General features: G+C 69.8%; 54 protein-coding genes and 2 tRNA genes (2 of these 56 running past the window's edge). 14 read left to right on the plus strand and 42 right to left on the minus strand.

Annotated elements, in window-relative coordinates; translation table 11 throughout:
- From BC793_RS38810 to BC793_RS38830, 5 genes are all read right to left on the minus strand, one after another.
- Positions 1–27, minus strand: partial view of a GTP-binding protein gene (locus tag BC793_RS38810; RefSeq protein WP_043533378.1) — the 5' end (the start) only. It extends 561 nt beyond the left edge of the window; only the first 27 of its 588 coding nucleotides appear in the window; the start codon lies at positions 25–27; its stop codon lies off the left edge, out of view.
- A 1-nt stretch (position 28) separates the two neighbouring features.
- Positions 29–409: a DUF742 domain-containing protein gene (locus tag BC793_RS38815; protein ID WP_109601659.1), complete on the minus strand. Its 381-nt coding sequence runs from the start codon at positions 407–409 to the stop codon at positions 29–31.
- A 131-nt stretch (positions 410–540) separates the two neighbouring features.
- Positions 541–945: a roadblock/LC7 domain-containing protein gene (locus tag BC793_RS38820; RefSeq protein ID WP_067706828.1), complete on the minus strand. Its 405-nt coding sequence runs from the start codon at positions 943–945 to the stop codon at positions 541–543.
- Entirely contained in the window at positions 942–4,382 is a 3,441-nt protein-coding gene (locus BC793_RS38825) for a sensor histidine kinase (RefSeq protein WP_109601660.1), read from the minus strand. Before BC793_RS38825 ends, BC793_RS38820 begins: the two co-directional genes overlap by 4 nt.
- A gap of 454 nt (positions 4,383–4,836) precedes the next feature.
- Complete coding sequence (locus BC793_RS38830; protein WP_109601608.1) at positions 4,837–5,958, minus strand: adenosine deaminase; 1,122 nt, start codon at positions 5,956–5,958, stop codon at positions 4,837–4,839.
- 26 nt (positions 5,959–5,984) lie between these two features.
- On the opposite strand from BC793_RS38830, the gene BC793_RS38835 reads away from it, so the two are divergent.
- Entirely contained in the window at positions 5,985–6,800 is an 816-nt protein-coding gene (locus BC793_RS38835; protein ID WP_109601609.1) for a putative RNA methyltransferase, read from the plus strand.
- Here the strand turns inward: BC793_RS38835 and BC793_RS38840 are convergent.
- The 12 genes from BC793_RS38840 to trpS form a co-directional block, all read right to left on the minus strand.
- Complete coding sequence (locus BC793_RS38840) at positions 6,797–7,477, minus strand: DUF4272 domain-containing protein (protein WP_109601610.1); 681 nt, start codon at positions 7,475–7,477, stop codon at positions 6,797–6,799. The genes BC793_RS38835 and BC793_RS38840 overlap by 4 nt on opposite strands.
- Positions 7,478–7,483: 6 nt before the next feature.
- Positions 7,484–8,761 carry a thymidine phosphorylase gene (locus tag BC793_RS38845; RefSeq protein ID WP_109601611.1) on the minus strand — a complete coding sequence of 426 codons (1,278 nt, stop codon included), beginning with the start codon at positions 8,759–8,761 and terminating at the stop codon, positions 7,484–7,486.
- Complete coding sequence (locus BC793_RS38850) at positions 8,758–9,474, minus strand: cytidine deaminase (RefSeq protein WP_109601612.1); 717 nt, start codon at positions 9,472–9,474, stop codon at positions 8,758–8,760. The genes BC793_RS38845 and BC793_RS38850 overlap by 4 nt, the downstream gene beginning before the upstream one ends.
- A gap of 129 nt (positions 9,475–9,603) precedes the next feature.
- Positions 9,604–10,872: an ABC transporter permease gene (locus tag BC793_RS38855; RefSeq protein ID WP_109601613.1), complete on the minus strand. Its 1,269-nt coding sequence runs from the start codon at positions 10,870–10,872 to the stop codon at positions 9,604–9,606.
- A 4-nt stretch (positions 10,873–10,876) separates the two neighbouring features.
- Entirely contained in the window at positions 10,877–12,139 is a 1,263-nt protein-coding gene (locus BC793_RS38860; protein WP_109601614.1) for an ABC transporter permease, read from the minus strand.
- Entirely contained in the window at positions 12,136–13,650 is a 1,515-nt protein-coding gene (locus BC793_RS38865; protein WP_307784594.1) for an ABC transporter ATP-binding protein, read from the minus strand. The genes BC793_RS38860 and BC793_RS38865 overlap by 4 nt, the downstream gene beginning before the upstream one ends.
- 134 nt (positions 13,651–13,784) lie before the next feature.
- Complete coding sequence (locus tag BC793_RS38870; RefSeq protein ID WP_109601661.1) at positions 13,785–14,879, minus strand: BMP family lipoprotein; 1,095 nt, start codon at positions 14,877–14,879, stop codon at positions 13,785–13,787.
- Positions 14,880–15,079: 200 nt separating this feature from the next.
- Entirely contained in the window at positions 15,080–15,304 is a 225-nt protein-coding gene (locus BC793_RS38875) for an SCO4848 family membrane protein (protein ID WP_239170517.1), read from the minus strand.
- A gap of 24 nt (positions 15,305–15,328) precedes the next feature.
- Positions 15,329–15,706, minus strand: coding sequence for a hypothetical protein (locus BC793_RS38880; protein WP_109601617.1), 378 nt, complete (start codon positions 15,704–15,706; stop codon positions 15,329–15,331).
- A 7-nt stretch (positions 15,707–15,713) separates the two neighbouring features.
- Positions 15,714–16,634, minus strand: a complete 921-nt coding sequence (locus tag BC793_RS38885; RefSeq protein WP_109601618.1) for a YihY/virulence factor BrkB family protein — start codon at positions 16,632–16,634, stop codon at positions 15,714–15,716.
- Positions 16,635–16,655: 21 nt separating this feature from the next.
- Positions 16,656–17,213, minus strand: coding sequence for a 2'-5' RNA ligase family protein (locus BC793_RS38890; protein ID WP_109601619.1), 558 nt, complete (start codon positions 17,211–17,213; stop codon positions 16,656–16,658).
- Positions 17,214–17,221: 8 nt separating this feature from the next.
- On the minus strand, positions 17,222–18,247 hold the full coding sequence (gene trpS / locus BC793_RS38895) for a tryptophan--tRNA ligase (protein WP_109601620.1): 1,026 nt from the start codon (positions 18,245–18,247) through the stop codon (positions 17,222–17,224).
- Between the two features lie 133 nt (positions 18,248–18,380).
- Here trpS and galE point away from each other — a divergent pair, with 133 nt between their 5' ends.
- The 4 genes from galE (at position 18,381) to BC793_RS38915 (ending at position 21,621) form a co-directional block, all read left to right on the plus strand.
- Entirely contained in the window at positions 18,381–19,355 is a 975-nt protein-coding gene (gene galE / locus BC793_RS38900; RefSeq protein WP_109601621.1) for a UDP-glucose 4-epimerase GalE, read from the plus strand.
- Positions 19,352–20,494: a galactokinase gene (gene galK, locus BC793_RS38905; RefSeq protein ID WP_109601622.1), complete on the plus strand. Its 1,143-nt coding sequence runs from the start codon at positions 19,352–19,354 to the stop codon at positions 20,492–20,494. Before galE ends, galK begins: the two co-directional genes overlap by 4 nt.
- Positions 20,495–20,531: 37 nt before the next feature.
- Complete coding sequence (locus tag BC793_RS38910; protein WP_109601623.1) at positions 20,532–20,717, plus strand: hypothetical protein; 186 nt, start codon at positions 20,532–20,534, stop codon at positions 20,715–20,717.
- Positions 20,718–20,817: 100 nt separating this feature from the next.
- The gene (locus BC793_RS38915; RefSeq protein ID WP_109601624.1) at positions 20,818–21,621 is read left to right on the plus strand and encodes an ATP-binding protein; all 804 of its coding nucleotides are present in this window, start codon (positions 20,818–20,820) and stop codon (positions 21,619–21,621) included.
- Here BC793_RS38915 and cysN read toward each other — a convergent pair.
- The 9 genes from cysN to BC793_RS38960 all read right to left on the minus strand — a co-directional run bounded on the left by cysN (position 21,605) and on the right by BC793_RS38960 (position 30,941).
- Positions 21,605–22,903, minus strand: a complete 1,299-nt coding sequence (gene cysN, locus BC793_RS38920; RefSeq protein ID WP_109601625.1) for a sulfate adenylyltransferase subunit CysN — start codon at positions 22,901–22,903, stop codon at positions 21,605–21,607. The two genes, BC793_RS38915 and cysN, sit on opposite strands and share 17 nt — an antisense overlap.
- Positions 22,903–23,814, minus strand: coding sequence for a sulfate adenylyltransferase subunit CysD (gene cysD / locus BC793_RS38925; RefSeq protein ID WP_109601626.1), 912 nt, complete (start codon positions 23,812–23,814; stop codon positions 22,903–22,905). Before cysD ends, cysN begins: the two co-directional genes overlap by 1 nt.
- 55 nt (positions 23,815–23,869) lie before the next feature.
- Complete coding sequence (locus BC793_RS38930; RefSeq protein ID WP_109601627.1) at positions 23,870–24,742, minus strand: 3'(2'),5'-bisphosphate nucleotidase CysQ; 873 nt, start codon at positions 24,740–24,742, stop codon at positions 23,870–23,872.
- A gap of 30 nt (positions 24,743–24,772) precedes the next feature.
- Positions 24,773–26,497 carry a sugar transferase gene (locus BC793_RS38935; protein ID WP_109601628.1) on the minus strand — a complete coding sequence of 575 codons (1,725 nt, stop codon included), beginning with the start codon at positions 26,495–26,497 and terminating at the stop codon, positions 24,773–24,775.
- 99 nt (positions 26,498–26,596) lie between these two features.
- On the minus strand, positions 26,597–27,184 hold the full coding sequence (pth, locus tag BC793_RS38940) for an aminoacyl-tRNA hydrolase (protein ID WP_109601629.1): 588 nt from the start codon (positions 27,182–27,184) through the stop codon (positions 26,597–26,599).
- 84 nt (positions 27,185–27,268) lie between these two features.
- Positions 27,269–27,874: a 50S ribosomal protein L25/general stress protein Ctc gene (locus tag BC793_RS38945; RefSeq protein ID WP_109601630.1), complete on the minus strand. Its 606-nt coding sequence runs from the start codon at positions 27,872–27,874 to the stop codon at positions 27,269–27,271.
- 378 nt (positions 27,875–28,252) lie between these two features.
- The gene (locus tag BC793_RS38950; protein WP_093619313.1) at positions 28,253–29,233 is read right to left on the minus strand and encodes a ribose-phosphate diphosphokinase; all 981 of its coding nucleotides are present in this window, start codon (positions 29,231–29,233) and stop codon (positions 28,253–28,255) included.
- Positions 29,234–29,343: 110 nt separating this feature from the next.
- Positions 29,344–30,783 (minus strand): bifunctional UDP-N-acetylglucosamine diphosphorylase/glucosamine-1-phosphate N-acetyltransferase GlmU, encoded by a 1,440-nt coding sequence (gene glmU, locus BC793_RS38955; protein WP_109601631.1) that lies wholly within the window; start codon positions 30,781–30,783, stop codon positions 29,344–29,346.
- A gap of 86 nt (positions 30,784–30,869) precedes the next feature.
- A tRNA-Gln gene (locus tag BC793_RS38960) sits at positions 30,870–30,941 on the minus strand.
- Positions 30,942–31,243: 302 nt separating this feature from the next.
- On the opposite strand from BC793_RS38960, the gene BC793_RS38965 reads away from it, so the two are divergent.
- On the plus strand, positions 31,244–31,894 hold the full coding sequence (locus BC793_RS38965; protein ID WP_109601632.1) for a TetR/AcrR family transcriptional regulator: 651 nt from the start codon (positions 31,244–31,246) through the stop codon (positions 31,892–31,894).
- Between the two features lie 33 nt (positions 31,895–31,927).
- Here the strand turns inward: BC793_RS38965 and BC793_RS38970 are convergent, their stop codons facing one another.
- The 4 genes from BC793_RS38970 to rsmA form a co-directional block, all read right to left on the minus strand.
- Positions 31,928–32,389 (minus strand): DUF4383 domain-containing protein, encoded by a 462-nt coding sequence (locus tag BC793_RS38970; RefSeq protein ID WP_109601633.1) that lies wholly within the window; start codon positions 32,387–32,389, stop codon positions 31,928–31,930.
- 78 nt (positions 32,390–32,467) lie between these two features.
- Positions 32,468–34,267 (minus strand): ABC-F family ATP-binding cassette domain-containing protein, encoded by a 1,800-nt coding sequence (locus tag BC793_RS38975; RefSeq protein WP_109601634.1) that lies wholly within the window; start codon positions 34,265–34,267, stop codon positions 32,468–32,470.
- 7 nt (positions 34,268–34,274) lie between these two features.
- On the minus strand, positions 34,275–35,228 hold the full coding sequence (locus BC793_RS38980; RefSeq protein WP_109601635.1) for a 4-(cytidine 5'-diphospho)-2-C-methyl-D-erythritol kinase: 954 nt from the start codon (positions 35,226–35,228) through the stop codon (positions 34,275–34,277).
- Between the two features lie 136 nt (positions 35,229–35,364).
- Complete coding sequence (rsmA, locus tag BC793_RS38985) at positions 35,365–36,252, minus strand: 16S rRNA (adenine(1518)-N(6)/adenine(1519)-N(6))-dimethyltransferase RsmA (RefSeq protein ID WP_109601636.1); 888 nt, start codon at positions 36,250–36,252, stop codon at positions 35,365–35,367.
- 58 nt (positions 36,253–36,310) lie between these two features.
- Here rsmA and BC793_RS38990 point away from each other — a divergent pair, with 58 nt between their 5' ends.
- Positions 36,311–36,733 (plus strand): hypothetical protein, encoded by a 423-nt coding sequence (locus tag BC793_RS38990; protein ID WP_109601637.1) that lies wholly within the window; start codon positions 36,311–36,313, stop codon positions 36,731–36,733.
- Between the two features lie 305 nt (positions 36,734–37,038).
- Here the strand turns inward: BC793_RS38990 and BC793_RS38995 are convergent, their stop codons facing one another.
- A complete protein-coding gene (locus BC793_RS38995) occupies positions 37,039–37,938 on the minus strand; it encodes a TatD family hydrolase (protein WP_373871288.1) in 900 nt (299 codons plus the stop codon).
- A gap of 79 nt (positions 37,939–38,017) precedes the next feature.
- Between BC793_RS38995 and BC793_RS39000 the strand changes: the two genes are divergently transcribed.
- Positions 38,018–39,052 (plus strand): hypothetical protein, encoded by a 1,035-nt coding sequence (locus tag BC793_RS39000; protein WP_109601639.1) that lies wholly within the window; start codon positions 38,018–38,020, stop codon positions 39,050–39,052.
- Positions 39,053–39,100: 48 nt separating this feature from the next.
- Here the strand turns inward: BC793_RS39000 and BC793_RS39005 are convergent, their stop codons facing one another.
- Positions 39,101–40,354 (minus strand): PKD domain-containing protein, encoded by a 1,254-nt coding sequence (locus BC793_RS39005; RefSeq protein ID WP_146246654.1) that lies wholly within the window; start codon positions 40,352–40,354, stop codon positions 39,101–39,103.
- 153 nt (positions 40,355–40,507) lie between these two features.
- A complete protein-coding gene (gene metG / locus BC793_RS39010) occupies positions 40,508–42,313 on the minus strand; it encodes a methionine--tRNA ligase (RefSeq protein WP_109601662.1) in 1,806 nt (601 codons plus the stop codon).
- Positions 42,314–42,445: 132 nt separating this feature from the next.
- On the opposite strand from metG, the gene BC793_RS39015 reads away from it, so the two are divergent.
- On the plus strand, positions 42,446–43,330 hold the full coding sequence (locus BC793_RS39015) for a hypothetical protein (protein WP_109601641.1): 885 nt from the start codon (positions 42,446–42,448) through the stop codon (positions 43,328–43,330).
- Positions 43,331–43,491: 161 nt separating this feature from the next.
- Here BC793_RS39015 and rsmI read toward each other — a convergent pair whose 3' ends face one another.
- Positions 43,492–44,349: a 16S rRNA (cytidine(1402)-2'-O)-methyltransferase gene (gene rsmI, locus BC793_RS39020; protein WP_109601663.1), complete on the minus strand. Its 858-nt coding sequence runs from the start codon at positions 44,347–44,349 to the stop codon at positions 43,492–43,494.
- 75 nt (positions 44,350–44,424) lie between these two features.
- On the opposite strand from rsmI, the gene BC793_RS39025 reads away from it, so the two are divergent.
- From BC793_RS39025 to BC793_RS39035, 3 genes are all read left to right on the plus strand, one after another.
- The gene (locus tag BC793_RS39025) at positions 44,425–46,008 is read left to right on the plus strand and encodes a dolichyl-phosphate-mannose--protein mannosyltransferase (RefSeq protein WP_239170514.1); all 1,584 of its coding nucleotides are present in this window, start codon (positions 44,425–44,427) and stop codon (positions 46,006–46,008) included.
- Between the two features lie 451 nt (positions 46,009–46,459).
- The gene (locus BC793_RS39030; RefSeq protein WP_109601642.1) at positions 46,460–47,047 is read left to right on the plus strand and encodes a hypothetical protein; all 588 of its coding nucleotides are present in this window, start codon (positions 46,460–46,462) and stop codon (positions 47,045–47,047) included.
- Positions 47,044–49,362, plus strand: coding sequence for a bifunctional polysaccharide deacetylase/glycosyltransferase family 2 protein (locus tag BC793_RS39035; protein WP_109601643.1), 2,319 nt, complete (start codon positions 47,044–47,046; stop codon positions 49,360–49,362). Before BC793_RS39030 ends, BC793_RS39035 begins: the two co-directional genes overlap by 4 nt.
- Here BC793_RS39035 and BC793_RS39040 read toward each other — a convergent pair.
- The gene (locus BC793_RS39040) at positions 49,291–50,535 is read right to left on the minus strand and encodes a GAF domain-containing sensor histidine kinase (protein WP_109601644.1); all 1,245 of its coding nucleotides are present in this window, start codon (positions 50,533–50,535) and stop codon (positions 49,291–49,293) included. The two genes, BC793_RS39035 and BC793_RS39040, sit on opposite strands and share 72 nt — an antisense overlap.
- 115 nt (positions 50,536–50,650) lie before the next feature.
- Between BC793_RS39040 and BC793_RS39045 the strand changes: the two genes are divergently transcribed.
- Both BC793_RS39045 and BC793_RS39050 read left to right on the plus strand, forming a co-directional pair.
- Positions 50,651–51,154 (plus strand): DUF2199 domain-containing protein, encoded by a 504-nt coding sequence (locus tag BC793_RS39045; protein ID WP_109601645.1) that lies wholly within the window; start codon positions 50,651–50,653, stop codon positions 51,152–51,154.
- A gap of 9 nt (positions 51,155–51,163) precedes the next feature.
- Positions 51,164–51,625 (plus strand): GNAT family N-acetyltransferase, encoded by a 462-nt coding sequence (locus BC793_RS39050; protein WP_109601646.1) that lies wholly within the window; start codon positions 51,164–51,166, stop codon positions 51,623–51,625.
- Here the strand turns inward: BC793_RS39050 and BC793_RS39055 are convergent.
- The 7 genes from BC793_RS39055 to BC793_RS39085 all read right to left on the minus strand — a co-directional run.
- Positions 51,614–52,180 carry a DUF305 domain-containing protein gene (locus BC793_RS39055; RefSeq protein ID WP_109601647.1) on the minus strand — a complete coding sequence of 189 codons (567 nt, stop codon included), beginning with the start codon at positions 52,178–52,180 and terminating at the stop codon, positions 51,614–51,616. The two genes, BC793_RS39050 and BC793_RS39055, sit on opposite strands and share 12 nt — an antisense overlap.
- A 59-nt stretch (positions 52,181–52,239) precedes the next feature.
- The gene (locus tag BC793_RS39060; RefSeq protein ID WP_170167328.1) at positions 52,240–53,547 is read right to left on the minus strand and encodes a copper amine oxidase; all 1,308 of its coding nucleotides are present in this window, start codon (positions 53,545–53,547) and stop codon (positions 52,240–52,242) included.
- A 7-nt stretch (positions 53,548–53,554) separates the two neighbouring features.
- Entirely contained in the window at positions 53,555–54,283 is a 729-nt protein-coding gene (locus BC793_RS39065; protein WP_109601648.1) for a hypothetical protein, read from the minus strand.
- A gap of 580 nt (positions 54,284–54,863) precedes the next feature.
- Positions 54,864–54,937, minus strand: a tRNA-Ala gene (locus BC793_RS39070).
- A gap of 214 nt (positions 54,938–55,151) precedes the next feature.
- Positions 55,152–55,919: a divisome protein SepX/GlpR gene (sepX, locus tag BC793_RS39075; RefSeq protein WP_203896522.1), complete on the minus strand. Its 768-nt coding sequence runs from the start codon at positions 55,917–55,919 to the stop codon at positions 55,152–55,154.
- 112 nt (positions 55,920–56,031) lie between these two features.
- The gene (locus tag BC793_RS39080) at positions 56,032–56,670 is read right to left on the minus strand and encodes a GNAT family N-acetyltransferase (RefSeq protein ID WP_109601649.1); all 639 of its coding nucleotides are present in this window, start codon (positions 56,668–56,670) and stop codon (positions 56,032–56,034) included.
- Positions 56,671–57,009, minus strand: the 3' portion of a protein-coding gene (locus tag BC793_RS39085) for a molybdopterin molybdotransferase MoeA (protein WP_109601650.1). It continues 975 nt past the right edge of the window; the window shows 339 of its 1,314 coding nt (coding positions 976–1,314); its start codon lies off the right edge, out of view; its stop codon occupies positions 56,671–56,673.

A 57,009-nucleotide genomic window follows, 5' to 3' on the forward strand; every position in this document is an offset into this window, starting at 1 on the left:
GCGTCCCGCAGCGGGACGGTGCGACATGTCAGAGCCTGCGAAGTCCACTCAGCACCCTTTCCAGCAGTTCCGTGCCTACCGCGTCGGTCTCGTCGTCCAGCGAGGTGGGCTCGTACACCGCGACCAGGCCGTCAGTGGCCATGTCAGCGACGATGATTCGTGCCACACCGAGCGGCAGTTGCATGCGTGCGGCGATCTCGGCGAGCGACTGAACTCTGCCGCCGTCGCACATCGCCGCGATGTACTGATGCTCGCTTCCACCCTGTCCGCCGCGACTGATCCCAGAACGGCCGCGCACGGTTGTCTCGACCAGCGCTTCCAGCGCTATCTCAAGCTTCGGCCGGGTCCGACCGCGGGTCATGGCGTACGGCCTGACCAGCGCGCCAGTCGGCTCATCGCGTTCAGGCATCGTCACCGTCAACCCCTCCTTCGGCCCCTCGAAGTGTATTGGTTATCAAAGCTTTTACCAGTAGCCGGCTGAGCTTACTCGGGCCGCGAAACCCCAGACAAACGCCTGGATGTCCCCGGCCCACTACCGCTTCAGCCCAGCACCCCGGCCGCCGAACGCGGCGCGGGAGTCAGAGCCTCGCCCACCCGGTCGACCAGGAGGGCCATCTCGTAGCCGACCTGACCGACGTCGCAGCTGCGCGCCGCGAGCACCGCGAACGAGGAACCGTCGGAGATGGACATCAGGAACAGGAAACCGTTGTCCATCTCGACGACCGTCTGGAGGACGGCGCCACCCTCAAAGCATCGTGCGGCACCCTGCGTCAGGCTTACCAGGCCGGACGCGATGGCCGCCAACTGGTCGGCGCGGTCCCGGGGGAGGTCCCGCGATGACGCCAGGAGCAGCCCATCGGCGGAGACCGCGATCGCGTGCGCGACCCCGGGAACGCGGTCGGCGAAGTTGGCCAGCAGCCAACCCAGATCCTGCGTAGATGTCATGCCTCATGCTCCTTGCCAGCCTGCGAGGGCTGCTGCCCTCCCGGAGTGTCCTCCAGGTTGGTCGATTGTTCCTTGGTGCGACCGCGCTGGACGCCACGGTGGTACGCGGAGAGTAGCCCGCGAACCCCCTCAGGCGTACGGCGCTGGACGGAGTTACCGCCCCGGTCGACACCACCGGGGACGAGTTGAGCCATCGGCGTGCGCTTCGGAAGGCCAGCCGTGGTGGTGACCTCGACCGGCGCCTCGGCAGCCGCGCGGGCCGCCTGCCAGCCGTCGTCAGCCGCGGTCCGCCATGGGTTCGCCGCGGGTGCGCCACCATTGCTGTAACCCGCCGCCGCCGCGGCCGGAGCACCAACAGTAGCCGGGTCGAGGTTGCGGGTCTCGGGCGAAACCTGCTGCGGCACACCCGAGGTACGGACCGGTTCCCCGGTCGGGATGCGCTGCGAGACGACCGATTCCTCGCCGGCACCGGAGATCCTGGGGCCGGCCACGGGGGCGTCGTTCGTCGTGATGAACCACGCCGACTCCAGCTCCCGGAAGATCGGCAGCTCCATGGTCTCGTCCGCGAACGGGACCGCACCCTCCCGGGCCGAGGCCATCTGGGCCGCGGCGGTGGCCTGCGCCTCCGCCGGGTCCGGGCTGGCCGGCAGGGCGGACACCGGCGAGACCGGTGCCGTCTGCGGGTTGACCGGCCGGGCCACCTGCGGCTGCACCTCGAAGTTCTCCGGGCGGAACCGCGGGATCTCGGCAGTCATGTCGAGCGCGGCGGCCAGGTTCTCCGGGACGTGCGGGGTGGCGGGCTCGCGGTCCGCGGCGACCGGCGGCCAGGCCGGCGGTGCCGAGGCATACGAGTTGCGCTGGTCGAGCGGCGATCCGGAGGTCGGGGAGGCCGACACCGGTTCGATCGGGCCGGAGGAGTACGGCGAGGCCGACACCGGCGGAGCGGGCGACACCGGAGGCGCCGAGATCGGCGGAACCGGGGGCGCCGACACCGGCGGCATGAACGTGTTCCGTCCCTGGCTCTCCGGGTTGGCCGGGAGCTGACGCGGAATCGTCGTACCGAAGCCGTTGATGTCGTTGTCCGGGCGGAATTCTCCGCCGTTGCGGCGCTGGGCCAGCTCGTCGAGACCGGCGAAGCCCTGCGGGCCGGACGGCAGCGGCGGGATGACCTCGTTGCTGCGCGGCCCGTGGAACCCGTTGGCCGAGCCGTTGCCGTTGCCGTTGAAGCCACCGCCGTTGAACCCACCGAAGCCGGCCGGAGCCGCACCGGTGAGGTCGGACCACGCCGGGACCGCGCCGTTGTAACCGTTCGACCCGTTCGAGCCGTTCGAGCCGTTGGAACCCGGGTAGCCGCTCTCCAGAGCCAGCGGCTCACCGAGGCCCGGCAGGCCGGAGCCCGGGCCGCCGTCGAACGCGCCACGTCCCGGGAGACCGTGGACCTGCGCGGAAGCCGTGGCGGCCAGGACGGAGACGGGCAGGCCCACCTCGGCGACGGTGCCGCGCTCGCGGTCCGCGGGCCGGAGTTCGACCCGGACCGCGTGCCGGTTCGCCAGCCGGGCGACCACGACGAGGCCCATCATCCGGGAGACGGCCACGTCCACCGTCGGCGGGTTCGCGAGCCGCTCGTTGAGGTCGCGGAGCTGCTCACGGCTGATGCCGATGCCGTGGTCCTCGACCGTGAGGATGGCGTTCTCACCGACGCGCCGGGCCTCGACCAGAACGTTGGAGTTCGGCGGGGAGAAGGCGGTCGCGTTGTCGAAGAGCTCGGCGACCAGGTGGACCATGTCGTTCACGGCGTGTGCCGCGACCTCGATGTCCCGGTCGATCATGCCGAACTCGATGCGGGTGTAGTGCTCGACCTCGGACTGCGCGGCACGCAGCACGTCGATCAGAGCGGCCGGCTCACGCTGGACACGGGTCGAGTCGGCACCGGCGAGGACCAGGAGGTTCTCGTCGTTACGCCGCATTCGGGTGGCCAGGTGGTCGAGCTGGAAGAGCTCGGCCAGACGGTCCGGGTCCTCCTCGCCGCGCTCCAGGCGGTCCAGGTGACCGATGAGCCGGTCGACCAGGATCTGGGAACGGCGGGCGAGGTTGACGAACATCGTCGCGACGGAGGCACGGAGTGCGGCCTGCTCGGCCGCGGTCCGGACCGCCTCGAGGTGAACCGCGTTGAACGCCTCGGTCACCTGCCCGAACTCGTCCCGGCTGCGCACCGGGAGAGGCTCGGCGATCTGGTCGGCGACCTGCGCCGGGGTGAGTGACGCGGAGAGCGCCGGGTCACGCAGCCGGCTCACCGCGTGCGGCAGGCCGAACTGGGCGACGGCGAGCGCACCCTGACGCAGCTCACGCAGCGAACGGGCCATCGACCGGGCGACCAACCACGCGAAGAGGATGGCCAGCAGGAGCATGCCGAGCAGAAGACTGGTCTCCAGGAAGACGTCCTGGTTGGTCTCGTCCCGCAGCTCGGTGGCGTCGGCCACGATCTTCTTGTCGAACTCCACCTCGACCTGCCGGAACAGGTCGTTGTAGCCGGCCAGCGCCTCCTCCCATTGGGCGGAGTTGAACGGCAGCGGGTCGGTGCCCTGCGTGGGGCGGAAGTCCAGCGGCTGGGTGTAGTTCTCCGCCGCCTGTCGCTTCTCACCGCTCACGGTCTTGCCGAAGTAGTCGACCTCTTCGCTGGTACCCACCGCGTCGAGGGTCTTCACCGCCAGCTCGTAACCGGTCACGGTCTCGAGCAGATCCCGGCGGTGGGTGTTGTCGAACTTCTGGTCGGCGACCATCTGCTGACCCAGGTAGCGCTGCTGGGCGATGTAGTCCTTCGCCCGGGCGACCGCGGCCACCACCCGGAGGTGATCGCTCAGCTCCTGGTTGTTGGCCAGCTGCGCGGAGACGTCGCGGACCTGGAGAAGGTCCTCGACGAGCCGGTTGTAGGTGTTGAGGACGTTGGACTCGTCCTCGTCGCCCTTGGCGACCCGGCTGCGGAAGGCCGGAAGGTCCTCGATGTTGCGGTCCAGGCGCAGAAGCACCTGGGTCACATTGTCCGGAACGTCCTCGAGAGCGCCCTTCTGCTGAAGGTACGGCTCCTTGGCGTCGTCGACCTCGGGGTGCTCGTCGTTGTACAGCTTGACGGCGGACTTGAAGGTCTCGCCGTTCTTCGGGCTGTTGGCGATCATCACGCCGTAGGTCCGCTCGGCCTGCAGGTGGTCGACCAGACCACCGGCGGCCTCGGACAGCACCGAGAGGGTGCGCGCGCGCTCCGCGTTACTGGCTTCGTCGATGTGGTCCACGAGGCCGTTGACACCGACGACGATCGTTGCCACCGTCGGCACCAGCATGATCAGGCCAAGTTTGGACCAGATCGGTAGGTCTCGGAGCCGACCCGCAGGTCGGCTGAGACGCGACATGACGCCATTCGCGCTGTTGGGGCGCTTGCTCACGTCACCGTCCTCCTGATTCGGGCCCGGCATTCGGCTCGCCAGGCACCGCACACGGCCGACTCGCCGACGTCGGGCCCCCGAGATTCCATCACGACAAGTGTCAAAGAGAAAGAGCAGGCGGACACGGACCGGTTGTGTGACGCGATGTTGCAACCTCGTAGTTGGACATCGCCGGTCTGAATATCACTGCCTGTGGTGCAGCACATCTCTCAAGGTCACTCACTCGATCGGCGCAGCATTGGGGGGTGGGTGCAGGCCGATCGGGTCCCGATCGTAGTCGATCGCGATAGAAGTGACGATGACTCGGTTCCCCGCGATCGGCAAGGCGAGGTGCCAGAGTATGCCGACTTTGCAGGCGGCAGTCTAGCCGAACGGCGGGGAGCCCAAGTCAGACGGTGGATTTCTTTTGACGTACGTTCGACCGAATCCGAATTTGACCTGATATAGCGCGATCTCAGGCGAGGAGCTTCGCGTACGCCGGCTTGATCACCTCGTTGATCAGGACCAGCCGCTCGTCATACGGGATGAACGCCGACTTCATGGCATTGATGGTCAGCCACTGGAACTCCATCCAGCCCCACCCGAACGCCTCGGCCAGCAGGGTCATCTCCTTCGACATCGACGTACCGCTCATCAGCCGGTTGTCGGTGTTGACCGTGACCCGGAACCGGAGGTCGCGCAGCAGCTTGATCGGGTGCTCGGAGATCGACGCGGCGGCGCCGGTCTGCACGTTCGACGACGGGCACATCTCGAGCGGGATCCGCTTGTCCCGGACGTAGGCGGCGAGACGGCCCAGCACCGGCGGTGCCGAGTGGGTGCCGCCGGTGGCCGACGGGGCGCTCGGCCCGTCCGCGGTGACCGTGATGTCGTCGATCAGGCGTACCCCATGGCCCAGACGGTCCGCACCGCACCACTGGAGGGCCTGCCAGATCGACGGCAGGCCGAAGGCCTCGCCGGCGTGGATGGTGAAGTGGAAGTTCTCCCGCTGGAGGTACTCGAAGGCGTCCAGGTGCCGGGTGGGCGGGAAGCCCGCCTCGGCGCCGGCGATGTCGAAACCGACCACGCCGCTGTCCCGGTAGCGGACCGCCAGCTCGGCGATCTCCTGCGACCGGGCCGCGTGCCGCATCGCGGTGAGCAGGGTGCCGATCCGGATGGGCGTGCCGTTCGCCGCCGCTTCGGCGCAGCCCTCCCGGAACCCGGCGTGCACCACCTCGACCACCCGGTCGAGGGTGAGACCGCGCTCCAGGTGCTGCTCCGGGGCATACCGGATCTCGGCGTAGACGACGCCGTCGGCGGCCAGGTCGAGGGCGCACTCGCGGGCGACCCGATGCAGGCCCTCCTCGGTCTGCATCACCGCGACGGTGTGGGCGAAGGTCTCCAGGTACCGTTCCAGCGAACCGGAGTCGGCGGCGGCGACGAACCACTCGCCGAGCCGTTCCGGATCAGTGGAGGGCAGTGGATGTCCGACCTTCTCGGCCAGCTCGACGATGGTGGCCGGCCGCAGTCCACCGTCCAGGTGGTCGTGCAGCAGGACTTTCGGGGCCTTGATGATGTCGGAATGTGCGATGCCAGCCATCAGAAGAGCCTAGAGGGAAGCGCTCGATGATCGACGGAGCTATTCCGTATCTGTGGTGCCCGGTGTGCCGGGAGCCACTCGCCCGCCGGGAGCGGGCGCTGCGCTGCCCGCGGCGGCACAGCTTCGACATGGCCCGGCAGGGGTACGCCGACCTGAGTGCCGGGCGCCTGCCGCACACCGGGGACAGCGCCGAGATGGTGGCCGACCGGGCCGGGTTCCTGGCCGCCGGGCACTACTCGTTCATCGCCGATGCGCTGGCCGGGCATCCGGCCGACGGGCTGGTGCTGGACGCCGGCACCGGGACCGGCGACTACCTGGCCTGGTTCCTGGACGCCGCCCCCGGGGCGACCGGGCTGGGGCTGGACGTCTCCAAGCCGGCGCTGCGACGGGCCGCGAAGGCGCATCCGCGGGCGGCGGCCGTCCTGACCGACCTGTGGCGCCCTCTGCCGGTCGCCGACGCGGTGGCGGGCGTGGTCCTCAACGTCTTCGCGCCGCGCAACGGCCCGGAGTTCCACCGGGTGCTGCGCCCCGACGGTGTGCTGCTGGTGGTCACCCCGGCCGCCGACCACCTGGCCGAGCTGATCGCCGCGCACGGGCTGATCCAGGTCGACCCGGACAAGGCGGCCCGGGTCAGCGGCAGCCTCGGCGAGCACTTCGCCCTCGCCTCGAGCGTCACGCTGCGGCGGGAACTGACACTGACCGCGGCCGAGGCCCGGACGCTGATCGGGATGACCCCCAGCGCCCGGCACGTGCCGGCGGACGGCCTGCCCACCCACGGCCTGACGGTGACGGCCGCCGTCGACGTGGCGGCCTACCGGCCGCTTCCCCGGGCGTCCGGCTAGACGGAGAGGTCGACCTCTTCCCATTCCGGGGGAGCGTCGTGGTACGGCCCCTTGAAGACCACCGCCCACTCGAGGGCCCACCGGCGCTGGCCGATCGCGTTGCTGTCCACCTCGCCCGGCAGCGGCCGGCCGCTCTGCTCCGCCTCCTGATAGGCCCAGTCCAGGCAGTAGTAGAGGTCGAGCAGGACCGCGGCCTCGATCGGGTCACGGACCGCGACCAGCGACCGGGACCGCCAGCTGGCGAACGTCTCCCCCGCGGGCAGCTCGGGCATCTGGGCCATCATCCGGTCGTCCGGCGCCACGGTGGGGTCCAGGTGCCGGCTCAGGCCGAGCAGCCAGGCCAGTGCGAAGACCGCGTCGTGGTGCAGCACGAAGGAGCGGTGGTCGCCTTTCGCCCCGATCACGAACTGCCACTCCGGCGGGGTGACCTGCTCCACCAGGTGCGAGCCGAGCAGCCAGCTCATCGCGGCCTCGGTGGGCATGCCGAAGCAGCGGGCGACGACGACGTGCAGCACCGCGGCGCGGGCTTCCAGCTCCGCGGTCGGGCGCAGCTCGACGGTGTCACCCGCCTCCCAGACCAGTGGGAACGCCAGCGGGGGCAGGGGCAGGCCGAGACGGGCCAGCTCGTCGAGACTTGCCTCGCGGACCGCGCGGGGGTCGGGGGCGGCCATCTGCATGGCGGCTCAGGCTATGCGGTCGAGCAGGAGCGGGGAAGTGGCGGGCTGCCCGGCACCGACGGTTATCGCGCCGGCGGCGTCGTCGCGGGCCGCGGGGATCCGGGACTCGTCGTCGGCACGCAGCTCCAGGAGCACGTCACCGGCCTTGACCCGGTCACCGGGGCGGACCCGCAGCTGGACGCCGGCGCCGAAGCTGACCGGGTCCTCCTTGCGGGCGCGACCGGCACCGAGACGCCAGGCGGCGATGCCCACCCCGTACGCGTCGATCGAGGTCACCACGCCGTCCTCGCCGGCCCGCAGCACCTCGGTGTGGGCGGCCGTCGGCAGCGGCGCGTCCGGGTCGCCGCCCTGCGCGCGGATCATCGCCCGCCAGGTGTCCATCGCCTGCCCGCTCGTGAGCGCCTTCTCCGGGTCGGCGTCCACCCCGGCGGCGGCCAGCATCTCCCGGGCCAGAGCCAGGGTGAGCTCCACCACATCGGACGGTCCGCCGCCGGCGAGCACCTCGACCGACTCGGCGACCTCGTTGGCGTTACCGACGGCCAGGCCCAGCGGGGTGCTCATATCGGTCAGCAGGGCGACCGTGGTGACGCCGCTGTCCTTGCCGAGCTGGACCATGGTGCGGGCCAGTTCCTGCGCGGTCGCCAGGTCCTTCATGAACGCGCCGGTGCCCACCTTCACGTCCAGGACCAGCGCCCCGGTGCCCTCGGCGATCTTCTTGCTCATGATCGAGCTGGCGATCAGCGGGATGGCCTCGACCGTGCCGGTGACGTCGCGCAACGCGTACAGCTTGCGGTCGGCCGGCGCCAGGCCCTCGCCCGCCGCACAGATGACCGCGCCGATCTCCTGGAGCTGGCTCTTGAACTGGTCGTTGCTGATCCGGGCCTGCCAGCCGGCGATCGACTCCAGCTTGTCCAGGGTGCCGCCGGTGTGGCCGAGGCCGCGGCCGGACAGCTGGGGCACGGCCACCCCGCACGCGGCGACCAGCGGGGTCAGCGGCAGGGTGATCTTGTCACCGACGCCGCCGGTGGAGTGCTTGTCGGCGGTCGGCCGGGACACCGAGGAGAGGTCCAGCCGTTCGCCGCTGTTGATCATCGCGGCGGTCCAGCGGGCGATCTCGGCGGGTGTCATGCCGCGCAGCAGGATCGCCATGGCGAGGGCCGACATCTGCTCGTCGGCGACGACACCCCTGGTGTAGGCGTCGACCACCCAGTCGATCTGGGCGTCGGTGAGCACGTGGCCGTCCCGCTTGGCCCGGATCACGTCCACGGCTGCGAATGCACTCACGGTTTTTCCTCTTCCCAGCGCTGCCGGATGTTCTCCGGAGCTTCTCCCTCGCCGGCCCAGGACAGGCCGCCCTCGGCATCCACCACCACGACCCGGGGAGTCCGGACCAGGCCCCAGGCCACCGCGGCGGCCGTCGTGGGCAGGTTCGGTCCCTCCTCCAGGATGCCCTTCTCCTCGGCCGATCCGGGCTCGCCGGACGACCGCTCCCAATAACCCGTCCAGATCGTCGTGCCGCCGGAGATGTCCGGGTGCACGAAGACCGTCCCCCGGCCGCGCCACCTGGCCAGATCGGCCGGGACGTCGGCGGCACCGACCGGGCCGGTGACCCGCTCCATGTCCTCGTAGCCGAACGCGTGCGGCAGCAGCTCGGTCATCCGCAGCGGCCGGGGCAGCGCCTCGACCAGCAACTCCGGGCCGCCGTGCTCCCACAGCAGCTGGCGACAGCGCCCGCACGGCATCAGCGGGGCGCCGGTGGCGTCCACGCACGAGATCGCCACCAGCCGGCCGCCGCCGGTCGCGTGCAGCGAGCTGACCAGGCCGCACTCGGCGCACAGGGTCATGCCGAGCGACGCGTTCTCCACGTTGCAGCCGACCACCATCCGGCCGTCGTCGACCAGGCCGGCGACGCCGACCGGGAAGTCCGAAACCGGTGTGTACGCCCGCCGCATCGTTTCGATGGCGGCGGCGCGCAGGGCCGCCCAGTCGATCTCCATGACGTCGATTCTGCCGTACCCGGCGGGTCGATCCGACCGCGGCACCGTTACCCGCGCTCGAAAAATGATCATGAAACAAACGGGAAACCGCTCACGAACGTCGGGTTCGCGAGCGGTTTCCGATGGATCTCAACTCTTGATGTACGGCTGACCGTCCGCCGCCGGAGCACGGACCCGGCCGACCAGACCCGCCACCGCGATCAGCGTGGCCAGGTAGGGCAGCATGTTCAGGAACTGGCTGGGCACCGGGCTCTCGATCGCGCTGAGGTAGGTGGCCAGCTTCTGGGCGAACCCGAAGAACAGGGCCGCACCGAGCGCGCCGAACGGGGTGTACCGGCCGAAGATGAGCGCGGCCAGGGCGATGAAGCCGGCGCCCGCGGTCATGTTCTTGGTGAAGCTGCCGGTCGCCACCAGCGTGAAGTAGGCGCCGCCGATACCCGCCACCACACCGCCGAGCAGCACGTTGAGGTAACGCAGGCCGCGTACCCGGATGCCGACCGTGTCCGCCGCGGTCGGGTGCTCGCCGACCGCCCGGGTCCGCAGGCCCCACCGGGTCCGGCTGAGCCCGAAGTGGATCGCCACGACCAGGGCGAGTGCCACCCAGACCAGCAGGTTCGCCTCGAACAGCACCGGGCCGATGACCGGGATGTCGGCCAGACCGGGGATCCGCCACTCGGGCATCTGCGGCGGCGTGTTGTAGGTCTGCGCGTCGGGCTGCATCAGGCGCTCGTAGAGGAAGCCGGTGATGCCGAGGGCGAACAGGTTGAGCACCATGCCGACGACGGTCTGGTCGACCAGGTAGCGGATCGACAGCACGGCCAGGATGGCGGCGATGATCACGCCACCGACCGCCGCGCTGATCAGGCCGGCCCAGACGCTCGTCGCCATCGTGCCGACCAGGGCGCCGGCGAACGCGCCCATCAGGAACTGGCCCTCGATCGCCACGTTCACCACACCGGACCGCTCACCGAGCACGCCGGCGAGCGCGCCGAGGATCAGCGGCAGGGCCAGTTGGAGGGTGCCCTCGGTGGTGTCCACCAGCGGCATGAAGTTGCCCGCCACCTGCCAGCACAGGAAGGACAGCACGAAGGCCAGGATGCCCAGGCTGAGCAGCACGTTGGAGCGGCGCCGGGCCAGGCCGGCCAGCATCGCGCCACCGGCCGCCAGCGCCAGCAGCCCGAAGAGCACCGCACCGACCTGGCCGTTGATGGAGAGCGCGGCGCCTTCGGCGTCCTCGCTCAGGGTGAACCGGGCGTCCTCGCTCGGCGCCAGCGCGCCGAACACGGCCGCGGCCAGCGCGCCGATCAGGACGAGGGCCAGGCCGAGACGGCACTGCCGGGACCAGAACGGCTCCGGCGCGGCGACCTCGGTCGGCTCCTGCACAGTCGCGGTCGACATGTCCTCAGCCCTTCGCCAGGGAGGTGCCGGCCCCGGTGACCCGGGCGGCACGCAGACGGAAGATCGCCTTCACCAGGGCGGGGGCGGCGATGAAGATGACGATGAGCGCCTGGAGCACGGTGACCAGCTCCAACGAGATGCCCGCGTACGACTGGATCCGGTTCCCACCGGCCCGCAGCGCACCGAACAGCAGTGCGGCGAAGAACGTGCCCCACGGACGGTTGCGGCCCAGCAGCGCGACGAGCAGGCCGTCGAAGCCGATGTTGCCGGCCACCGCCGGGGTCAGCGCGTACGCCGTACCGAGCACCTGGGTCGCACCACCGAGGCCGGCCAGGCCCCCGGCGACCGCCATCAACAGCACGTACGTCCGGCCCACACTGATGCCCGCGGTCTGCGCGGCGTGCGGGTTGGCGCCCACCGCGCGGATCTCGAAGCCGAAGGCCGAACGCTTCAGCAGCCAGGCGACACCGGCCGTGACCAGCACCGCGATCAGGATGCCGAGGTGCACCCGGAGAATGCCGCCGGGGGACGGCAGCTGTGCCGACTCCGCGACGGACTTGCTGATCGCGTCGGTCCGGCCGGGAGCCTGCACCCCCTTCTGGATGACCAGCCAGGAGAGGAAGAGCGCGGCGGTGTAGTTGAGCATGATCGTGGTGATCACCTCGTGCGCACCGGTCCGCGCCTTGAGCAGGCCGGGGATGAAGCCCCAGAGCGCACCGCCGATGACACCGGCGAGCAGCGCGACGACCAGGTTGAGCACGATCGGCAGGCCGAACGTGAAGCCGGCGGCACCGGCCACCACACAGCCGAGCACGGCCTGGCCCTGGGCGCCGATGTTGAACAGGCCGCCCCGGAAGGCCAGCGCGACCGACAGACCGGTGAACACCAGCGGCGCGGCGTAGGTCAGCGTCTCCGACAGCGGCGCGAACGCCTCCTGCCAGGTGGCGGTGCCGTCGAACCAGGCCTGGAACACGGCCGGGTCACCGAAGGCGCCCTTCAGCAGATCGGCGTACGCCTCACTGATCAACGTCCAGCTGGCGTTCAGCGCGTCCGACGGACGGGCGGTGAAGTAGACGAACTTGGCCAGCACGTCCGCGTCCGAGACGACGATCAGGACCGCGCCGATGATCACCGCCAGGACGATCGACAGGGTGGTGATCAGGACGTTGTTGGACGCCCAGAGGTTACGGGTGAACACGCTCAGGAAGCTCTCCTGATCGGCGGGCGCCGGCTTCTTCGGCGCCTCGGTGTTCGTCTCGGCGGTCACTTCTCCCCCTCCGCCGGCGCGCCGGTGATGCCGGCCATGAGCAGGCCCAGTTCCTCGCGGGGCGTGTCCGGCGAGACGATGGCCAGGATCCGGCCGCGGTACATCACCGCGATCCGGTCCGCGAGGCCGACGACCTCGTCCAGCTCGCTCGAGACCACGAGCACCGCCGTACCCTGGTCACGCTCGTGAATGATCTGCTTGTGGATGAATTCGATCGAGCCGACGTCCACACCGCGGGTGGGCTGCGACGCGATGAACAGGCGCAGCGGGCGGGACATCTCCCGGGCCACCACGACCTTCTGCTGGTTACCGCCGGACAGGGTGCCGACCAGGGTGTCCGCCGACTGGCAGCGGATGTCGAACTGCTCGATCCGCTCCCTGGCGTTACCGCCGACCTTGCCGCCGTCGACGCGGAAGGCGTTGCCGTACGGCGCGCTGTCGTACATGTCCAGGACGAGGTTCTCCGCGACCGAGAACTCCTTGACCACGCCGTCGTGGCTACGGTCCTCGGGGACGTAGCCGACGCCGGAGCGCAGGATCTTCTTGGTGCTCAGGCCGATCAGGTCGTCGCCCTCCAGGCGGACCGATCCGGCCCGCACCTCGCGCAGGCCCATCACGGCCTCGACCAGCTCGGTCTGGCCGTTGCCCTGGACACCGGCGATGCCCAGCACCTCGCCGGCCCGGACCTCCAGGTCGACGCCGTCGACCGCGCGGATGCCCCGGTCGTCGTCGACCACGAGTCCGTCGATCTTCAGGACGACGGCGCCCGGCTCGGCCGGGGCCTTCTGCACCTCGAGGCTCACGGCCCGGCCGACCATCAGGGCGGCCAGTTCGTCCTCGCTCGTGTCCGGGCTGGCGGTGCCGACGATCCGGCCGCGGCGGACCACGGTGATCCGGTCGGCGATCGCCTTGACCTCTTTGAGCTTGTGGGTGATGAAGACGATCGACTTGCCCATCGCGGTCAGCGACCGCATGACGGCGAGCAGTTCCTCGGTCTCCTGGGGGGTGAGCACCGCGGTCGGCTCGTCCAGGATCAGCAGGTCGACCTCGCGGGTCAGCGCCTTGACGATCTCGACCCGCTGCTGTGCGCCGACCGGCAGGTCCTCGACCAGGGCGTCCGGGTCGACGGGCAGGCCGTACTTGGTGGAGGTGTCGATGACGTCCCGGCGGGACCGGCGGCGGTCCAGCCAGCCGAGCGGCCCGCCGCGGGTCTCCTCCGCACCGAGCGCGATGTTCTCGGCCACGGTGAAGACGGGAACCAGCATGAAGTGCTGGTGCACCATGCCGATGCCGGCGGCGATGGCGTCCCGGGGACTGTTGAAGACGACCGGCTCGTCGTTGACGAGGATCTGACCCTCGTCCGGGTGGAGCAGGCCGTAGAGCTGGTTCATCAGCGTCGATTTACCGGCGCCGTTCTCGCCGAGCAGGGCGTGAACCTCGCCGGGCTCGACCGTGATGTCGATGTGGTCGTTGGCCACCAGGTCGCCGAAGCGCTTGGTGATGCCGCGCAATTCCAGTTTCAGCGGAATCTCCCGACGTCGGGTAGCTGGTCCTGGTGGACGGTTGACAGGTCTAATGCGAGCCGCCGCTCGGCCGCGGTGTGAATCCGCGGCCGGGCGGCGGCCAGATGCTACCTACTCGAAGGTCACTTCGGCGCGCTGGCCGACTCGACCTTCACCTTGCCCGCGATGATGTCGGCCTTCAGCGTGGTCAGCTCGCCCTTCAGAGCGGCGTCGACCTTGCTGTCGAAGCTGTGGAACTCGGCGAGCGAGACGCCGTTGTTCTCCAGGTTGCCGACGTAGCCCGGGGTCGCCGACAGGGTCTCACCCTTGGCGCCCTTGACGACGGCCTCCTTGACGGCCTCTTCGATGTTCTTGACCACGGTGCTCAGGAACACGTCGCAGTACTGCGCGGCGCTGGTGCAGCCGTCCTGGTCGACCCAGATGACCGAGACCTTGCCGCCGGAGTCCTTGGCGACCTGCGCGGTGCCCAGGCCGGTGCCGCCGGCGACCGGCATGATCACGTCGGCGCCCTGCGAGACCAGGGTCTGGGTGATGCTCTTGCCCTTGTTCTGGTCACCGAAGTTCTCGGCGAAGCTGCCGTTCTGCGCGGCCTTGTTCCAGCCGAGCACCTCGACCTTCTTGCCCTTGACCGTGTTGTAGTGGGCGACACCGTCGGCGAAGCCGTCCATGAAGATGGTCACCGGGGCGATCTTCAGGCCGCCGTAGGTGCCGACCTTGCCGGTCTTGGTGTAGCCCGCGGCCAGGTAGCCGGCGAGGAACGCCGCCTGCTGGGTGGCGAACTGCATCGGGTAGACGTTGGGGCTCTCGCTGCCGCTGTCGACGATGCCGAACTGCGACTTGGTGCTCTCCTTCGCGATCTTGGTGGTGGCCGTACCCATCAGGCCGCCGACCGCGAGGATGAAGTTGCAGTTCTGCGAGACGTAGTTACGCAGGCCCGGCTCGTAGTCGGCCTCGGACGAGGACGCCACGTACTTCGGGTCGACGTTGGTTGCTTCCTTCTGGGCGGCCTGGAGACCGGCCCACGCGGAGGCGTTGAACGACTTGTCGTCGATGCCGCCGGTGTCCGTGACCATGCATGCCTTGTAGGCGGCCGCAGCGGCGGTGCTTCCGCTGGCGGCCGGGGTCTCTGCCGGGGCCTCACCACAGGCGGCGGCAGCGAGCGTCAGCCCACCTGCCGCGAGAATCGCCACGATCCGCTTCCCACGTACTGGGCGCAAGACGCCCTCCTTCCGCTGCACACCGAGGTTCGAGTACCCGGGTGAATCTCAGGTCGGGAGCGTATCCCCGGCCCCGTACCGAGACCGGACATCGGTACGGACTGTTGGCGCACCGTTATACCGCCGCAATCACCCTGGTCGTGGCACGTCGCTTTCGGCTGGTTCAGGAGGGAATTGCGCCCGTGACAGGAAACACTGAGTTAACGTTCAGCGCGCCGCCATGCCCGTACGCCGAGCACGCCGACGGTGGTCCCGATGGCCAGGGACGCGACGATCAGCACGGCGTGCACCCAGAGGAACGCGGTCGGCGCCGAGCCGTCGAAGGAGCGGTCGTCCTTCCAGATCGCCAGCCCGAACCGGGGCCAGATCACCCAGGTCCACACACCCACGCCGATCAGGAACGCCGCCCAGCGTCTGTTGATCATCACGGGGCAAGTATCCCAGTGCGGTCAGGCGGTGAGTCTCCCGGCTATCCGGCGCCAGCCGGCCAGCACCTCGTCGGGCTCCGGCGGCGCGTCCGGGTACTCCTGGGCCACCAGCGGCTCGGAGTCCTCCGTCCCCGGGTCCTCCGCGGCGTCCCGGACCAGGTCGATCTCCTTACGGATCGCCTCCACCCCGTTCAGCGGCAGCATCGGCTCCACCACGGCCATCAGGTCGTCGTCGATCACCACGGCGCGGGCCAGCGCGAGCGCGTGCCGGTGTTCGTACGGCCCGCACACGATGGGCTCCCAGTCCTCCGTCTCGTCGAGTGATCCGAAGGTGATGACCCACGGCTGCTCGGCGATCGGCGAGCCGGGTGGCAGGTGCAGCGTCACGAGGGTGCCCATCGGCCCATCATCGCGGGCGGTCGTGCCGAATCCAGGTGTTTTGCCCCACCGGGGCGGTCTTGTCATCAGCTGACAGATCGACCACCCGGCCGTGCGGGCTGGTCGCCGCCCAGGCCGCGCCGAACAGCAGCAGCTGGTTGAAGACGTAGAGGTAGACCAGGGCGCCGACGGCGGAGCCGACCAGGCCGTACGCCGGATTGCGCTCGACCAGCCCCACGAACGACTTGCCGACGGTGTTGAGCAGCATGATCCCGATGCCGACTTGGAGCACCGGCGGTGTCATCCGGCGGGCCGTCATCCGCAGCCGGGGCACGGCCGCCAGCAGCGCCGCCGCCAGCAGCATGTTGACCACCAGGGTGAGAACCCAGCTCACCACCGACAGCGGGGCCGTGAACCCGCCGCCGGCCATCCAGTGCAGCAGCCGCTCCAGGCCGTAGACGGCGAGCTGGGAGAGGGCCAGCAGGAGCAGCAGCCCGACCAGCACCACCAGGTCGACGGCCTGCCGGATGCCGATGTAGCCGGGTTGCTCGCGGAGCCGCCAGATCAGGCGCTGCGACGACCGGATCGCCTCGACCCAGCCGATACCGGTGAAGGTCAGGCCGATCAGGCCGACGATGCCGACGCTGCCCTTGCTCTCCAGGATGGCCTGGATGTCGAGGAACGGCAGGTTCTGGTGGAGGAAGTCACGGACCAGGGCGAGCAGCTCGACGTTGGCGGTGAGCAGCCAGCCGAAGATGGAATACCCGATCAGCAGCAGGGCGAAGACCGCGAAGAAGCCGTAGTAGGCGATGGCCGCGGCCAACCGGCCACCCTGGACGCTCTCGTAGCGCAGGATCGCCCGGCAGAAGTGGTCGAAGTAGGGGGATCGGTAACGCACCGCCAGGATCCGGGCCGCGGTGGCGTCGAAGGCCCGGTCGATCGGATTCACCGGCCGACCGTATCGGACACTTCAGCTTCCGAGTGGGAAGTCCCGGCGTGGCCGCCAGGGACCCTCACCGCCGTGGGAGAACAGGGTGAACGCGGTGACCTCGAATCGGGCCGAGAAATCGGCCAGATCGTCGAACACCGCGTCCAGCGCCTCAGCCGGCACGTCCTGCGCCACCGTGACGTGCGGGTGGTACGGAAAACGGGTGTCCCGGTTGATGTCCTCGGAGCGGGTGATCGCCTCGGCCAGCAGCTCGCACTCGCTGATCCCCTGGGCCAGCGTCACGAACACCACCTCGGTGATCGGCCGGAACGTGCCGGTCCCCCGCAGGTGGACGGTGAACGGCTGCTGGGCCGACGCGATCGCCTCGAGATGTTTCTCGATCGCCGGCAGCGCGTCGGCGGCCACCTCGGTGGGCCCGAGGAGGGTGACGTGCGCCGGCGTCCAGGCGGCCTGCGGGTCACCGGCCTCCGCCCGCCGGCGGGTGAGCGCCGAGCCCCACGGCTCGGGGATGTCGACGGCCACGCCGATGCGGGTGGAGTCGGGCACAGCGCGCGGGCGGCTGTCGTCGGGATCGGACATGGTGCGGCTCAGGCTTCGCGGGCCGGACTGAGGAAACCCACGTTCTGGTACGCCCTGGCGAGCGTGGCCGCGGAGACGGCCCGCGCCTTCTCGGCGCCGATCGCCAGCACCTTGTCGAGCTGGGCCGGGTCGTCGAGGTAGAGCCTGGTCCGCTCCTGGATCGGCTTGACGAACTCGACGAGCACCTCGGCGAGGTCCTTCTTGAGGTCGCCGTAGCCGCGCCCGTCGTACGCCTCGAGCAGCTCGTCGATGGCCCGGCTGGTGAGCGCCGCGTAGATGGTCAGCAGGTTGCTGACGCCGGGCTTGTTCTCCTCGTCGTAGAGGATCTCGCGCCCGGTGTCGGTGACCGCCGACTTGATCTTCTTGGCCGAGCGGGCCGGGTCCTCCAGCAGCTCGATGATGCCGTTGGGCGAGGAGGCCGACTTCGACATCTTGATCGCCGGGTCCTGGAGGTCGAAGATCTTCGCGGTGTCCTTCACGATGTACGCCGAGGGCACGGTGAACGTCTTGCCGAACCGGGAGTTGAACCGCTGGGCCAGGTCGCGGGTCAGCTCCAGGTGCTGGCGCTGGTCCTCACCGACGGGCACCTGGTCGGCCTGGTAGAGCAGGATGTCGGCGGCCTGGAGGATCGGGTAGCTGAACAGGCCGACGGTCGTGCTGTCCTGCCCGGCCTTGGCCGACTTGTCCTTGAACTGGACCATCCGGCCGGCCTCGCCGAACCCGGTGATGCAGCTGAGCACCCAGCCGAGCTGCGCGTGCTCGGGCACGTGCGACTGGACGAAGAGGGTGCACCGCTCCGGGTCGAGCCCGAGGGCGAGCAACTGGGCGGCGGAAATCCGGCTTCGCTTCCGCAGAAGCGCCGGATCGTGTCCCATGGTGATGGCGTGCAGGTCGACCACGCAGTAGAACGCGTCGTGCGTGTCCTGCATCGACACCCAGTTGCGCACCGCGCCCAGGTAGTTGCCGAGGTGGAAGGAGTCGGCCGTCGGCTGGATGCCGGAAAGCACTCGCGGGCGGCGGGCAACGTCGGACATGGGCGCCATTGTGACAGCCCCGGCCCGCGATCCGCGAATCCCCTGCCGGGGCATGCTGATGTTCGAACCTGTTGACCTTTGATCGTTTCTGGGGAATTCTAGGTTCGTCCGCACCAGAGAAAGGGCCTCAGTCGTGAAATTGCTCGTCACCGGCGGCGCCGGGTACGTCGGCAGTGTGACCAGCAGGCTACTGCTGGACGCGGGCCACGAAGTGGTCGTGCTCGACAATCTGCGCACCGGGTTCCAGGAGGCGGTCGCCCCCGACGCGACCTTCGTGCAGGCCGACATCGCCGACGCCGGGCAGGTGCTCACGCCGGACTCCGGTTTCGACGCGGTGCTGCACTTCGCCGGCCTGATCGCGGCCGGCGAGTCGATGGCCCGGCCGGAGCTGTACTGGCACGAGAACGTGGTGAAGTCGCTGGCCCTCCTCGACGCGATCCGTGCCGCGAAGGTACCGCGTGTGATCTTCTCCTCCACCGCCGCGGTCTACGGCAACCCGGTCGAGCTGCCCATCACCGAATCCGCGATCAAAGCACCGACCAGCACGTACGGGTCGACGAAGCTCACCTTCGACCTGGCGCTCACCTCGGAGGCGTTCGCGCACGGCCTGGCCGCCGTCTCGCTGCGCTACTTCAACGTGGCCGGCGCCTACATCGCCGAGGGCCACGAGATCGGCGAGCGGCACGACCCGGAGACCCACCTGATCCCGATCACCCTTCAGGTGGCCGCCGGCAAGCGGGAGAAACTGCAACTGTTCGGCGACGACTACCCGACCGTGGACGGCACCTGCGTGCGCGACTACATCCACGTCGATGACCTGGCGCGGGCCCACCTGCTGGCCCTGGACGCCACGGTCGCCGGTGAGCACCGCATCTACAACCTGGGCAACGGCAACGGCTTCTCCAACCGGCAGGTCGTCGAGGCGGCCCGCGAGGTCACCGGCGCCGAGATCCCGGTGGAGATCGCCGCACGCCGCGACGGCGACCCGGCCACCCTGGTCGCCTCGTCCGGGCGGGCCCGCGACGAGCTGGGCTGGACCCCGCGGAAGAACACCCTGCACGACATGATCGGCGACGCGTGGACCTTCTACCGCAAGCACGTGGCATGAACCTGGCCGAGACCGCGCAGGCGGCATTCACCGAGGCGTACGGGACCGGCCCGGCCGGACTGTGGGCGGCACCCGGACGGGTCAACCTGATCGGCGAGCACACCGACTACAACGACGGGTTCGTGCTGCCCTTCGCGCTGCCGCAGCGGACCGTGGCGGCGGCCGGTCCCGCGCCGGACGGCCGCTGGTCGGTCTGCTCGACGCTGGCGCCCGAGCCGGTCGTCTTCGGGGTCACCGAACCGGGTGACGTCACCGGCTGGGGAGCCTACGTCGCCGGTATCGTGTGGGCTCTCCAGGACGCCGGGTTCGAGGTTCCGCCGGCGCGGATCGCGATCGCGTCGGACGTACCCCTGGGGTCGGGTCTCTCCTCGTCGGCCGCGCTGGAGTCGGCCGTGCTCACCGCGCTGATCGACCTCGGCGGTCTGGATGTGCCGACGGAACGGCGGCCGGCGATCGCGCAGCGCGCCGAGAACGTGTATGTGGGGGCGCCGACCGGCATCCTCGACCAGTCCGCGTCGATCCGCTGCCGTGCGGGGCACGCGCTGTTCCTGGACTGCCGCAGCTATGCGGTCGAGCAGATCCCGTTCGACCTGGCGGGCGAGGGCCTGGCCATCCTGGTGATCAACAGCAACGCGCCGCACCAGCACGTCGACGGCGAGTACGGCGAGCGCCGCAAGAGCTGCGAGGCGGCGGCCGCGGCCCTGGGCGTGCCCGCGCTGCGCGACGTCTCCACCGCCGAGTTGCCGCAGGCTCTGGACCGGCTCGACGACGACGTGCTGCGCCGCCGGGCCCGGCACATCATCACCGAGAACCAGCGGGTGCTGGACACCGTGTCGCTGCTGCGCTCCGGCCGGGTCCGCGAGATCGGGCCGCTGCTGACCGCCTCGCACGCGTCCATGCGGGACGACTTCGAGATCACCGTGGACCAGGTGGACGTGGCCGTGCAGGCCGCGCTGGACGCGGGGGCGTACGGCGCACGGATGACCGGCGGCGGTTTCGGCGGATGTGTGCTCGCCCTGGTCGACACCGGCCGGGCCGACGCGACGGCCGCCGCGGTCGCCGCCGCCTACGAGCAGCGGGGCTTCACCGCCCCGACGAGCTGGGTGGCCACCGCCGGCCCCGGTGCCGCCCGGGTCTGACGCTTCGAAGGGTTCTGCTGCGGGTATGCCCGGTCCCATGACGACCGACCAGCACCCGCAGCAGAACGAACCCAACGAGTTCGGATTCGCCGGCGCCGCCACCGGGCCGGAGCCCGACCCGCGCCGGCAGGACCCCACCGAGGACGTCGCGGTGCCCGCCGACGACTTCACCGCCCCTCTCACCCGGGCACTGGACGACGCCACCCACCGCGACGAAAGCTGACCGGCGGCCACCCATCTGAGGGCCCGGATGGCCGTTCGCCTGATCACCCGCAGGAGCGAGACCAGAGCCTCACCGGCCGGCACCGGACTATCGTGACGGCATGGGGGTAAGCCCACCGTATCTTCACGATGACACCGAGCGAGGTGTCAGCGTCACCACCGAAGCCGCCGAGGACGCCGTCGTCTGCGTCCTCACGGTCCGCGGAACATGGGACGCCCAGCTCAGCTTCCAGGTGTCCGTGACGCTGCGGCGGTGCTTCACCGAGCACCCGGACGGGCTGATCGTGGACCTCTCCGGGCTACGGGACCCGCACAGCGAGAGCATCCCCACCTGGATGACCGCCCGCGCCTTCGCCGCGAGCCTGGATCCGCCGGTGCACCTGGCCCTCTGTGTCCCGCCGGAGCTGCCGCTCGGCTGCCGCCTGCAGGGCCTGGGTGCCGGCCGGTTCCTGCCCGTCTACGCCAAGGCGCGCCAGGCCCGCGTGGCGCTGGCCGGCCGGATCCCCCGTGACCAGGGGCTGAGCCTGACACTGCGATCCGAGCCGGAGGCACCGAGCCTGGCCCGCAACCTGGTCAGCGACGCCTGCCTGACGTGGGGCCTGGTCCACCTGCTGCACCCGAGCCGGCTGGTGATGTCGGAGCTGGTCACCAATGCCGTCGAGCACGCCGGCACCGACATCCGGGTGACGGTGGGCCGGCGCGGTGCGGGGCTTCAGCTGTCCGTGGCCGACGACGACCCCCGTCTGCCCGGCATCCTGCCGGTCTCCCGCCCGCGCCCGGACCTGCCACTCGACGAGCGTGGCCGCGGGCTGCGGACGGTGGACGAGACGGCCGCCCGATGGGGCGCCGTCCCGACCGAGACCGGCAAGGTCGTCTGGGCGACCGTGGTCAGCGTGCCTCGATGATGATCCCGGCGCCGACCGTACGGTTGGTGCTCTCGTCGATCAGGATGAACCCGCCGGTGGTGCGGTTACGGCGGTACTCGTCGGCGAGCAGCGGCACGGTCGTACGCAGTTTGACCCGGCCGATCTCGTTGAGGCTCAGCTCGCCGGCCGACTCGTCACGGTGCAGCGTGTTCACGTCGAGCCGGTACTGAAGGCCGCGCACCACGGTCCGGGCGGTCCGGGTGGTGTGCTTGATCGCGTACTTGCCGCCGACCCGCAGCGGGGCCGTCTCGTCCATCCAGCAGACCATCGCCTCGATGTCCTGCGCGACAGCCGGCCGGTTCTGCGGGCGGCAGATCATGTCACCGCGCGAGATGTCGATCTCGTCGGCCAGCCGGACCGTCACCGACATCGGCGGGAACGCCTCGTCGATCGGGCCGTCAGCGGTCTCGATCGCCGCGATCGTGCTGGTCAGCCCGGACGGCAGGACCATCACGTCGTCACCCGGCTTGAGGATGCCGGACGCGACCTGACCGGCGTACCCCCGGTAATCGGTGACCGTGGTCGACTGGGGCCGGATCACGTACTGCACGGGGAAACGCACGTCGACCAGGTTGCGGTCACTGGCGATGTGCACGTGCTCCAGGTGATGCAGCAGCGACGGGCCCTCATACCACGGGCTGTTCTCCGACCGAGAGGCGATGTTGTCGCCGTTGAGCGCGGAGATCGGGATGATCGTCAGGTCCGGGGCGTCGAGCTTCGCGGCGAACGAGGTGAACTCGTCGGCGATCCGCTCGAACACCTTCTGGTCCCAGTCGACCAGGTCCATCTTGTTCACGCAGAGGACCAGGTGCGGCACCCGCAGCAGGCTGGTCAGGAACGCGTGCCGGCGGGACTGCTCGACCAGGCCCTTGCGGGCGTCGACCAGGATCAGCGCCAGGTCCGCGGTGGACGCTCCGGTCACCATGTTGCGGGTGTACTGAATGTGGCCCGGCGTGTCGGCGATGATGAACTTCCGCCGCGGCGTGGCGAAGTAGCGGTACGCCACATCGATCGTGATGCCCTGCTCCCGCTCGGCACGCAGGCCGTCGGTGAGCAGCGCGAGGTTCGTGTACTCGTCGCCACGGGACGCGCTGGCGGTCTCCACGGCCTCGAGCTGGTCCTCGAAGATCGTCTTCGTGTCGTACAGCAGCCGGCCGATGAGGGTGGACTTGCCGTCGTCGACACTGCCCGCGGTCGCGAACCGCAGCAGGTCCATGCCGCGGGAGGCGGCGGCGTCAGGCTCGAGAACTGCCTGGCTCATCAGAAGTAACCCTCTCGCTTACGGTCTTCCATCGCGGCTTCGCTGACCCTGTCGTCACCACGGGTGGCGCCACGCTCGGTGATCCGGGTCGCGGCGACCTCGTCGATCACCTTCTCCACGGTGTCCGCCTCGGAGAGCACGGCCGCGGTCTGCGACGCGTCACCGACCGTCCGGTACCGCACCCGGCGGACCTCGGACGTCTCACCGTCACGCAGCCTGATGAACTCGTTGACCGCGTAGAACATCCCGTTCCGCTCGACGACCTCACGGTCGTGGGCGTAGTAGATGCTCGGCAGCGGGATGTTCTCCTTGGCGATGTAGTGCCAGACGTCCAGCTCGGTCCAGTTGGACAGCGGGAACACCCGGATCGACTCACCCGGGTGATGCCGGCCGTTGTAGAGCGACCACAGCTCGGGCCGCTGGTTCTTCGGGTCCCACTGGCCGAATTCGTCGCGGAAGCTGAACATCCGCTCCTTGGCCCGCGCCTTCTCCTCGTCCCGGCGGGCGCCGCCGAAGAGGGCGTCGAACCGGTACTTCTCCTGAGCGGCGAGCAGCACCGGCGTCTGGATCCGGTTGCGGGTGCCGTCCGGCAGCTCACGGACCTGACCGGCGTCGATCGCCTCCTGGACGCTGGCGACCACCAGGTTCAGGCCGAGAGTGGCGACCCGGCGGTCCCGATACTCCAGGACCTCGGGGAAGTTGTGACCGGTGTCGATGTGCATGACCGGGAACGGGATGCGCGCCGGCGCGAACGCCTTCTCCGCGAGGCGCAGCATCACGATCGAGTCCTTGCCGCCGGAGAAGAGCAACGCAGGGCGCTCGAACTCGGCCATCACCTCACGCATGATGAAGATGCTCTCCGCTTCGAGTGCATCCAGATGCGATACGCGATAGGGCTTCGTCTGGCTCATGGGTTCTGTCCCCAGACCTTTCTCCGGTGTCGGCCGGGCAGGGCAGACGTCATTGTTACGGAAGATGCCTCTGCAACGCAGCAAGCAACCGAGGAGCGAGATCTTTACGACAGACGACCAGGTCAGGCAACTTCGGATCGGCCTGGTTATAGACCAGTGGGCTGCCGTCGACCCGGGACGCGTGCAGACCTGTGGCCAGCGCCACAGCGACCGGGGCAGCCGAGTCCCACTCGAACTGGCCCCCGGCGTGCACATAGGCGTCCGCCTCGCCGTTGATCACCGCGGCGATCTTCACCCCGGCCGATCCCATCGGCACCAGTTCGGCACCCAGGTCCTCGGCCAGCGCGGTGACGAACGCCGGCGGACGGGTCCGGCTCGCCGCGATCCGGATGGCACCACCGGTCGCCGACTCCAGCGGCATCGGCGGATACGCCGGCGGATGGTCGGTGGCGTGCGTGTTGTGCCGGGCCGGCATGGCCACCGCACCCGCGGTCAACCGGGCCGGCGCCGACGAATCGGCCGTCCACAGCGCCACGTGCACCGCCCAGTCGTCGCGGCCCTCCTCGGAGAACTCACGGGTGCCGTCCAACGGGTCCACGATCCAGACCCGGTTGGCGTCCAGCCGGTCCGGGCGGTTGCCCTCGGTCCAGGCGACCCGGGAATGCTCGTCCTCCTCGGAGAGCACCGCGTCAGCCGGCCGCCAGCGCGACAGCTCGGCCCGGAGCAGGTCGTGCGCGGCCTGGTCACCGGCCGCCTTGAGAGCCTTACCGTCCTCGTGCCCGACCTCGGCCCGGACCTGCAGAAGAACCTGCCCGGCCCGGTCCGCGAGCCAGCGAGCGAACGCGGAGTCGTTGACCGGTGGGGTCCCGCCCTCACCGGCGTCCCGTGGAACCGCTATGCGTGCCGACGCCTTCGTCTGCTCGCTCATCTCTCGCTCCCTCACTCCAGTACGCGCCTGTCAGTACGCTCCCGACGACCGCGCCACGGCGGTCACCGTCCTGAGCAGGATCACCAGATCCAGGCTCAGCGACCAGTTCTCGACATAGCGCAGGTCGAGCCGGACCGCCTCCTCCCAGGAGAGGTCCGACCGCCCCGACACCTGCCAGAGACCGGTCATCCCCGGCTTGACGGCCAGCCGGCGCCGCACGTCGTCGGCATAGGCGGCCACCTCGGTGGGCAGCGGCGGCCGCGGGCCGACCAGCGACATCCGCCCGGACAGGACGTTCAGCAGCTGCGGTAACTCGTCCAGCGAGAACCTGCGCAGCCAACGCCCGACCGGGGTGACACGCGGGTCGTCGCGGATTTTGAAGAGCACACCGTCGTGCTCGTTGAGGTCCCTCAGCTCGGCAAGCCGGGCTTCGGCGTCGACATACATGCTGCGGAACTTGAAGATCCGGAACAAACGGCCATCGCGTCCCACACGCACTTGGCGAAAGAGTACCGGGCCCCGTGACGTGAGGCCCACACAGAGCGCCACGGTCAGAAGCACCGGGCCGAGAAGGATCAGAAGCAGCAGCGCACCCAGCCGATCCACCAGCTCCTTCACCAGGCGCGACCCGCCGTGCAGACGGGGATGCTCGACATGCAGCATCGGCAGACCGTCGAAAGGCCGGATGGTGGTCCGCGCGCCGGCCACGTCCACCAGCGCGCTGGCCACCACCAGGTCCACCTCGTCGCGCTCCAGCCGCCAAGCCAGCCGCCGCACCGACGCACCGTCCAGCTCCGGGCAGCTCAGCACCACCACCGTGTCGGCGTCGGCGCGCTCCACGGCGGTGGCCACGTCGTCGAACGAGCCGTACACCGGCAGGTCCGGCACCCCGATCCCGTCGGCACCCGGCGGCAGGCACGCACCGACCACCTCCAGCCCGTGATAACGCTCGCGCCGCAACTGCCGGGTGATACCGATGACCGACAACTCGTGACCGACCACGATCACCCGCCGCAGGTTCTCACCCCGGGCCCGGGACAGGTGCAGCCGCTTACGCAGCAGAAACCGCAGGACCACGATCGTGGCTATCGCCAGCGGAAACGCCACCAGGACATAGGACCGGGCAAGATCCAGATTCAACGCGTACGACACCACGGCCGCCCCGCCGATCAACCCCGCCCCGCCACGCAACACCCGCTGGTACTCGTCGGAACCGACGAACAGATACCGCCGCTCGTACGCCCGCGCCGCCACCAGAACCAGCAGCAGCACCACCGGCATCAGCGCCGACCAGATCAGATACATCCGGTTCCAGGCGGTCACCGCATCGCCGAACCGGACGATGAACGTACCCGCCCCCGCCGCCACACCGGCCGTCAGATCGGCCAGGACGAGCGCCCGCACATAGCGGCGCTCCCAGTCCTGCCGGCGTGACATGGCGGCATGCCGGCCCCGGGTCCGGATGAACGGCCGGGTCGCCGGGCGCGCCGCCATCGACCGGTTCGGGGTGGACGACACATGGCGATCGGACGCCTGATTACGGGCCGGATCGGGCTCAGCCCGTACCGCCTGCGGCGCGGCGTTCTCCGCCCTCGCCGCCGGACCGGGAATCCGGGTGTTGCGCCCGCTCCGGCGTTCCGCGGGCCGCTGCGGCCCGTGGTTCCCGGCTCTTCCCACACCCCCGCCGGCCTCCGGCAGAGCCACCGTGGGTTCGGTCAACGCGCCCGCCCGGTCCTCGGACACGTCCTGCGACATCCTCGAACCCCTCCCGTCACGTCGGCCACGCACCGCAACCGTGCGTCCGAGTGACCAACGGACGGGCCGCGCGTGCGTCACGGCGTCGTCAGATGGAGATCAAATCCCGTGGTATTTGTTCTGCGCCCACTCGACGCCCTCGACGACGATCGCCTCGACCACGTCGGCCGCCCGGTCCACCAGGAAATCCAGCTCCTTGCGCTCCGCCGCGGAGAAGTCGGACAGCACATAGTCGGCCGGTTCCTGACGGCCCGGAGGCCTGCCGACGCCGACGCGCACCCGCGCGTACTCCTTGCTCGCGAGTGACTTCGACATCGAGCGCAGCCCGTTGTGACCGCCCTCGCCGCCGCCCCGTTTCGCCCTTACCTGCCCGAACGGAACATCCAGCTCATCATGCACCGCGATCACATTCGCCACCGGAACTTTGAAGAACTGCGCCAGCGACACCACCGGGCCACCCGACAGGTTCATGTACGTCAGCGGCTTCAGCAGAATCACCTTCGGCCCACCGAATCCCAGCCGGCCCTCAGCGACCTCGGTCTGCGCCCGCTTCGCCCGGCCGAACCTCGCCCCCATCCGCGAAGCCAGCAGATCCGCCACCATGAAACCCACGTTGTGCCGGTTACCGGCGTACTCCCGGCCGGGGTTACCCAGGCCCACCACCAGCCACGGCGCGTCGTCGCTCACTTCCCCTGCCTCCACATGCAGATCAGGGAAAGTGCCGCCCGGCACTTTCCCTGATATCTGGCTTACCGCTGCTGCGAGACGGACCTACTCCGCGCTCTCGCCCTCCGCCGAGGTCTCGCCCTCAGCCGGGGCCTCCTCGTTCGACTGGGCAGCGTTGATCACCGCGAGCACCACATCGGCCTCGACGGCCAGCTCGACGCCCTTCGGCAGCTTCACGTCACCGGCGGTGATGTGCGAACCCGCCTCGAGGCCGTCGATCGACACCTCCAGCTCGGACGGCAGCTGCAGCGCGTCGGCGATCACGGCGACCGTGTTCGACTCGTGCACGATCAGAGTGTTCTTGGCGGCCTCACCGGTCAGGGTGACCTGGATGTCGACCTGGATCTTCTCGCCGCGCTTCACGATCAGCAGGTCCACGTGCTCGAACGTGTCACGGATCGGGTCACGCTGGATCGCCTTCGGCAGCGCCAGAGTGGCGGCCGGGTTGCCGGCGATGTCGATGGTGAAAATCTGGTTGATGCCGCCGTGGCGGATGGCGGCCGCGAACTCACGGGCCGGAAGGGCGATGTGCTGCGGCGCCTCGCCGTGGCCGTACAGCACGGCAGGCACGAGGCCGGCCCGGCGCGTGCGGCGAGCACCACCCTTGCCGAACTCGGTGCGGGGCTCGGCGCTGATCTTTACCTCGGACACGGGGAAACTCCTGAAACTCTTCGATGCGGGCTGCGTCTAAGTCTGCGGCTGCGGTATCCGGCAGTGCTGCGATGGTGACCCCTGGCGGTGCGGGCCGCCAACGGTAACGGTGTTTCTCTGCGCTGCCGGGCAAGGGGGCGCGCTGGGCACAGGCCCGGAGCACCGCGTCGATGACGGCGCCTCGAGCAGGCTGCGAACCTCAACAGCCCACGAAGCACCCTCGCCGTGGCAACCGCACTAGCTTACCTGCCACGATCGTGCATCGGTCAGCGGGTCCGCCCGGCTGGCAACGCCTGCGAAAAAAACACCCTGGTGATGCAACTTGCACCACAAGATAAAACGCCCGCCGCGACGGCGGGCGTCTCCCAGTAAAGCTTCCTAGCTGAGACCACCGAACAGAGTGGTCACCGAACCGTCGTCGAACACCTCACGAATCGCCCGCGCCAGCAGCGGCGCGATCGACAACACAGTGATCTTGTCCAGGCGCTTCTCGGGAGAGAGCGGCAACGTGTTCGTCACCACCAACTCACTGATCCGGCTGTTCTTCAACCGCTCGGTCGCCGGATCGGACAGCAGCGCATGGGTGGACGCCACGATCACATCCGCCGCACCCTCCTGGAACAGGATGTCCGCCGCCTTCGCGATCGTGCCACCGGTGTCGATCATGTCGTCGACGATCAGGCACACCCGGCCCTCGACCTCACCGACCACCCGGTTCGCCACCACCTGATTGGGCTTCAGCGGATCACGGGTCTTGTGGATGAACGCCAGCGGGCAACCACCCAGCCGGTCCGTCCACCGCTCCGCCACCCGCACCCGACCCGAATCCGGCGCCACCACCGTCATCGGACGGCCCGCATACTTCTTCTGCACATAATCAGCGAGCGTGTCCATCGCGAACAGGTGATCCACCGGGCCGTCGAAGAACCCCTGGATCTGCGCCGTGTGCAGGTCCACGGTGAGGATCCGGTTGGCCCCGGCCGTCTTCAGCAGATCAGCCACCAGACGCGCGGAGATCGGCTCGCGACCCCGGTGCTTCTTGTCCTGCCGCGAATACGGATAGAACGGCAGCACCACGGTGATCCGCTTGGCCGAACCCCGCTTCAGCGCGTCGATCATGATCAGGGTCTCCATGACCCACCGGTTCACACCCTCGGTCACCGACTGGACCACGAACGCGTCCGAGCCACGCACCGAATCCTTGAAACGAACGAAGATCTCCCCGTTGGCGAACTCATACGAATCCGACGGCGTCGGCGCCACGCCGAGCACCTGGCCGATCTCCTCCGCCAGCTCGGGGAAACCCCGGCCGGAGAAAAGCATCAGACTCTTACGGTTCTCGGCGACGATGCTGCCCATCGACTCGCTGCTCCCGTTGATAGGGGGTGGGTTCGCAGTGAAGTATCCCTTGCGGCAACGTAACCGCCACGTTTCGAGCCCCTCGGGTGGGATGGCTCACCCCCGCTGGATCACTCCTGGTCAGGAGTGATATTCGCAGCCTCCGCCGCAGCCGCCGACGCGGTGCCCGCCCGCCTACGGACCGTCCAACCCTCGACGTTGCGCTGCTGCGCGCGCGACACGCCCAGATTCCCGGCCGGAACATCCTTGATCACGGCACTGCCCGCCGCCACGTACGCCCCCGGACCGATCTCCACCGGCGCCACCAGCACCGAATCCGACCCGACGAACGCCGCCTCACCGACCGTCGTGTGACTCTTCCGCACACCGTCGTAGTTGGCGAAGATCGTGCCCGCCCCGATATTGGCCTTCGCACCGATCGTCGCGTCACCCACATACGTCAGGTGCGGAACCTTCGCACCCTCACCGAGCTCGGCGTTCTTGGCCTCGACGAAGCCACCGATCTTCGACCTGGCGGCCAACCGGGTACCCGGGCGCAAGAACGAGTAAGGCCCCACCGTCGCCGCCGGCCCCACCGACGCGCCGATCGAATGGGTCCGCAGCACCGTCGCACCCGCCGCCACCGTAGTGTCGATCAACGTCGTGTCCGGCCCGACCACCGCACCCGTCGCCACCGAACTCGACCCCAGAATCTGCGAGTTCTGATCGACGACCGCGTCCGGCTCCAGCGTGGCCGTCACATCGATCCAGGTCGTCGCCGGATCCAGCAACAACACCCCCGACCGCATCCACGCCTCGTTCACCCGATCGCGCATCAGCACCCGCAGCCTCGCCAACTCGGCCCGGTCGTTGCACCCCAGCGTCTCCGACGCGAACTCGGCCACCTCGATCGCCACCGGATGACCCTGAGCCGCCAGGATCCCGAAGACATCCGTCAGGTACTCCTCGCCCTGCGCGTTGTCGGTGGACAACTTGCCCAGCGCCTCCCGCAGCAGCACCGCGTCGAACACGTAGATCCCCGAGTTGATCTCACGAATCCGGCGCTGCTCCTCGGAGGCGTCCTTGGCCTCGACGATCCGCTCCAGATTGCCGTCGGCACCCCGCACGATCCGGCCCAGCCCGCCCGGCACCTCCACCTCGGCGCTCAGCACCGTCGCCGCCGCACCGACCCGCTCGTGGGTGGCCAGCAGCGCCTCCAACGTCTCCGGGCGCAGCAGCGGGACATCACCGCTGAGCACCACCACGGTGCCGGCCAGGTCGGGCGTCGACTCCAGCGCGATACGGACGGCATGACCCGTGCCGTTCTGCTCGGCCTGGAGCACCGGCGTCGCCTCCGGCGCCACATCGGCCAGGAACGCGGTGATCTCGTCGGCCTTGTGACCGACGACCACCACGGTCCGGTCCGTCTTGATCGCCGACGAGGTCGCCAGCACGTGACCGAGCAGAGTGCGCCCGAGCAGAGGCTGGAGCATCTTGGGCGTCGCGGACTTCATCCGCTTACCCTCACCGGCGGCGAGAACGACAACGGTACGGCTGGGGGCCTGGCTCACGCGGCAACTCCATTGATTGGCGGCGGCCTCAAGTGAGGGCGACGCGCGCCGCCCTCAGCCGTCCGGTTCGCATATCACAGAAGTTGCTCGGCCGCCAGGACTCGAACCCGGAAAGCTAGGACCAAAACCTAGAGTGTTGCCAATTACACCACGGCCGAATGGTTCTGAGGACAGACTAGCCGCCCGTCAGAGGATCCCGATAAGCGGCCGATGCCTCACGGACGACCGCTTTGACAACACCCTCCGAACGCCAGGAGAGGTCCCGGCTTTTCGGAGCGGCGACAGTCAGGCAGCCATGGTAATCCTCCCCCACGTTCATACGGCGCAGCCGCCGAGCCTCGGCACGCATGTCATCCTCGCGTAAGGGTGGCTCGCAACCAGTAGTCACGGGCAGCGTACAAAGTGTTCGGGAAGGCTTGTAAGGGCCCGGTTGTGCCATTCCTGGCAGGATGGCCGGGTGATGGAGCAGGGCGACAGCAGCAGCAGCAAGCAACGACCGCGGGTTCGGATGCCGGCCGCTCAGCGCCGGGAGCAGCTGATCGTCGTCGGCCGGCAGCTGTTCGCCGAGCGAGGCTTCGATGCCACCACCGTGGAGGAGGTGGCGGCCCGGGCGAAGGTGTCGAAGCCGGTCGTCTATGAGCATTTCGGCGGCAAGGAGGGGCTCTATGCGGTGGTCGTCGACCGCGAGGTCCGCGCCCTGCTGGACCGGATCACGACCGCGCTGACCGCGGGTCACCCGCGGGAGTTGTTGGAGCAGGCGGCGCTGGCGCTGTTCGATTACATCGACGAGGAGCCGCACGGGTTCCAGGTGCTGATCCGCAATTCCTCGGTGCTGTCGGCGTCGGGGAACTTCTCCAGTGTGATGAACGACGTGGCTCATCAGGTGGAGCACATTCTGGGCGCCGAGTTCAAGAGCCGGGGGTTGGACCCGAGGTTCGCCGAGCTGTATTCGCAGGCTCTGGTCGGGATGGTCGCTCTCGTCGGGCAGTGGTGGCGGGAGGCGCGTAAACCTCGAAAGGAGATGGTTGCCGCGCATCTGGTCAATCTGGCCTGGAACGGGTTGTCGCACCTGGAGCCGAAGCCGGGATTGCAGACGCGCCGGGTCCGCTGAGCGCGGACCCGGCGCGGCCGGAGTTTCGCCGGATCAGGCGGTGCGGCCCTCGCGGACCTGGCGGGGCGCGCCGGCCTGCGACTGGGGGGCGGTCTTGCTGTACAGGCTGACGGTGATCAGCAGCAGGCCGACGAGGTAGGTGACGATCACCGTGGACATCGTGAAGCCGAAGAAGTTGACGTCGTCGGTGCGCAGCACGCACAGGGAGTAGCTGCCGAGGACCAGGAGGCCCCAGCCCAGGTACTGGTCGGCGGCGGCGTCGAGGTTGCGCCCGACGGCGGTGGCGAGGAGCACGAGTGCGCCGATCGCCAGCGAGATGATCGACCACAGGATGTTGGTGCCCTGGCCGAGCGCGCGGGCGCCGGGGCCGGTGAAGGCTTCACCGGAGGTCGAGATGAACCCGATGATGCCGAATGCCACCAGGTAGGCGCCGGTGACGAAGCCGACGATCCGGTAGATCGGCCGAAGCGGGTGATTGACCGGGGTGTGCGCCATGGTTCCGTCTCCAAGGTCGGGTGTCTTCGAGCAGATTCTCGCGTATCCCCGACAAGCGGCGCAGGCACACCCCCCGGATCAGCTTTCGGACACCTGCTCGGCCAACTCGAGCCACGCTTCCTCGGTTTCGGCCTTCTCCTGCTGGACGGCTTTCAGTTGGCTTTCGAGCTCGACCAGCTTGTCGTAGTTGCTGCCGTGCACGGCCAGACTTTCGTTGATCCTGGCCTCTTTGTCGGACAGCTTCTCCATCTGGCGTTCCAGCCGGGCGAGGTCTTTCTTCGCCAGGCGGAGCTCACCGGCGGAGAGTCCGCTTGCGGCCTGCTGGGCTGCGGCGGGGCTTTTCCCGGGTACGCCGGGAGTGCCGGGCGTGGCCACTCGGGCGAGGTATTCGTCGATCCCGCCTGGCAGGTGGACCAGTTGCCCGTCGCCGAACATGCCGAAGACGTTGTCGGTGACTCGTTCGACCAGGTAGCGGTCGTGACTGGCGACCACCATCGTGCCGGGCCACGAGTCCAGCAGGTCCTCGAGGGAGGCGAGGGTGTCGGTGTCCAGGTCGTTGGTGGGTTCGTCGAGCAGCAGCACGTTGGGCTCGGTCGCGAGCAGGCGCAGCATCTGGAGGCGTCGGCGCTCGCCGCCGGACAGGTCACTGACCGGGGTCCAGATCCGTTTGTCGGTGAAGCCGAACACTTCGGCGAGTTGGCCGGCCGACAGCTCCCGGTCGCCGAGTTTGACGCGTTTCGCCACTTCCTCGACTGCTTCGAGCAGGCGCAGGTGGCCGGGCAGTTCCTTCAGCTCCTGGGAGAGGAAGGCGGCCCGGACCGTGGAGCCGGTGACCAGGCGGCCGCCGTCCGGTCGGGTGACGCCGGCGAGCAGCCGCAGCAGGGTGGTCTTGCCGGCTCCGTTGGCGCCGAGGATGGCGATCCGGTCACCGGGGCCGACCTGCCAGGTCAGGTCTTGGAAGATCGGTTTGGGGCCCGCTTTGAGCTCGATCGACTCCAGGTCGTAGACCTGCTTGCCGAGCCGGGTGGTGGCCAGGCGTTGCAGGCTGACCTGGTCACGGACCGGTGGGACGTCGGCGATCAGTTCGTTCGCCGCGTCGATGCGGAATTTCGGTTTCGAGGTGCGGGCGGGTGGGCCGCGGCGGAGCCAGGCGATCTCTTTGCGCAACAGGTTCTGCCGGCGGGCCTCGACGGACGCGGCGATGCGCTGGCGTTCGGCGCGTGCCAGGATCCAGGCGGCGTAACCACCCTCGTAGGTGTGCACCTGTTCGTCCACGACCTCCCAGGTCATGGTGCAGACCGCGTCGAGGAACCACCGGTCGTGGGTGACGACGAGCAGGGCGCCGCGGCGGGTCAGCAGGTGTTTGGCCAGCCAGTCGACGCCGGCCACGTCCAGGTGGTTGGTGGGCTCGTCGAGGATCAGCAGGTCGCTCTGGCGGACCAGTAGCGCGGCCAGGGCGACCCGGCGGCGTTCGCCGCCGGACATCGGCCCGACCGGCGTGTCCAGGCCGAGGTAGCCCATGCCGAGGCCGTCCAGGATGGTGCGGACGCCGGCGTCACCGGCCCACTCGTGTTCGGCGCCCATGCTCTGCGGCAGCCAGGCGGTGCCGAGCACCACGTCACGCACGGTGGCCTCACCGGCCAGGGTCAGGGTCTGGGGCAGCGACGCGACCCGTAGGTCACGGCGATGGGTGACACGGCCGGAGTCCGGCTCCTCGATCTTGGCGAGCATGCGGAGAAGGGTCGATTTACCTGCGCCGTTGAGACCCACGATGCCGATGCGGGCGTCGTCGTCCAGCCCGAGAGACACGTCGGTGAGCAGCTGACCGGCAGCTCCATAACCCTTGCTGACCCGGTCCAGGTTGATGATGTTGGCCACGATGCGTCTAGATTACCCGCGCGCCCGGCTGTGGTCCGCGGGCGGTGACCGCGGCCCGGCACACCTTCGCCGCGGTCAGCTCCGCCGCCACCTCCTGCGCGTGTGCGGCGTCGGCGGCCAGGAAGACACAGGTGGGGCCGGACCCGGAGACGAGCCCGGTGATCGCGCCCGCCTCGTGACCCGCCTTGAGCACGTCGGCCAGCTCGGGACGCAGCGACAGCGCGGCCGCCTGCAGGTCGTTGCCCAGAGTGGCGCCCAGCACCTCGGGGTCGCGCTGGCGCATCGCCGCCATCAGCTGGTCGGGGCCGCCCAGCGGCACCGGGGGCGCCGGCCGGACGGTGGCCCGCAACCGGTCCAGCTCGCGGTAGACGGCGGGGGTGGACAGGCCACCGTCGGCGATCGCCACCACCCAGTGCCAGGTGGTCGGGCGGGCCAGGATCGGGCTGACCGCCTCGCCGTGGCCGGTGCCCAGGGCGGTGCCGCCGTGCAGCAGGAACGGGACGTCGGAGCCGAGCTGTGCGCCCACCTCGGCCAGCTCGTCGCGGGACATGCCGAGCCCCCAGAGCAGGTCGCAGGCGATCAGGGTGGCGGCCGCGTCGGCGCTGCCGCCGGCCAGGCCACCGGCCAGCGGGATGCTCTTGCGCAGGTGCAACCGCGCATACGCCGGGACGCGCCCGCGGGCGGCCAGTGCCCGGGCGGCTTTGATGATCAGGTTGCTCTCGTCGAGCTCCAGCTCGCCGGTGCCCTCGCCCTCCATGGTCAGGGTGAGGGTGTCTCCGCGGCGGGCGGTGAGCTCGTCGAAGAGGCTGATCGCGTGATACACCGTGTTCAGCTCGTGGTAGCCGTCCGGGCGCAGCGGGCCGACGCCGAGGTGCAGGTTGATCTTCGCCGGCACGCGCACCTTGACCGGACCGCGGTGCGGACGAGGCTCGTCATCGTCCGGTCCCCACGCCTCCGTCACGGAGTGGTGTCCCGGATCGGGAGCCTGATCTCGAATGGTTCGCTCAACACCAGCTCCGTATCCGAGTCACCGGCCGGCTCAGGACGGCCGTCGACGAGATCATGGGCCCATCGGGCGGGACCGATTGGCTCGGCTGTCATGAGTCCGCCTCCTCGGGCTGTGCGTCGGACCGGCTGAGCTTACCGCCGGGCACCGACAGTCTCGCCGCCGCCGCGATCGCGGCGAACTCGCCCACGGTCAGTGCCTCGCCCCTGGCCTGGGGGCTCACACCGGCCGCCCGCAGCACCGCCTCGGCCCGGTCCGGTCCGCCGGCCCAGCCGGCCAGCGCCGCCCGTAACGTCTTGCGCCGTTGCGCGAACGCCGCGTCGACCACCGCGAACACGTCGGTCCGGTCGGCTCCCGCGGGCGGCTCCCGTTCACTGAAGGCGACCAGCCCGGAGTCCACGTTGGGCACCGGCCAGAACACCGCGGGCGGCACCTTTCCGGCGGACCTCGCCTCCGCATACCAGGCCAGTTTGACCGAGGGCACGCCGTACACCTTCGAGCCGGGGCCGGCGACGAGCCGGTCGGCGACCTCCTTCTGCACCATCACCAGGCCGCCGCGCAGGGTCGGCAACTCGGCCAGCAGGTGCAGGACCACGGGCACGGCGACGTTGTAGGGCAGGTTCGCCACCAGCATGGTCGGCGCCGGGTCGAAGGCGCCGCCGCGGATCCGGAGGGCGTCGGACAGGTGCACGGTCAGGTGCGGGGCGGTCACCGTCTCCGGCAGTGCCTTCGCCAGGGTCCGGTCGATCTCCACGGCGTGGACGTGCCGCACGGCTGCGGCCAGGCCCAGCGTCAGCGAGCCGAGCCCGGGGCCGACCTCCAGGGCCACGTCGTCGGGGCGCAGCCCGGCCGCGGCGACGATCCGGCGGATCGTGTTGGGGTCGTGCAGGAAGTTCTGGCCGAGCTTCTTGGTCGGCGCGACGCCGAGGCGTGCGGCCAGTTCCCGGATCTCCGCCGGGCCGAGAAGTGTTTCCGCCATGGCCAGAGCCTACGGTGGCCCCGCGCGGCCACTGGACACCGCCGGGTAGGAAGGATTCATGACGGAGTTGCTGGAGCTGCGCGGAGTGGTGGAGGCCTCCCCCGACGCGGTCGCCGCCGTTCTGCTCGACGTCGGTCCCGGTGGCCGGTCCCCGCTGGCGGCCACCGGCACGGTCGAACACGACGACGGTGACGAGTTCGTGGTGATCCGGGAGGGCAGCCGGATCACGGTGACCGTCGACCGGGCCGCCCGATCGGTGTCCGAGGAGGGTGAGTGGTGGTATCGCGGCGTCACCTCGGTGGAGCCGGACCCGCGGGGCTCGCTGGTGATCCACCGGATCTTCAACGTGGCGCCCGGTCACCGCTGGGCGGTGCGGATGGTCTCCCGTGGTCCGTTGAACGCCGCTCCCACCGCCTTCGCGACCCAGCTCGAACAGCTGAGCCGCCACCTCGGCGCCGCCGCCTGGGTGATCACCGACTGACGGCCTCCAGCCGACGCCCGATGCGGCCGGCACTCGTCACGGCTGAAACCCGTCAGGGCCGGCCCTCATCGCGACTGACGCCCGTCACGGCTGAGGATCTTTCTGGCTGGTTGTCACCGCTGTCTCAGCGGAGCTGAGACAGCGGTGGGAGCCAGCCGGTGAACCACGCAACCAGCCCGGCGGTCGCGTTGGCGCCGGGAGTGGCTGCCGCGTCGCGGTGCAGCTCCGGGACTGTCCCGATTTTCGGCGGGGCGGGCTGGTCCGTACCACCTCGGGGTTGGGAGACGGGCGGACCGGGACGGGCGTCAGGTCCAGGGGCCGAAGACGTCGTCGCCGTTCGCGGAGATCGTGGCGCAGAGCGTGTCCAGGTCGGTGCCGGAGGCGGTGGCGAGTGCCCGCATGGTGATCGGGATCAGGTAGGAGGCGTTGGGCCGGCCCCGGTACGGCGTCGGTGTGAGATAGGGCGCGTCGGTCTCGACCATCATCTGCGCCGGCGGGGTGATCGCGGCCGCCGCGCGGAGGTTGCCGGCGCTGGCGAAGGTGACCGTGCCGGCGAAGCTGAGGTAGTAGCCGCGGCGGACGCATTCGGCGGCGAAGTCGGCGTCGCCGGAGAAGCAGTGCAGGACGACCCGGTCGGGTGCGCCCTCGGAGTCGAGGACCCGCAGCACGTCGGCGTGGGCGTCGCGGTCGTGGATGATCAGGGCCTTGCCGTGGCGCTTGGCGATGGCGATGTGGGCGCGGAAGCTCTCCTCCTGGGCGGCACGGCCCTCATCACCGGTACGGAACGTGTCCATCCCGGTCTCGCCGACCCCACGGACCCGGGGCCGGGCGGCCAGTGCCTCGATCTGCCGCAGCGCCTCGTCCAGATCGGACAGGCGGGGCGCCTCGTTGGGGTGCAGGGCGACCGCGGCCAACACCTGGTCGTACCGGTCGGCCAGGTCGGCGCCCCAGCGGGACGAGTCGACGTCCACGCCCACCTGCACGAGCCGGTCGATGCCGCTCTTGGCCGCCGCCCCGATCAGCACGTCGATCGGGTCACCCTCTCCGGTGACACCGGCCTCCTGGATGGTGAGGTCGAGGTGGGTGTGGCTGTCGAAGACCGGGACCGCGAGCGGCTCCGGGGCCGGCGGGAATTCGCCTGCCCGGCGGGATTCCTTGGCACGGCGGCGGTCTGAAGGAGACGGACCGGAGGTTGACGAAGGCATGTGAGACATTCTGCACGCCGAGATTTCCGGTAACCGGGAGTTCATCAGATATCCACCGTGGTCACTTAGGTTGCGCTCCGTGACCGTGACCGGTGAGGACAGCGAGCTGGGTGCCGACCCGCTCGACCCACCCCTGATGGCACCGCTCCGCCGGGACCTGAGCTGGCAGCAGGTGCAGTCGATGAGCCAGTCCGTCGGTTACCGCGACGACGCGGAGCTGCGCCGGATCCGGGCGACCGCCGCGGTCCGCCGGGGCACCCGGATGACGAAGGTGCTGTCCCCGGCTCAGGTCGCCGGTCATCTCGGCGGCTGGCTGCCGTACGGGTTCTGTTACCGCACGTGCGACATCGCCCACCTGCGTGAACCCCGGGATCTGGGGCTGCTGCGCACCGACGGCATGACCGACGACAACGTGACGTTCGCGCTGCGCTGGCGGGCCGTCGACCCGCTCGACTACGAGGTGCCGGCCGGGGCGGCGCAGCCGGGGCTGCCCGGACTGCCGGGGCACTCGCGGATCGGGGCGATGGTGCTGGGTACCGGTTTCAGCCCGAGCACCGACGATCTGATCCCGGAGTATGTGACGGCCGGGTTCGCGGACCTGCCGCTGTCGGCGAACGCGCAGCTGCTCGCCCATCTGCCGGGCGGGGACGAGGTGGTGCTGTACACGTACCAGCCGGAGCAGCACGGGTGGCTGCGGCTGGCCGGCCCGCGCTGGCGGAGCCTGCTGTCGGAGATCCCCGGCGGCAGCCCGGACCGCGAGTACGTGCCGTGCACCGCGACGGCTTCGGCCCGGCTGGTCGGGCGGATCGACGGCAACGAGTACGAGGCGGTCGCCGACCCGCCCGGCGAGTTCCGGGTGCGGGCGTTGACCCGGGCCGCGCGGTACCCGGTGCAGACCCTGTCCCGGCGGGCCGAGCAGGCACGCTGGCGGGGTGTGCCGTGCTGGGTGCTGCAGCGGGACGAGACGTGGGCGCGGCTGCGGCTGTTGCGCCCGGACGCGGACACGGTCAACGCGGTCGGGGCGCGGTGTTACGAGCGGGGCGTCTACGAGGCGTGGGCACCGATCAACGAGATAACCGACCACCACATCGCGGACATCGCGTACCAGATGTGAACAGGGTGATGCCCGCCGAGCCGGGGTGGCTCGACGGGCATCGGCGTTTCAGCTACGCGTGATCTTGGCGGAGCGGTACGTGCCGCGGAAGTTGTCCGCCCGGTCGTAGGCCCAGACCTCGACCGCGAAGAACTGGTTCTTGCCGAGACCGGCCGGGAGCTTGAGCGTCCACTTACCGTTCACGACCTTCACCTTGACGCCGGTGGCGTAGCAGTACTTGTTGACGTCGGCGTCGGTGTAGTAGCGCTTCCACTTCCGGGCCGGGGTCAGGCAGTAGGCCTTACCGGTGGAGGTGACCCGGAACGCGGTGACGCCGACGTGACGCAGACCGGACTGCTTGTCGACCGCGGTGCCCTTGATCGTCTTCCAGGAAGCCGCCCGGTTCGTCGAGGACGGCTTCTTGATCGAGACGGTCGGGCCCGAGACGTCCTTCACCACGTTGATCTTCGCGGCGGTCTGGAAGTAGGCGTAACCCTTGTCGTTGCCCCACGAGATCTTGAGCGCCCGGACACCGGCGATCCGGCCCTTGCCGACCCGGACCCACGTCTTCTTGGCCGCGTCCCACTTCCAGTAGTAGTGGATGTAGGCGCCGTTCAGCGAGCGCACCGAGGCCTTGTGTGCGGAGATCGAACCGTCGGACCAGTCGATCCGGTACATCTTCGCGCCGGCGGGCACCTTGGCGATCTTCACGTTGAAGGGGGCGCCCTGGTAGACGGCCTTCTTGTTGAGCGAGATCGCGCCGGCCGGGATGGTGACGCCGACGGTCCGGGCCGGGATCGCCGAGGCGTTACCGGCCGGGTCGGTGACGGTCACGGTGATCTTGAAGTTGCCGGCCCGGTTGTACGCCTTGGTGGCGGTGAACGTGGTCGGGCTGAGCACGGTGCTGGTGCCGTCGCCCCAGCTCACCACCCGCTTGAGGGTCTCGGGGGCGTCGATCGGGTCGCTGAACTCGGTCGCGTTCTGGCCGATGGTGACCCGCTGACCGGTCCACACCGAGGAGTAGTCGAGCCGGAACGAGCCGGTCGGCACCGTGGTGTCCGGCTCGGCCGTGCCCGGGTCGGTAGTACCCGGGTCGGTCGTGCCGGGGTCGGTGGTACCGGGATCGGTCGTGCCCGGGTCGGTGGTCCCCGGGTCGATGGTGTCCAGGGTGGAGGCCGACTGCTCGGTGACAGTCGCCCCGCCCTGACCGGTCGGCGCGTCGTTGGGCCCGCCCGGGATCGCGTAGGCGGGCGAACCCACGAGCGCGGTGCCCGCCAGCAGGGCAACCGCGACCACAACGGGCTGCGCAAGGCGTAGTTTCACAGAACTCCTTCGAGGGGTGGTTGCCACACGACGGAGCTGAGCGGTCGTTACGAACCCGTACCGATGAAACGCACCCGTTCCCCCGTGGCATCCGAGAACTTACCCGGGAGTACCACGGGGGATCAACGCATTTGACGAAGACGATCCGTTCGGTCAGGAGTCCTCGCCGCCGAGGCGGGCGAGCTCTTCCTCCACTACGGACGGATCGAGCTTGCGGAAGACCGGTTTCGGGGCGGCCAGCGGAGTGCCGGCGACCAGCGGCACCGACTCCCAGCGGGTGCCGACGGTGTAGTCGCCGGTCAGGATGGGATAGGACGGACCGCCGTCGAGGTCCTCGACCTCCTCGATCCGCGGCATCGGCGCGTGCACGCCCACGCCGCCGAGCAGCTCGAACACCTTCTGCGCGGAGTGCGGCAGGAACGGGGTCAGCAGCGTGTTCGCGTCGCTGACCACCTGGAGCGCCACGTGCAGGACGGTGGCCTGCCGCGGCTTGTCCTCATCGGACTTCAGCTTCCACGGGGCCTGCTCGGACAGATACTTGTTGGCCTCGGCGACCACCCGCATCGCCTCGCCGATCGCCGCCTTCTGCCGGTGCTTGCCGATCAGCTCACCGACCGTGGTGAAACCGGTCTTCGCGACCGCCAGGACGGCACGGTCCTCGTCGGTCAGCTCGCCGGCCGCCGGGATCTCGCCGAAGTTCTTCGCGGCCATCGAGACCGACCGGTTGACCAGGTTGCCCCAGCCGGCCACCAGCTCGTCGTTGTTGCGCCGGACGAACTCGGCCCAGGTGAAGTCGGTGTCGTTGGACTCGGGGCCGGCGGCCGCGATGAAGTAGCGCAGGGCGTCCGCGTCGTAGCGCTCGAGGAAGTCGCGCACGTAGATGACCACCCGGCGCGACGAGGAGAACTTCTTGCCCTCCATCGTCAGGTACTCACTCGACACGACCTCGGTGGGCAGGTTGAGCTTGCCCAGGTCACCGGGGGCACCGGCCTTGTCGCCCTCGCCGGAGTAGCCGAGCAGCAGGGCCGGCCAGATCACCGAGTGGAAGACGATGTTGTCCTTGCCCATGAAGTAGTAGCCGAGCGCGTCCTTGCCCTGCGCGTCGGCCGACCACCACTGCCGCCACGCCTCCGGGTCGCCGGTGCGCCGCGCCCACTCGACGGACGCCGACAGGTAGCCGATGACCGCGTCGAACCAGACGTAGATGCGCTTGTCGGCCCGGTCGCGCCAGCCGTCGAGCGGGATCGGGACGCCCCACTCCAGGTCACGGGTGATGGCCCGGGGCTGGAGGTCGTCGAGCAGGTTGCGGGAGAACTTGAGGACGTTGGGCCGCCAGTTCTCCCGGCGGTCCAGCCAGCCCCCGATCGCCTCGGCGAACGCCGGCAGGTCGAGGAAGAAGTGCTCGGTCTCGACGAACTGCGGGGTCTCCCCGTTGATCCGGGAGCGCGGGTTGACCAGCTGCTCCGGGTCGAGCTGGTTGCCGCAGTTGTCGCACTGGTCGCCGCGGGCGCCGTCGTAGCCGCAGATCGGGCAGGTGCCCTCGATGTAGCGGTCCGGCAGGGTGCGGCCGGTGGACGGGGAGATCGCGCCGAGCGTGGTGCGGGCGACGATGTAGCCGTTGCGGTGCAGCCCCTCGAACAGCTCCTGGACGATCGCGTAGTGGTTGCGCGTGGTCGTCCGGGTGAACAGGTCGTAGGAGAGGCCCAGACCGTGCAGGTCCTCCACGATCACCCGGTTGTAACGGTCGGCGAGCTGCCGCGGGGTCACCCCGTCGGCGTCGGCCTGGACCTGGATCGGAGTGCCGTGCTCGTCGGTGCCGGACACCATGAGCACGTCGTGGCCGGCCATCCGCATGTACCGGCTGAAAACGTCGGAGGGCACCCCGAAGCCGGAGACATGACCGATGTGGCGCGGACCGTTGGCGTAGGGCCAGGCGACCGCGGCGAGAACGTGACTCATGACGTACAAGCGTAGTGACCGCTCACAGCGGCTCGCGAACGGATGACCACCTCTCTCGCCGCTATCCCGATTTGTCCCGACACGCCCGATCAGTGACGTGCTCGGCTCCGGGCCGCGGCGTTAGATGAACAGGTGACCGCAAACCCGCCACAACCAGGCGAAACGCCTCAGGAACCGGGCGACCCCTGGTCGTCGCCCGAGAGCGCCTGGTGGCACGAGACGGCCGACGAACCGGACCTGCCCGACGCCGGGTTACCCGTCGTCGCCCGGGCCCGGGACCTCACCGACCATCAGTTCGACCGGCAGACCGAGCGGCCGGTCACCGCAGGCGAGCTGATGATCATCGAGCCGGCCGTCCGGCCCGCGGCGGCCCCGCCACCCGAGATGCGCGTCGCGCCCGAGGTACGGGCCGCGCCCGAGGTCGAGGAGCGGCTGGCGAACTCGCCGTTCTGGATGAGCGAGGAGGAACGCGCCGCCGCCGAGCCGGTCCCGGCCGGCCCACCCGCCCGCAGGCGCCGGCGGCCCCCGGCCGACAACCCGCTGACCTCGCTGCTCTGCCTGATCGTGCTGAGCATGGTCGCGGCGTTCTTCGGCTGGGTCAGCGCGGAGCCGTTCTGGCTGGCGGTCGGGCACGGCGACCAGGGGTACGCGACCACCACCCGGTGCCACGGGAGCGGAGTGACCCAGCGATGCGTCGGGCAGTTCGCCACCGAGGGCTTCTCCGTCGCCCCGGTCACCCTGCTCGGCGTCGCCGGCGACGGGCGGCGGCCGGGGGCGGTCTCACCCGCCCGGATGGTCGGCCCCACCAGCACCCAGGCCTACACCGCGGCGCCCGGAGCGCTCATGCACCTGCGCTGGACACTCGGGTTCCTGCTGGTGCTGATCTGCGGGTACGGCATCACGGAGGCGACCGGGGCCCGGCGGCTGCCGTCCCGGCCCGCCCGGCGGGGGGCGACGATCGCCGGGTTCCTCGGCCCGCTCCTACTACTCGGCGGGTTCCTGGCGGCGGCCTACTGAACTGAGCGGCGGGCTACTGAACTGAGCGGCGGCCTACTGGAATGAGCGGCGGGCAATCGAACTGAGCGGCGGGCTACCGAACTCAGCAGCGGCCCGCTGAAACGAGCGGCCGCGCGTCGCGGCCTCTTTCGTGGGGACGGTCGCGGGTGGCCCGTACCGGATCAGCGGTTTTCGTGGACCAGGGCGTAGACCGAACGTTTCCGCAGACCGTGAGCGTCGGCCACCTGCTGGATCGCGTCGCGGCGCGAAGCGCCCGCCGCCTCCCGCCCGGCCACCTCGGCCCGCAACTGATCGTCGTCCGGCGCGACCGGCGGCCCAGCCGGCGCACCCGCCACCACCAGGGTGATCTCGCCCCGCGGCGGGTCCGCGGCGGCGCCGGCCGCCAGGGCGCCCAGCGTGTCCCGGCGGATCTCCTCGTAGGTCTTGGTCAACTCGCGGCAGATCGCGGCCTGCCGGTCGGCGCCGAAGATCGCCACCAGGTCCTCGCAGGCGCCGACGATCCGGTGCGGGGCCTCGAAGAAGACCAGGGTGCGCGGCTCGGCGGCCAGCTCCCGCAGCCGCCCGCGCCGCCCCGAGCCGGACCGGGGCAGGAAACCCTCGAAGACGAACCGGTCGCTGGGCAGGCCGGAGAGGGCCAGCGCGGTGGTCACCGCGCTCGGCCCAGGGGCCGAGGTCACCGGGAAGCCGGCGTCCAGCGCGGCGCGGACCAGCCGGTAGCCGGGGTCGGAGACGCTGGGCATGCCCCCGTCGGTCACCACGGCGACGACGGCGCCGGACCGCAGGGCCTCGACGAGTTCGGGGGTACGCCGTTCCTCGTTGCCCTCGAAGTAGGAGACGATCCGGCCGCCGACCGTGACGCCGAGGTCCCGGGCGAGCCGCGCGAGCCGCCGGGTGTCCTCCGCCGCGACGACGTCCGCCGAGGTCAGGACGTCGCGCAGGCGTGCCGAGGCATCGCCGGTGTTGCCCAGTGGGGCGCCCGCGAGCACGACCCGTCCGCCGGCTTCTTCTCCATGAGGCATCCGAAAAGTCCATCACATGACGAGACGCGCCGACGGCGGGCCTACGTTCTCAGCGACGGGGCCTACGATCGCGGGGTGACGACGGCGGCCACAGCTGAGACAGAACTCACCACCCCGGACTCCCCGGCCGAGGCGGAGTCGACCCCGGGTGGGCGTGTCATCCCCGAAGTCGTCCGGCGGCGCCTGTCGACGCTGGACCGGAGCTTCGACCCGTACTCGTGGCTGGTCACCGTGGTCATCACGGTGATCGCCGGGATCCTGCGGTTCGCCGGGGTCGACAAACCCAAGGGGTACATCTTCGACGAGGTGTATTACCCGACCGACGCGTGGGACATGCTGCAGCACGGCGTCGAGTGGGACGAGAAGAACAACGGCGCGGCGTACGTGGTGCATCCCCCGCTCGGCAAGTGGCTGATCGCGCTCGGCGAGATCCCGTTCGGCAACACCGAGATGGGCTGGCGGTTCTCCACCGCGGTGGCCGGCACCCTGATGGTGCTGATCTTCATCCGGGTCGCCTACCGGCTGTTCCACTCGGTCGTGCTGGCCGGGATCGCCGGCCTGCTGATGGCGCTGGACGGTTTCCAGCTCGTGCTGTCGCGGACGTCCCTGCTGGACATCTTCATCGGGCTGTTCATCCTGATGACGTTCGCCGCCCTGGTGCTCGACCGCGACCACTACCGGCGCAGCTGGCAGCGGGCGCTGGAGCGCGGTTTCGACCCGTCGGCGACGCCGCACCTGCCGCGGATCATCCCGTGGTGGCTGCTGGCCTCCGGGGTGGCCTTCGGCATGGCGTGCAGTGTCAAGTGGAGCGCCCTGTTCTTCGCCCCGTTCTTCGCCGGGATGGTGCTCGTCTGGCGGGCCCAGGCACGGCGCTCGGCCGGGGTGCGCGGGCCGATCATCGCCGGGATCCTCGGCGATCTCGGCTGGCTGATCCTCACCTTCGGTCTGGTCATCGCGGTCTACCTGGCCAGTTGGACCGGGTGGTTCGTGACCGACAACGGCTACTTTCGGCACTACCGGGCGGACAACGGGTGGAGCGAGCCGCCGGTCATCGGTGCCTTGCAGAACCTGGCCCACTACCACTCCGAGGCGTTCAACTTCCACACCGGGCTGACGCAGAAGCACACCTATCAGTCGTGGCCGTGGCAGTGGCTGCTGCTGGGCCGGCCGGTGGCGTTCTACTGGAGTTCGGCGGCCGGCTGTGGCGCGGCCAGTTGCGCGGCCGAGATCCTGCTGGTCGGCACGCCGATCCTGTGGTGGTCGTTCCTGCCGGCGCTGGGTGTGATGGCGTGGTTCGGGGTGGCCCGGCGGGACTGGCGGGCCAACGCGATCATGACCGGGGTGGTGGCCGGGCTGCTGCCGTGGTTCTACTTCGCGGTCAAGGACGGCCGGACGATGTTCGCCTTCTACGCGATGCCGGCGCTGCCGTTCCTGATCCTGGCGGTGGTCTACGTCCTCGGGGCGATCATGACACCGGCGAGCGGGATGACCTCGGGGACCGCGCGAACCGACCGGCAGCTGGTGGGCACGGTCGTGGTGAGCACCTACGTCATCCTGGTGGCGCTCTGTTTCGCCTACTTCCACCCGATTTTCGTGGGCACGATCATGCCCTACGACGACTGGTCGGTGCGGATGTGGCTGGGCGGCCGCTGGATCTAGCGGCGACGCGCCGGGTCGCTACCACCGAGGGGCGCGAACGAAAGGGCGCGCCCCGATCGCCTGCCACGGGGGAAGCGGGCGATTGGGGCGCGCAAGAAGAGCTTAACGAGCGGAGATGTCCCGCACAACGGGTGGTCACGGCAGATTGTCGTGTCGCTCCCATCATCCCAGCGATTCGGACAATCAGCCCTTATAGTTCTTATGGGTTTTTTCGTTTTGCGAGAAATGCTCGATAAATGAGTCAGGAATGCGACAGTAAATTACCGGGTACGGCGGCGTAACCTCTCTCGCTCCGCCCCGGCATCACTGCTCAGCGGAATGGCCGCGGAACCTCGGCGCACCAGCCCCCACCGGGTCAAAGCAATTCGTCCTGTTTCATGTGAACAGTCGGCCGTCCCCCTTGTGAGTGATTCGTGCCAAGATCGCAATAAATGTTCATAAGCTTCGCCGCGTGACATCGCAAGAGCCCCAGACCCCGCACCCCACCGACATCGACGCGGCCGAGACGGAAGTCATCGCCGTCCCGGAAGCCGCGCCGGTGTTCGTGGACTCCACCGGCCGGCGCAGCCGTCTCCTCCGGCGGATCGCGCTGGCCTTCGGTGTCCTGCTCGTCGCCTACGGCGGGCTGATCAGCATCAGCCTCGCCGGCGGGCCGGTGAGTTCGAGTGCCGTGCTGCCACTGCCCGGCCTCGACGACGAGGACGAGCCGGCCGAGCCGCAGTCGCGGCCCACCCCGGCCCCGGCCCCGACGCCGTCGGTCAGCCCGACCCGCCGGATCGTCGAGTCGACCGTCCGGGGCGGTGTGGAGCAGCGCCGGCCGCTCGCCTCCCCCTCGACCAGGTCGTCCACCCGGGCGACCCGCTCGACGACGCCCACGCCCACGCCGTCGGCCAGTTCAGGCAGCTCGTCACCGAAGCCGGTGGAGTCCACTACGGCCACCCAGCAGCCCACCCCCCAGCCGAACCCGACCACCAGCACCACGGTCGCTCCGCTGCCGCCACGCGTCCCGCCGACGCCGAACACCGGCACCGGCCGGTGAGCGCCGCACCCGCCCGCCGGAACCGGAGGCGGGTCCTGCCCCGCCCACGGGTACTGCTCGGTTCGGTGCTCGCCGGGTTCTTCGTGGCCGTGCTGATCGTGCAGGCATACGTCGACGCCGAGTTCACCGGCGACCACATCCAGGACGAGGTCGGCGACCAGGCCGGGGTCCCGGCCGAGATCCTGCGTGGCGGACCGATCATCAACACCACCGGCGGCCAGGAGAGCACCACCCGGCTCCCCGGGCGCACCATCGCGCTCACCTTCGACGACGGCCCGGATCCGGAGTGGACGCCGAAGGTCCTCGACGTGCTGCGCCGGCACGACGCGCACGCCACCTTCTTCGTGGTCGGTTCCCAGGTGGCCCGGAACCCCGACGTGACCCGGCGGATCGTGGACGACGGCAACGAACTCGGCCTGCACACCTTCACCCACCCCAACATGCAGCGGCTCGCACCGTGGCGGCGGGAACTCGAACTGTCCCAGACCCGGATGGCCATCGCCCGTGCCACCGGGGTACGCACCAACCTGGCCCGGTTCCCCTACTCGTCGAAGAACGCCGCGATCGACGAGGTGAACTGGAAACTGATCAAGGAGGCGGGCGCCCTCGGCTATCTGGTCGTGGTCAACGACACCGACAGCAACGACTGGCAGCGCCCCGGCCCCGACAAGATCATCGCCGACGCCACCCCGCCCGCCGACCAGTCCGCGGTCGTCCTGTTCCACGACGCCGGCGGTGACCGCTCCCAGACCGTCGCGGCCCTCGACCGGTTCATCCCACGGATGAAGGCCCGCGGCTATCGGTTCACCACCGTCACCGAAGGCCTCAACCTGGGCATCGCCGCCGCGAAGACCGGCGATCTGCCCACCCTGCCGCTCAATCCGGAGGCACCGCCCGGCGACGCGTGGCGGGGCACGGCCGTGCTCTGGACCGTGGGCCTCGCCGACGGCATGGTCACCGTGATCGCCGTCCTGTTCGTCGTGGTCGGGGCGCTCACCATCGGCCGTACGCTGCTGCTTCTCCTGCTCGCCACCCGGCACGCCCGGCAGCGCCGCAGACCCGGCTGGCGGTGGGGTCCGCCGGTGACCGACCCGGTGTCGGTGATCGTGCCCGCCTACAACGAGAAGGAGGGCATCGAGGCCGCCGTCCGGTCACTGGCCTGCGGCGACCATCCCGAGATCGAGGTGGTGGTGGTCGACGACGGGTCCACCGACGGGACCGCCGACCTGGTCGACCGGATGGGACTGCCGAACGTGCGGGTGGTCCGGGTGCCCAACGGTGGCAAGCCGAACGCCCTCAACACCGGCGTGGCGATGGCCCGGCACGACCTGATCGTCATGGTCGACGGCGACACGATCTTCCAGCCCGAATCGCTGCGGCTGCTGGTCCAGCCGTTCGCCGACCCGTCGGTGGGTGCGGTCGCCGGCAACGTCAAGGTCGGCAACCGGGAGACCACGGTCGCCCTCTGGCAGCACATCGAGTACGTGATCGGCTTCAACCTGGACCGCCGCCTCTACGAGGTGATGAACTGCATGCCGACCGTGCCCGGCGCGATCGGCGCGTTCCGGCGCGAGGCGCTCGCCGAGGTCGGCGGGATCAGCGACGAGACCCTGGCCGAGGACACCGACGTCACCATGGCGATGTGCCGGGCCGGCTGGCGGGTCGTCTACGAGGAGAACGCCCGCGCCTGGACCGAGGCACCGACCACCATGGAGCAGTTGTACCGGCAGCGGTACCGGTGGAGCTACGGAACCATGCAGGCGATGTGGAAGCACCGGAAGTCGCTGTCCGACTCCGGGCCGTCCGGCCGGTTCGGCCGGGTCGGGCTGCCGTTCCTCGCCCTCTTCGGGCTGGCACTGCCGATGCTCGCCCCGGTCGTCGACGTCATGCTCGTCTACGGCCTGGTCTTCTGGGAACTCAAGGAGACCGCGATCGCCTGGCTCGGCATGCTGGCCCTGCAACTGTTCACCGCGGCCGTCGCCTTCCGGATGGACCGCGAGTCCCTCCGGCCGCTGCTCACACTGCCGTTGCAGCAGTTCGCGTACCGGCAGCTGATGTACCTCGTGCTGCTCCAGTCGGCGACCACCGCGCTGACCGGCGGGCGGCTGCGCTGGCACAAGCTCAACCGGGCCGGGCTGACACCGCCGCCGGCGTCCGTGACGGTCCGGGTACCGGCCCAGACGAGACCCGCAAGCCCGTCCCCGGTCGAACTGCAGCCGACCGGGGACGGGCGGGCGTTCGGTTCAGGCGACCGCAAGATCCCGGACCAGGGCGGCCGGATCCATCGACGCGTACGGGAACACGACGTGCAGTGAGGTCCCGTCCCCCGGCCGGTCGGAGAGGGCCACCGTGGCGTGGTGGGCGTCCAGGATCCGCTTCGCCACGGCCAGCCCGCGGTCCGGGCCGGGCACGTCCCCCGGGTTGGCGATCGCGCCGTAGTACAGGTGCGGGAACAGGTCGGGTCGCAGCCCGTCCGGCATGTCCATGTCGTCCAGCCGTACCGTCGGGCCGGATTCCATCTCCGTGCCCACCCGGACCCGGCCGCCCTCCGGTGTGTATTTCACCGCGGCGAAGAGCAGGTGCGTCAGCACCTGTTCGAGGCGCACCGGGTCGGCGATGATCGGCAGCGACGGGCCGCCCGCCTGGTTGAGGATCCAGATGTGCTTGCTGGCCGCGATCGGCCGGACCGCTTCCACGGCCCGCTGGGTGACCCGCGTCAGGTCGCACTGCCGCATGTGCAGGCTCTCCCCACCGAGCCCGGCCTCGGCCATCGTGGTCAGGTGGTCGATCAGCTCCCGGAAACCGCGGCAGTGCGCCGCCGTGGCCCGCGCGACCAGATCGCCCATCTCGGCGTCGTGGTATCCGGTGTCACCGAGCCGTTCCAGGTACGCCGACATCAGCCGCAGCGACGACCGCAACTCCCCGCCGACCAGTCCGGCCAGATCGTCCTTGCGCCGCTCCAGCTCCTGGAGCCGGGCCGTCGTGTTGGCCAGCGCGAACGCGTACCGCCGCAGCTCCAGCTGGGCGGTGACCTGGCGGGCCAGGGCACGCAGCGCCTGCTGCTGCTCCATGTCCAGCCGCCGCGGCTCGGTGTCCATCACGCACAGCGTGCCGAGCGCGAACCCGTCGGTGGTGAGCAGCGGCGCACCGGCGTAGAAGCGGATCCCGCCCTCCGCCGTCACCAGCGGATTGTCGGCGAACCGGTCGTCCTCACGGGCGTCCGGCACCAGCATCAGGTCGCGGCCGAGAATGGCATGGGCGCAGAACGAGACGTCCCGCGACGTCTCCGCCACTTCGCTCCCGGTCTGCGCCTTCGCCCACTGCCGGTCCGCGTCGACCAGGCTCACCGCCGACACCGGCGCTTCACAGACACTCGCGGCCAGTACCGCGATGTCGTCGAAATCCTTTTCGGCAGGACTGTCGAGTATGTCGAGCGAGTAGAGCGCGCCAAGCCGCTCGATCTCATTGTCGGGCAGTGGTGCTTTCATGCGGTCACCTCCGAGACTCACCCCAAGAGGTACCACCCAAAAGTAGCAATTCTCGCATTTCTCCCGGAACTGGCGCTGCCCGCGGGCCGCTGACGAGCGGTTATGCTTCGCGGCCATGAGCACCGAGCAGTTCGCCTGCGGCACGTGCGGCGCCGCACACGACGGCCCGCCGCTCAGTTTCGCCGCTCCGGCACCGGACTACTGGCAGCCGGAGATGGCCGGGCAGGAGGGCTGCCTGCTGGACGCCGACATCTGCGTCATCTCCGGCGAGCAGTTCTTCGTCCGCGGACTGATCGAGCTGCCCGTGTGGGACACCGGCGACATCTTCACGTACAGCATGTGGGTGTCCCTCAGCCGGCCCAGCTTCACCCGCGCCGTCGACGTGTGGGAGCAGCCCGGGCGCGAGACGGAGCCGCCCTACTTCGGCTGGCTGTCCAACATCATCGCGGGGTACGAACCGACCACGCTCAACCTGCGCACCAACGTGCACACCCGGTCGGTGGGCCAGTTGCCGTACATCGAACTGGAACCCACCGGGCACCCCCTCGCGGTCGAACAGCTCGCCGGTATCACCCGTGCCCGGGTGGAGGAGATCGCCTCCTTCCACCTGCACCGCTAACCTGCCCTGATGCGACTGCGGACGATCGACCCCCGCAACTACGAGGCGGCTCTCGAGATCGAGGTCCGACCCGACCAGAGTGACCTCGTCGCACCCGTCGTCAAATCCCTGGCCGAGGCGTACGTCTTCGGCGACCGGGCCTGGCCGCGCCTCATCTACGACGGCGACGAACTCGTCGGTTTCGTGATGGCGTTCCTCGACATCCCGTGGACCGACCCGGACGACGCCGACCGGCGCTCCGGCCTCTGGCGCCTCAACATCGCCGCCGGCCATCAGGGCCGCGGCTACGGCACCTTCGCCGTCGAAGCCGTCTGCGACGAGATCCGGGCCCGCGGCGGTACGCAGGCCTACGTCACCTACCACGCCCGCGAGGGCGGCCCGGCGCCGTTCTACACCCGCCTGGGCTTCCGCCCCACCGGCGAGATCGCCGACGGCGAGACGGTCGCCGTCCGCGACCTGTCACCGCTTTAGCAGGGCGGCCATCACGTCGTTCTCCGCGGTCTGCTCATTGATCACATGTTTGGCCATGCTGCGGATGTACGCGTTTCCGCCGTCGGCTTCGAGCAGTGACCGCGACATGGTGATGGCGCCACGGTGGTGCTCGATCATCAGCCGCAGGTAGGCGGCCGGCGCTGCCTGGGCGTCGGCCCGGTCCAGCTCGTCCAGCTGGGCGGCGGTCAGCATGCCGTGCTCCGTGCCGGCCTCGGCCGGGCCGGTCGCCGGGCGGCCCCACGCTGTCAGCCACTCGTTGGTCAGGTCGATCTCACGCTGCTGGTCGCGCGCGATGAACTCGGCGATCAGGCGGACCCGCTCCGGGACGTCGCCCTTGGCGATCAGTGCGCGGCTCATCCCGACCGCCTGCTCGTGATGCGCGACCATCATCCGCGCGAAATGCTCGTCGGCGGCTCGGGGCGTCTCCTGTGACACCGGTTGCCGCACCGGCTCGACGGCGCCGCCGTCACGCAGCAGGAATACGGTCAGACCGGTGGCCGCGATGCTGAGCACCGCGGCGAAACGGCGGATCATCGAAAGTCTCCCTCCGGGATGCGTGGCCGGCCCGGCCGTTCGACCGGGCCGGCCACGGGTCAGCCCTGCGCGCCCGACGGCTCGGGCTGCGGGTTGCCGTTCTGGCCCGCACGCTCGTCCGGCGTCAGCTGGTTCATCGCGGTGAAGTCCCGCGGCACCAGGTCGAAGCCCTGCCAGTGCATCGGCATCGGACTCTGGTCCTCGTCACGCGGCACGTGGTGGAAACCCACCCGCACCCACATCACCGGGTCGGTCATCTTCTCCTTGTCCTTGACGAAATCCAGGACGGTACGGCGATCCGGCGGGCACTCCGGGTCGGAGGCGTTGCCGCTCGCGTACTTCTCGCACGGGTTCTTCTGACTGAAGGTGACGTCCGGTTTCGTCTCCGGGTGCCCCTCGTAACGGTCGTCGCCGCCGGTGACCAGCTCGTACGAGCGCAGGTGCCCGTCGGTGTTCTTGCTGGACTGGCTGGTCACCCGCCACCACCGCTGGTTCACCTTGGAGAACGTGCCCTCCTTGGCGATCGTGGTACGCGCCGTCTTCAGCTTGGCGGTCACCTCACCGCGGCCGTCGAGCGTGGTGTCGTACTGGTCGACCCGCTCCCCGCCCTTACCGGCGACGTTGAAGTCCACCCGCCAGAACGCGTTGTGGTAGTGCATCGTCGAGTAGTAGTTCGCGTCCTTGCCGATGGGCCAGCCACGTGCGGCGTCCGCCTCGGTGTCCGGCGCCAGGTCACCGGTGGCACCCAGGCGGGCCGAGATCTGGCCGTCGTCGTGCAGCCGGTACTCGGTCACGTACTCGTACCAGGACAGCTTGCTGATCGTGCGCAGCACCAGGTCGTGCCCCTGGTCGGAGGAGAGCACGCTCTTCTCCCCGTTGTCGTCCCAGGTCTCCTCGCGCCCCCGGTAGGCCAGGCCGGAGGGCTCGGCGCTGACACAGAGCACCTCCCGCTGCTTCGGCTCGCCGGAACCGTCCGAACCGAGGCGGGCAGAGCCGCCCTTGCAGTCCTCGCCGGCGAGCGTCTCCAGGTAGTAGCCGCCCATGCCCAGGTCCGTCAGGTCGTCGAACTCCATGTCACCGGTGTCGTACGGCACGTGCAACTGGGCGAGCCGGATCGAGTCGAGCACCTGCACCGGCTGCGGGTTGCGCTTCGTCGCGACGAAGACCTTCTCCAGGATCAGTCCGGCCTTGTCGTGGATGCGCCAGCAGAGCTGCCAGGTGGTGCCGTTCGGCAGGGTCTCCTTGACGGTCGCCGACGAACTGCAGGGCGGCGCCGGCGCGGCGGCCTGAGCACCGGACGGCACGGCGGCGCCGAGCAGGGCCGCGGTCAGCAGCGCGGTCACGGCTGCGATCTTTCGGTACGTCATGCTGCCCTCACTTGAGGCGGGCGACGGTACGCCCGGACAGGTCGATGATGAACTCGCTGACACTGAGGTACCGGCCGTCCTCGGTCTGCACGATGAGCTGCACGCAGCGGTTCCTGCCGCACTGACTCGCGCCCTGGTCGGCGGGCTTGGCCGTGTAGATGTGCGCGGTCGGCACCAGGCCGTCCGTACCGTTGAGCGCCTTGCCGGTCGCCTTCCGGTACGCCTCCTTGAAGCCGCTGCCGAGCGGATCGGTGACCAGCAGCCCGAGAGCGGTCCTGGTCTCCTGTTCGGACGCCGGCGGCTGCATCCCACCGGCGGAGAACGACTTGGCGAGCTTGCCCGTGGTCAGGTCCACGACCTGCTTGAACAGCTTCTCGGACCGGTAGTCGTAGTAGTACAGCTCGGCCTGCCGGCCACCGGCCTCGGTGTCCACTTCGGCCGACAGATACTCCGGCCCGGCCTTCCCGGTCACGTCCTCGGCATCGGCTGCGAGCTGCGGCGTGAGCGCGAGAGCCCGCGCCTTCTCGACCTCGCCGCTGGTCAGCGCGTCACTGCCACTGCCGGTGGCGGCCTCGGGAAGCGGGCTCGGGTCGGAGACGTGCGGCTGCTCAGCCGCCACCGTCGGGGTCGGCGGGGTCGGCGCGGCGTTCGCCTGCCAGGCGGCGAACCCGAACGCGGTCACCGCCGAGGCTGTCGCGATGGTGAGCCCCCAGGCCCACTGTCGATATCGAACCACTCTTCTGTTCCTCCCGTCGCGGTCCGCATGGACGTTTACGGAAGGAGAGTGATATTCAGGTGAAGTCAAATGCGATGGTCATCTAAGCAACAATGTGCTTCGCGGGGAATCGCCTGGTCATTGACGGATCCACGTACATGCAGGTCAGAATAGTTAATTTATCGACAATCGCGTTTGTCTCCCGCATTCGTGCCACCGCTGCGGGCCGATCAGATGATCACCTTCATCACGTCGCCGGCGACGATGTTCTGGACGGCCACGGGCACCGCGGTCTCCGCCGCGCGGGGACAAGGCCGACTGATGGGACCGTTTCGCATAGGCCGACGATCAACTTCGGCCGTTCCGGGAGGGCGCCTGTGGGTTATGGCTGCTTCCCGGGCCGGGAAGCGGCCATAACCCACAGGCGGACGATCGAGTGGCTGGCAGCGGGGACGTCGCCTTGGGCAGTTGAAGGGCGCGGGACTGTCCGCGAGGGGAGCGGGCGTGCCGGGAGGGTCGACAGCGGTGACGCCGGCACGACTGAACGAGGAACGGGCTGGCCGCTGGAGTCAGCGATCAGCCCGTTGCCAGGTTCTTAGGGTGGAGCTGAGGGGATTTGAACCCCTGACCCCCTCGATGCGAACGAGGTGCGCTACCAGTCTGCGCCACAGCCCCTTGGTCATCCGGTGACTGGGTCACCTTGGAACCGTTGAAAGGCTAACAGGTCATCACGCCACCTCGCGAACCACCCCTCCCCCAAGACCGCAACGCGCCCGGGAGGGCAACAGCCCGGATGGCGGCCCTGGGGCGGTGGGTTTCGCCCGCGCCGCCGAGGGAGCCGCGGGACGGCGTGGTTCGGCGCGGGGCGGGCCGGCCGTACCGACTGCTCCTAGGAAGCGTTGGGCCGACGCCCACCGGCCTCGTAGGGACGGCCGCGCAGACCGCCGCGCCGTCGATAGGAGACGGAGCCGCCGTTGGCGGCGACCGGCAGGTCGGAGGGTTCCCGGTCGAGGCCCATGGCCGCGCGGCGGACGGCTTCGCGCTGGGCGGCGAGGCGGCGCTGGGCCTCGCGGCGGGCGGCGGCGCGGCGGGCCTGTTCGCGGCGGACCTCGGCCTGGCGGGCGGCGAGCCAGGCTGCTTCGCGGGCCTGGATCCGACGGCGCCGGCGGTCGGTGATGGCACGGTTGCGCAGGTGTACGAGGTACAGGCCGAGCAGGCTGCCGGTGACCGCGAAGCTGATCCAGAAGCCGGGCCCGACCGCGACGACGCCGACGAGCTCGATGGCGTTGAGGAGGACGAGCGCGGCGAAGACGCGGCGGCGCCGGACGACGGCGGGGGTGCCCCGGCGCTGGGGGAGGCGGCGGGGTGGGCGTCTGCCGGTGACGAGCCGGAGGCGCCGTTCGGTGGTCTCTTTCCGAGTGGCAGGATCACCCGTTGGGGCGGGGACCGTAACCGTGACCTGGCGGGCGGGGTTGATCGGTCGGCGTCCGGGCACGGTGCGGAGACGGCGGCGGCGTTGTAGCACCCGCGCCGTCGACGACGCCCGTTCCGCGGCGAGGCGCTCGGTGGCGTCGTACCGGCGTACCAGCGCCGGCGCGAGGGCGAGCAGGCCCGCCGCGGCGAGGACGGCGAGGAGCACCGAGGTCGGCACCGTCACCGCTCCGATCCGCCACGACGAATGACACGTGGAATGACACGACGAAAGCGAGGTTACGGGCGGTAGCCGTGATATTTCGCGCGCCGCGCCGGTAGCGTTGCGACGTTGAAGATCATGAGGTGGAGCGGACGCGGCGCCAGCGCGCCAGCAGGCCTCCCTCGGCGGCTACCTCTTCGCTGGTCATCGCGTAGCCGAGGTGGTCGCGCCAACCGCCGTCGATGTGCATGTAACGCTGGTGGTACGCCTCTTCGCGGAATCCGAGCTTCTCGACGACGCGACGGCTCGGCCCGTTCTCCGGCCGGATGTTGACCTCTATCCGGTGCAGGCCGCCCGGCCCGAACGCGTGGTCGACGGCGAGCGCCAGCGCGGTCGGGATGACACCCCGGCCGGCCACCCGGTGGTCGACCCAGTATCCGGCGTACGCCGACGCGAATGCCCGCCGCACGATGTTGCCGAGGTTGACGTGGCCGACGAGCCGTTCCCGGCCGTTCTCGACGAGGCAGACGGCGAACGGCATGCTGTCGCCGTTGCGGGCGGCCCGTCTCATGTCGCGGTAGACGTATCCGAAGGCGCGTGGGGAGTTCATCTCCGCCCACGGGCCGGGCGGCGCCGACTCCCACGGGGCCAGCCAGGCCTGGTTGGCGATCCGTACGTCGGACCAGGCGCGGGCGTCGCCCCGTTTGTACGGCCGCAGGAGCACAGCCCCATCCGCCAGCACAGCGGGCCATCCGGGCGTGGTGGCCCCCAGCATCTATCGCCTCCGGTCGAGCAGCAGAACGTCGACGGTCGAGCCGGCGGCCGCTGTGGTGACCCGTTCGCCGAGCACCAGCAGGCCGTTCGCCTCGGCCAAACCGGACAGAGTGTACGGCCCACCGGCGAGCGGCTGCACCGTGTAACCGCCACCGCGCCGTTCCGCGACGTAGGCGGGCCGGAACTCGCGGAGGCCGCCGGGTGACGAGACCGTCTCCAGCAGGTGCGCCTTGATCCCGGGGCGGAAGACCGGTTCCGACCCGGCGAGCAGCTGGATCACCGGCCGGGCCAGCACCTCGAAGCCGATGAGTGCGGCGCCGGGCTCGCCGGGCAGGCACAC

The organism is Actinoplanes xinjiangensis (assembly GCF_003148685.1).
Classification (GTDB): Bacteria; Actinomycetota; Actinomycetes; order Mycobacteriales; family Micromonosporaceae; genus Actinoplanes; species Actinoplanes xinjiangensis.

Excerpts from the sequence above, each read along its gene's own strand:
- BC793_RS38950 (WP_093619313.1), bottom strand. The coding sequence starts at position 29,233 with ATGGGCAGCATCGTCGCCGAGAACCGTAAGAGTCTGATGCTTTTCTCC.
- BC793_RS38815 (WP_109601659.1), bottom strand. The coding sequence starts at position 409 with ATGCCTGAACGCGATGAGCCGACTGGCGCGCTGGTCAGGCCGTACGCC.
- BC793_RS39050 (WP_109601646.1), top strand. The coding sequence starts at position 51,164 with ATGCGACTGCGGACGATCGACCCCCGCAACTACGAGGCGGCTCTCGAG.
- BC793_RS38930 (WP_109601627.1), bottom strand. The coding sequence starts at position 24,742 with ATGAGCGAGCAGACGAAGGCGTCGGCACGCATAGCGGTTCCACGGGAC.
- BC793_RS38880 (WP_109601617.1), bottom strand. The coding sequence starts at position 15,706 with ATGGGCACCCTCGTGACGCTGCACCTGCCACCCGGCTCGCCGATCGCC.
- BC793_RS39040 (WP_109601644.1), bottom strand. The coding sequence starts at position 50,535 with ATGAAAGCACCACTGCCCGACAATGAGATCGAGCGGCTTGGCGCGCTC.
- galK (WP_109601622.1), top strand. The coding sequence starts at position 19,352 with ATGAACCTGGCCGAGACCGCGCAGGCGGCATTCACCGAGGCGTACGGG.
- BC793_RS39060 (WP_170167328.1), bottom strand. The coding sequence starts at position 53,547 with ATGACGTACCGAAAGATCGCAGCCGTGACCGCGCTGCTGACCGCGGCC.
- BC793_RS38915 (WP_109601624.1), top strand. The coding sequence starts at position 20,818 with ATGGGGGTAAGCCCACCGTATCTTCACGATGACACCGAGCGAGGTGTC.
- BC793_RS38890 (WP_109601619.1), bottom strand. The coding sequence starts at position 17,213 with ATGTCCGATCCCGACGACAGCCGCCCGCGCGCTGTGCCCGACTCCACC.
- BC793_RS38970 (WP_109601633.1), bottom strand. The coding sequence starts at position 32,389 with ATGGCGCACACCCCGGTCAATCACCCGCTTCGGCCGATCTACCGGATC.
- BC793_RS39080 (WP_109601649.1), bottom strand. The coding sequence starts at position 56,670 with ATGCTGGGGGCCACCACGCCCGGATGGCCCGCTGTGCTGGCGGATGGG.
- BC793_RS38965 (WP_109601632.1), top strand. The coding sequence starts at position 31,244 with ATGGAGCAGGGCGACAGCAGCAGCAGCAAGCAACGACCGCGGGTTCGG.
- rsmA (WP_109601636.1), bottom strand. The coding sequence starts at position 36,252 with ATGGCGGAAACACTTCTCGGCCCGGCGGAGATCCGGGAACTGGCCGCA.
- BC793_RS38990 (WP_109601637.1), top strand. The coding sequence starts at position 36,311 with ATGACGGAGTTGCTGGAGCTGCGCGGAGTGGTGGAGGCCTCCCCCGAC.
- BC793_RS38875 (WP_239170517.1), bottom strand. The coding sequence starts at position 15,304 with ATGATCAACAGACGCTGGGCGGCGTTCCTGATCGGCGTGGGTGTGTGG.
- BC793_RS38830 (WP_109601608.1), bottom strand. The coding sequence starts at position 5,958 with ATGGCTGGCATCGCACATTCCGACATCATCAAGGCCCCGAAAGTCCTG.
- BC793_RS38855 (WP_109601613.1), bottom strand. The coding sequence starts at position 10,872 with ATGTCGACCGCGACTGTGCAGGAGCCGACCGAGGTCGCCGCGCCGGAG.
- BC793_RS39045 (WP_109601645.1), top strand. The coding sequence starts at position 50,651 with ATGAGCACCGAGCAGTTCGCCTGCGGCACGTGCGGCGCCGCACACGAC.
- BC793_RS38850 (WP_109601612.1), bottom strand. The coding sequence starts at position 9,474 with ATGGAGATCGACTGGGCGGCCCTGCGCGCCGCCGCCATCGAAACGATG.
- BC793_RS39055 (WP_109601647.1), bottom strand. The coding sequence starts at position 52,180 with ATGATCCGCCGTTTCGCCGCGGTGCTCAGCATCGCGGCCACCGGTCTG.
- BC793_RS38835 (WP_109601609.1), top strand. The coding sequence starts at position 5,985 with ATGATCGACGGAGCTATTCCGTATCTGTGGTGCCCGGTGTGCCGGGAG.
- BC793_RS38910 (WP_109601623.1), top strand. The coding sequence starts at position 20,532 with ATGACGACCGACCAGCACCCGCAGCAGAACGAACCCAACGAGTTCGGA.
- metG (WP_109601662.1), bottom strand. The coding sequence starts at position 42,313 with ATGAGTCACGTTCTCGCCGCGGTCGCCTGGCCCTACGCCAACGGTCCG.
- rsmI (WP_109601663.1), bottom strand. The coding sequence starts at position 44,349 with ATGCCTCATGGAGAAGAAGCCGGCGGACGGGTCGTGCTCGCGGGCGCC.
- BC793_RS38820 (WP_067706828.1), bottom strand. The coding sequence starts at position 945 with ATGACATCTACGCAGGATCTGGGTTGGCTGCTGGCCAACTTCGCCGAC.
- trpS (WP_109601620.1), bottom strand. The coding sequence starts at position 18,247 with ATGTCCGACGTTGCCCGCCGCCCGCGAGTGCTTTCCGGCATCCAGCCG.
- cysN (WP_109601625.1), bottom strand. The coding sequence starts at position 22,903 with ATGAGCCAGGCAGTTCTCGAGCCTGACGCCGCCGCCTCCCGCGGCATG.
- BC793_RS38840 (WP_109601610.1), bottom strand. The coding sequence starts at position 7,477 with ATGCAGATGGCCGCCCCCGACCCCCGCGCGGTCCGCGAGGCAAGTCTC.
- BC793_RS38935 (WP_109601628.1), bottom strand. The coding sequence starts at position 26,497 with ATGTCGCAGGACGTGTCCGAGGACCGGGCGGGCGCGTTGACCGAACCC.
- BC793_RS38995 (WP_373871288.1), bottom strand. The coding sequence starts at position 37,938 with ATGCCTTCGTCAACCTCCGGTCCGTCTCCTTCAGACCGCCGCCGTGCC.
- cysD (WP_109601626.1), bottom strand. The coding sequence starts at position 23,814 with ATGAGCCAGACGAAGCCCTATCGCGTATCGCATCTGGATGCACTCGAA.